Raw genomic sequence first — 55,932 nt, 5'->3', positions numbered from 1 at the left:
GCCATGCCAGCCGAGAAGTCGGCCGACGCCCGCCCGGTCGTCCGGGACGTGGTCACGGTGAAGCTGCCCGCCGACAGCGCCTACCTGTCGGTGCTGCGCACGGCCACCGCCGGGCTGGCCGCCCGGCTCGACTTCACACTGGACGAGATCGAAGACCTGCGGATCGCGGTGGACGAGGCCTGCGCGATGCTGCTTCCGCAGGCCGTCCCCGGCACCGATCTGGAATGCCGGTTCGAGCTGACCGGGGAGGCGATGCGGATCGCGGTGGCGGTGCTGACCGTGGACGGGGTGGTGCCCAGCCGCGACACGTTCGCCTGGACGGTGCTGTCCGCGCTGGCTGGCGACGTGGATTCCGCGGTGGGCGCCGACGACCGGGTGACCGTGATGCTGCAGAAGCGTCGCGGGGCGACGGGGGCGAAGTGACCAGGGCGATGCGGCGGACGAGGCGACCGGCAGGACTGCCGCCGGGCGAGGTGGCGCCATGACCGAGAAGACGACGCTGCCGGAGAGCAGTGTGCCCAGCCAGGCCGACGAGCGGCCGGACGCCGGCGTGCCGGACCGCGCCCGCGCCCGGGCGCTGTTCGAGCGGCTGCACCAGCTGCCGGAGGGCGACCCGGAGCGTCAACGGGTCCGGGACGAGCTGGTGGAGCTGCATCTGCCGCTGGTGGAGTACCTGGCCCGCCGGTTCCGCAACCGGGGCGAGTGGCTGGACGACCTGATCCAGGTGGCGACCATCGGGTTGATCAAGTCGATCGACCGCTTCGATCTGGACCGCGGGGTGGAGTTCTCCACCTATGCCACGCCCACCATCGTGGGCGAGATCAAGCGGCACTTCCGCGACAAGGGCTGGGCGGTCCGGGTGCCTCGCCGGCTGCAGGAGCTGAAGCTGTCGCTGACCAAGGCGATCAGCGACCTGGCGCAGCGCGAGGGTCGCGCCCCCACGGTCAGCGAGCTGGCCGAGCACCTGCAGATGAGCGAGGAGGAGGTGCTGGAGGGCCTGGAGTCCGCCAACGCCTACTCGACCGTCTCGCTGGACGCCCCCGACTCCGGGGACGAGGACGCGCCCGCCGTGGCCGACTCGCTCGGCATGGTGGACGACTCCCTGGAGGGCGTGGAGTACCGCGAGTCGCTCAAGCCGCTGCTGGAGAAGCTGCCCGCCCGCGAGAAGCGGATCCTGCTGCTGCGGTTCTTCGGCAACATGACGCAGTCGCAGATCGCCGCGGAGCTGGGCATCTCCCAGATGCACGTCTCCCGGCTGCTGGCCCGCACGCTGGCGCAGCTGCGCGAGGGTCTGACCGCCGACGAGTGACGGCGCTCAGCCGGCGGCCGCTCCCGGACCGGACCCGGCCGGGCCCTAGGACCGGGTCTGCGGGCCGTCCCGGCCGGCGGCCCCGGTCCCGGCCTCCGGCTCGTCGTCGTGCTCGGACGCCAGGATGAAGCGGGTGGTGGGGCCGCTGAGGACCAGCACCAGCGCCAGCACCGCCGCCGTCAGCAGCGGTACGCCGTAGACGAGCTGGTCGCTCTGCAGCAGCGACCAGCCCACCGGCAGCGCGAACAGCTGGGTGAGCACCGCGGGCGCCCTGCTCCAGCGTTCGGCCTTCAGCAGCCCGCGAGCGACCGCCAGCATGCAGAAGCCGCCGAGCAGGGCCATCCCGGTCACCGCCCAGGCGGTCGCCGGGTCCAGCGGCTCGCCCACCACGGTCTCCCAGGCCACGAAGGCGCCGAAACCGAGCGCGGTGACGCCTTCGGCGGCCTCCAGCGCCGCGGCGGCGGTCACGGTCAGGGGGCGACGTTCGGACACAAGCGGTAACCCTACCGCCGTCCGGTCAACGCATTCTCCCCGGTCACCGGATCGGGCGGGGGCATCGGCACTGGGTAGCCTTGCGCCGTGCGCGCCATGCTCATCGCCAACCCCAAGGCGACGTCAACCTCCCGCCGAGTCCGCGACCTGCTCGTCCGCGCCTTCTCCGGGGATCTGGACCTGGAGTTCGCCGAGACCGCCCACCGCGGCCACGCGACGGATCTGGCCCGGGAGGCCGCCGCCGGCGGGTACGACGTGGTGATCGCCTTGGGCGGCGACGGCACCGTGAACGAGGCCGTCAACGGGCTGCTGGCGGACGGGCCCTCCCCCAAGGCGCCGGCGCTGGCGGTGCTGCCGATCGGCAGCACCAACGTGTTCGCCCGGGCGCTGGGCATGCCCGCCGAGCCGATCGGAGCCACCCGGCTGGTGCTGGAGGCGCTGCGGGCGGGCCGGCATCGCCGGGTGGGACTGGGCATGGCGGACGACCGCTATTTCACCTTCTGCGCGGGCCTGGGGTTCGACGCGGAGGTGATCCGGGTGGTGGAGCGGCGGCGCGGCGCCGGGCGCCGCCCCGACCCCACCCTGTATCTGCGGGTGGCGCTGCGGGAGTTCTTCACCCGCACCGACCGGGCGCATCCGGCGCTCACCCTGGAGCGGCCCGGGCATCCCCCGGAGAAGGGGCTGTTCCTGTCCTTCGTGGTCAACACCGCGCCGTGGACCTTCCTCGGCCGCCATCCGGTGAACCCCGCCCCCCGCGCGCATTTCTCGACCGGGCTGGACGTGTTCGCCATGCGTTCGCTGGCGGTCGGTCCGGTGCTCGCCGCCGCGGCCCAGATGCTGCTGCCGGGCGGCCGGCCGGTGCGCGGCCGGCACGTGGTGAACGTGCACGACGCGAGCCGGTTCACGCTCCGCGCCGACCGGCCGATCGCATTCCAGATGGACGGCGACTACTTGGGCGAGCGCACCGAGGTGCAGTTCCGCTCCGTGCCCAGGGCGATACGCGTCGTCGTCTGAGGGCGGGCCGAGTTCCGGGCGTTAACAGGAAAGTCACACCCTTGACCCACAGGTGTGACACACACGACAGCCCATACTTTGAGAAACGTTTCTCCAAGGTCTTGCGCGACCTGCGCCCCCCTGACACGCTCAAAGGGCGCACCCGACATCAGGCCTGCTCAAACGGCCTCATCGATGAGCCGGAGCGCCGCAAACACCTCCCCCGGGACCATCAATCGTGGCCCGGGCCGTCGCGACATGTGAATCAGTTCACAAGTGGAGTCGCCTCCACACTGACGAAGGAGTGGACCGCATGGACTGGCGCCACCTCGCCGCCTGCCGTGACGTGGACCCCGAGCTGTTCTTCCCGATCGGGAACACCGGGCCGGCGCTGCTGCAGATCGAAGAGGCCAAGCAGGTCTGCCGTCGCTGCGAGGTCACCGAGGCGTGCCTGCGCTGGGCCCTGGAGTCGGGACAGGAGGCCGGCGTATGGGGCGGAATGAGCGAGGATGAGCGCCGCGCCCTCAAGCGCCGCCGCGCCCGTGCCCTCGGCCGCGCCTCCGGAGCGCCGGCCCGCGCTTTCTGAGCGTCTTCTGAGCGTCATTGTCGCGCCCGGGCGCGGCGGCGGGAGCACCCCGTATTCGCCCGTCCACGTCGCCGAGTGACATGCGTCTCTTCCCGCTCCGCCGTTTGCGATCTTGAAGAGCGGACGGCCCCTGAAGAGCGGGCGGTCGTGAGCGCCTCCCCGAACAAAGCCGAACGGGCGCGCCCCGGCGGTCACGAGTCCCTTTCCCGCACCGGTCCCCCGGCGACAGGACGCCGAGGCCTTCCTTCCCGGGAAAGGGACTTTGCCTTTTTCTGCACTTTCTTATACATGGGGATAAATCCGCATATCCCCGGCGGGTGGGGCCGAGTCCGCGACCGAGCCGTCACCGAGGACGGGGAGGGGCGTGGGTCAGGGGGATGTCGATGGTGACCTCGGTGCCGCCCCCGGGGCGGGCGGCGAAGGCCAGGCGGCCGCCGAGCTCGCCGACGATGAGGGTGCGGACGATCTGCAGGCCCAGGCTGTCGGTGCGCTCGGCGTCGAAGCCGGGGGGCAGGCCCACGCCGCTGTCGGCGACGACGACCTGCAGATGCGGAGGGTCGCCGGGGATGCGGGCGGCGCGGACCTCCAACTCGCCGTGCCGGTCGCCCAGACCGTGCTGAAGGGCGTTCTGCAGCAGCTCGGTGAGGACCATCGCCAACGGGGTGGCGATCTGGGCGGGCAGCACCCCGAAGGTCCCGACGCGCTTGGGGACGACCCGGGTCTCCGGGGCGGAGACCTCGCCGGCCATGGTCATCACCCGATCGGTGATGTCGTCGAAGTCGATCAGCTCATCGGGGGTGTGGGAGAGGGTCTCGTGCACGATGGCGATGGAGCCGACCCGGCGGACCGCCTCGTCGAGCGCGGCGCGGCCCTCGGGCACCTGCAGCCGGCGGGCCTGCAGGCGGAGCAGGGCGGCGACGGTCTGCAGGTTGTTCTTGACCCGGTGGTGGATCTCCCGGATGGTGGCGTCCTTGGTCATCAGCTCGCGGTCCCGCCAGCGCAGCTCGGTGACGTCGCGGACCAGCACGATCGCGCCGATCCGGGAGCCGGAGACGATCAGCGGGATGGTGCGCAGCTGCACGACGGAGCCCTGGGCCTCCACCTCGACCTCCCGGGCGGCGGTCCCGCCGAGCACCCGGATCAGCGACTCCTCCACCGGCTCGCTGGTGTCCACCAGCCCTTGGGTGACCTCGCCGAGATGCTCGCCGACCAGGTCGGCGGCCAAGCCGAGACGGCGGTAGGCGGACTGGGCGTTCGGGCTGGCGTAGGTGACCCGGCCGGCCTTGTCCAGCCGCAGCAGCCCGTCCCCGACCCGGGGGGAGCGCACCAGGTTGGGTTCGGCGTCGATGATCGGGAACCGTCCCTCGGCGATCATCTGGGCCAGGTCGCTGGCGCTCTGCAGGTAGGTCAGCTCCAGCCGGCTCGGGGTGCGGGCCGAGCTGAGGTTGGTGCTGCGCTGGATGACGCCGAGGATCTTGCCCTCGCGGCGGACCGGGATGGACTCCTCCCGGACCGGGATGCCGCTCCCCCACTCCGGATCGCCCTCCCGGACGATGCGCTGCTCCCGCCAGGCCACGTCGATCAGCCCGCGGCGGCCGCTGCGCGCCACCGTGCCGACCAGGTCCTCCGGATAGGCGGTGGGGCCGGTGGTGGGACGCATCTGGGCCAGGCAGATCCAGCCGGGGACGTCCCCGCCGGGGACGGCGCCGCGTTCGGGCACCCACAGCACCAGGTCGGCGAACGACAGATCGGCCAGCAGCTGCCAGTCCGAGACCAGCGCATGCAGCCACTCCACATCGGCGGGCTGCAGATCCGTCCGGGTCCGCATGAGGTCGCTCAGCGTCGGCACCCGACCATCATCCCAGGCCACCGGGGCTGGCAGAATGCGACCTCCGGGCGAGAGGAGAACGGGTGAGCGATCCACTGGCGCGGCTGCGCCGGGCGGCCCTGCGGCGCGAGGAGGCCGGACTGCGCCGCCGGCTGCGCCCGCGCGGGCCGGACTTCGACGGTCTGATCGATCTGGCGTCCAACGACTACCTCGGGCTGTCCCGGGATCCCCGGCTGGTGGAGGGGGCGGTGCGGGCGGCCCGCGAGTGGGGCACCGGCTCGACCGGTTCCCGGCTGGTCACCGGCACCACCGAGCTGCACGAGGAGCTGGACCGCCGGCTGGCCGCGTTCACCGGCATGCCCGCCGCCCTGGTGTTCTCCTCGGGCTTCCTGGCCAACCTGGGGGCGGTGACGGCCCTGGCCGGGCCCGACACGCTGGTGGTGTCCGACCGGGTCAACCACGCCTCGATCGTGGACGCCTGCCGGCTGTCCCGGTCCAGGGTGGTGGTCTCGCCGCACCGGGACGTGGCGGCGGTGGAGGAGGCGCTGGCCTCCCGCGAGGAGGAGCACGCGCTGGTGGTCACCGACGCGGTCTTCTCCGTGGACGGCGACCTGGCCCCGCTGCGCGAGCTGCACGCGGCGGCCCGCCGGCACGGGGCGCTGCTGGTGATCGACGAGGCGCATGCGCTCGGCGTGGTCGGCGAGCACGGCCGGGGCGCGGCGCACGCCGCCGGGCTGACCGGCGAGCCCGACGTGGTGCTCACCCTCACCCTGTCCAAGTCGCTGGCCTCGCAGGGCGGCGCGGTGCTCGGCGCCCCCGAGGTGATCGAGACGCTGATCGACGTGGGCCGGTCGTTCATCTTCGACACCGGGCTGGCGCCCGCGGCGGCCGGGGCCGCGCTGGCCGCGCTCGACGTGCTGGCCGACGAGCCCGAGCTGCCCGCCCGCGCCCGCCGCCGGGCCGCCCGCATCCGCGACATGGCGGCCGGCCTCGGCCTGCAGACCTCCCCCGGCCGCCCCGACGCCGCGGTGGTGCCGGTGGTGCTGGGCGACCCGCACGCCGCGGTGCGGGCCGCCGACATCTGCTTCGAGCACGGGGCGCGGGTCGGCTGCTTCCGCCCGCCCTCGGTGCCGCCGGGCCGCGCCTGCCTGCGGCTCACCGCCCGGGCGTCCCTCACAGAGGCGGAACTCACAGTCCTGGAGAGGGCGCTCCAGAAGGTGCGGGCGGAGACGGGGCCGTAATCTTCATGCGTAACATCGGGTCCAACTGACGGTGAACCCGAGAAGACAGCGACGGAGTGTGGCCCGTGTGTGCCGCCCTGCGCGCAGAACCGTCCGTCCCCCGTGCGGGAACGGGCGGGTTCGAGCCGCAGGCGCGCGGCGCCGGTCTCCTCGAGGAGGGCGCGCGCGGCGCATCGGCGCGCACCGGGGGCGGGCGGTGAACTCGCGATGAACGAGGCCGGCGCCACCGAGCGCGCCGAAGGTGAGCGGAGGGCACGCATGGGCACAGAACGGGCCCCGTTGGGCGATCCGGGGTACCCGGGGCCCCGCATCCCCAAGTACTACAAGCTCAAAGAGCTGCTGGTCGAGCTGATCCAGTCGCTGCCGCCGGGGAGTCCGCTGCCGCCGGAGCGCACCCTGGCCGAGAAGTACGAGACCTCCCGCACCACCGTGCGGCAGGCGCTGGCCGAGCTGGTGGTGGAGGGCCGGCTGCAGCGGATCCAGGGCAAGGGCACCTTCGTGGCCAAGCCCAAGGTCGCCCAGGAGCTCCAGCTCACCAGCTACACCGAGGAGATGCGGCACCACGGGCTGCATCCGGAGACCAAGATCCTGGACATCGGCTACGTCAGCGCCGACGAGCGGCTGGCGCGGCTGCTGGGCATCCGCCCCGGCGGCCGGGTGCTGCGCATCCACCGGCTCCGGCTGGCCGACGGCGAGCCCATGTCGGTCGACACCTCGCACCTGCCCGCCCGCCGCTTCCCCGGCCTGCGCCGTGAGCTGCCCCGGCACCGTTCCCTGTACGAGACGCTGAGCACCGCCTACGACGTCCATCTGGCCGAGGCCGAGGAGGTCATCGAGACCGTCCTGGCCACCCCCCACGACGCCCAGCTCCTCGGCGTCGATGTCGGCCTGCCCATGCTGCTGCTGTCCCGGCACGCCTTCGACAGCGAGGGACGGCCCGTGGAGTGGGCCCAGTCCCTGTACCGCGGCGACCGCTACAAGTTCATCACTCGGCTGCGCCGCCGCGACTGAACGCCCGGCCGGACGACCGACACGAGAGCGACGCGAGACCGGCACAGGACCGACGCGAGACCGGCGCGGGGCCGCCGGCGCGCCGGCGGCCCCGCGTCCGTCACGACGTCGTCGCCCTCCTCGTCACAGCGTCTTGGACAGGGCCTTGATGGGCATCCGCAGCTCGCTGAGCAGCTGCAGGTCCTGCTCGGCCGGGCGGCCCAGGGTGGTGAGGTAGTTGCCGACGATGATGGCGTTGATGCCGCCCAGCATGCCCGAGCGGGTGCCCAGGTCGCCGAGGGTGAGTTCCCGCCCGCCGGCGTAGCGCAGGATGGTGCGCGGCAGCGCGAGCCGGAACGCGCCGATGGTCTTGAGCGCCTCACCGCCCTCGACCAGACCGTAGTGCTCGAACGGGGTGCCGGGGCGGGGGGCCAGGAAGTTGAGCGGGACCTCGTCGGGCTCCAGCTCGGCGAGCTGCCCGGCGAACTCGGCGCGCTGCTCGACGGTCTCGCCCATGCCGATGATCCCGCCGCAGCACAGCTCCATGCCCGCCTCCTTGACCATGAGGCAGGTCTCCCAGCGCTCCTCCCAGGTGTGGGTGGTGACCACGTTGGGGAAGTGCGAACGGGCGGTCTCCAGGTTGTGGTTGTAGCGGTGCACGCCCATCGCCACCAGCTCGTCGACCTGCTCCCGGGTGAGCATGCCGAGCGAGCAGGCGATGTTGATCTCGACGGCCTCGTTGATCGCCTTGATGCCCTCGCGGACCTGGTCCATCAGCCGCCGGTCCGGGCCGCGCACGGCCGCCACGATGCAGAACTCGGTGGCGCCGGTCTTGGCGGTCTCCTTGGCGGCCTCCACCAGCTCGGGGATGTTCAGCCACACCGAGCGCACCGGGGACTCGAACCGGCCGGACTGGGAGCAGAAGTGGCAGTCCTCCGGGCAGCCGCCGGTCTTCAGCGACACGATGCCCTCGACCTCGACCTCCGGGCCGCACCAGCGCATCCGCACCTCGTGGGCCAGGGCCAGCAGGTCCTCCAGTCGCTCGTCGGGCAGGGTCAGGCACTCGTACGCCTGCTCGGCGGTCAGCCCCTTGCCCTCCTCCAGCACCTGGCGGCGGGCCACCTCGAGGATGTCGGTCACAAACGTCTCCTTCAGTCGAGGGCGTAGGTGTTTCGGAACGTAGCGGCGTCGAAGGCGCCGCCCAGCGCCGGGGCCAGCCCCGCCCGCGCCGTCAGCAGGAACTCCGGCGGGTCCAGCGCGCCGGCGCCGGCCGGCAGCGCTCCGGCGAGAGGGCGGGCGGCGATGGTCTCCAGGTCGGTGATGTTGCTGCGCATGGCCAGGTCCGGCTCGGCCGGCCACGCCCCGATCACCACTCCGGCCAGCTGCACCCCGCGATGCGCCATGGCCTCCAGGGTCAACGCCGTGTGGTTGAGGGTCCCCAGGTCGGGCCGGGTCACCACGACGACCGCGGCGTTCAGCCAGCGGGCCAGGTCGGCGAGGGTGGTGCCCTCGGAGTCGTAGCGGACCAGCAGCCCTCCGGCGCCCTCCACCAGGACCAGCGAACGGCTCTCGGCCAGCTTGCTGATCTGCCCGGCGACGTCGGCGAGCCGCAGTGGCGGCAGGCCCGCCCGACGAGCGGCCGCGGCGGGCGACAGCGGGTCGGGAAAGCGGGCGAACTCGTGCAGGTCGTCCACCCCGGCCAGACGCGCCACCTCGGCCAGGTCGCCGGGCTCCCCCGGGGCCACGCCGGTCTGGCCGGGCTTGACCACCGCCACCGAGGATCCGCGCGCCCGGGCCAGCGTGGCCAGCGCGGCGGTGACGACGGTCTTGCCGACGCCGGTGCACGTGCCGGTCACCATGAGAACGCTCACGACCGGCAGGTTAGCGTCGCGCCGCGACCAGGGCTTTCGCCGAATCCCACAGCGTTCGGCGGGGAGATTTGTACCGTTGCGGTCTACAGACCCCGTCCCCGAGAACGGAACGCCCACACGTATGCGCGCGAGATGGAGCACAGCGGGCGGCGGTGCGGTGGCAATGCTGGCGGTCTGCACGATGGTGACGGGCTGCGCCCGGTCGCCGAACGCACCGGATCCGCTCCCCACCTCCCTGGCGCCGAACACGCTGGTGTTGCGGCGGCACCTCTCCGGGGGCGTCGGGGGGATCGGCGGGTACGGCTCGGTGCCGGACCTGTCGGTGTACGGGGACGGCCGGGCGGTCGTCGCCCGCACCGACCCGTCGTCCCGCGGGCGGCTGCCCGAGCTTCGGGAATATCGGCTCACCCCGCAGGCGCTGCGGCGGCTGATCGAGGACGCCTTCGCCGCCGGGCTCGCCAGGCCCCGCAGAGTGCGCCGCGAGGATGTGGCCGACGCGTTCACGCTGACCGTCAGGTTCGGATCGGCGGTGACCAGGATCGAGCATCCCGGTGACGACGACCCGGCCGTCCGCTTCGCCGACCGGCGGCTGGACCCCCGGCGCTGGCCCGTACAGGACCTGGCCGCGCCTGCGCGGCCCTATCGCATCGAACGGCTGGCGGCGCTGTTCATTCCGCGGAGCGGCGCCTCGGAGAGCCCCAGGGCCTGGCCGTTCGCGCCGCCGCCCGAAGGGCGGGAGCGACCGTGCGTCGTGCTCGAGGGGCCGGATGTCGAACGCGCCCTGCGGGTCGCCGAGCGCGCCGAGGGATGGACCGCGTGGTCCGTCGAGGGCCGCGTCCATGCGGTCCGCTGGCGGCCGCTGCTGCCGGGCGAGCACGGCTGCGCCGACGTCACCGAGCCGGTGCCGGGGTAGACGCCCGCGGGGAACGCCGGATCCGCCCCTCAGGGGGCCGCGGACGCCGGGCGAACGGGTCAGGCGGAGGTGAGAGCGCCGTGCTCGACGCAGCGGGCGGTCCAGCCCATCGGCGTCACCTGCACGACCATGCGCCGCGCGCACCGGACGCAATAGCGCGGCGGCTCCAGCGCGCGCGCCCGGCGGCACGCCTCGTGCCCGCCGTCGGCCGACGGCTTCCCGCACCGGTCACAGTAGGTCTCCACGGCCCGGCCCCTTCACGGCTACTCGATGACGGCGATCAGGTCGCCTTCCTGGACGACGTCGCCCTCGGCCACCTTGAGCGCGGTGACCGTGCCGTCGGCGTCGGCCACCACGGGGATCTCCATCTTCATCGACTCCAGGACGACCAGCTCGTCGCCCTCGGCCACCTGATCGCCCTCGGAGACGACCACCTTCCACACGTTAGCGACCATCTCCGCGCGCACTTCCGCCACCTGGGCTCCTTTCCGTCACGTCACGAGGTCATGTCCGCGGTCCGGCCGGCCGGGCCGCTCAGCGGCGGCGCATCCGGTCCACCAGTCCGGTGTCGTAGGTTCCGGCGACGAACTCCTCATCGCCGAGCAGTTCGGTGAAGAACGGCAGGTTGGTCTTCAGGCCCTCGATCCGGAACGCCGCCACCGCCTGCCCGGCGCGGCGCAGCGCGGCCGGCCGGTCGGTGCCGTGCACGCACAGCTTGGCCAGCAGCGGGTCGTAGAAGGGGGTCACCGTGTTGCCCTCGGCGTATCCGGCGTCGATCCGCACGCCCTCGCCGACCGGCTCCTCCCAGATCTTGATCTCCCCCGGGTTGGGCAGGAAGCGCTGCGGGTCCTCGGCGTACACCCGGAACTCGACCGCGTGCCCGCGCGGCTCGGTGGAGGTGAACGAGGGCGGCTCCCCGGCCGCGATCAGCAGCTGCTGCTCGACCAGGTCGATCCCGGTGACCAGCTCGGTGATCGGATGCTCGACCTGCAGCCGGGTGTTCATCTCCAGGAACACGAAGTCCTGCGCGGCCGAGTCGAGCAAGAACTCCACCGTCCCGGCGCCGCGGTAGCCGACCGCCTCCCCGGCGCGGACCGCGGCGGCCAGCATCCGGGCGCGCAGCTCGGGCGACACGCCCGGCGAGGGGGTCTCCTCGACGATCTTCTGGTGCCGGCGCTGCACCGAGCAGTCGCGCTCGCCCAGGGCCAGGACGGTGCCGTCGGCCAGCCCGAGGATCTGCACCTCGACGTGCCGGGCCCGCTCGACGTACCGCTCCAGCAGGATGTCGGGGTTGCCGAAGAAGCGCTCGGCGCGGGTGCGGGCGGTCTGGTACATCTTCACCAGCTCGGCCTCGTCGCGGGCGGCGCCCATTCCGATGCCGCCTCCCCCGCCGGCGGCCTTGACCATCACCGGGTAGCCGATCCGCTCCGCCTCGGCGACGGCGGTGGCGACGTCCGGCACCGGCTCCCACACCCCCGCGGACACCGGCACGCCCGCCTCGATCATCAGGTTGCGGGCGTTGATCTTGTCGCCCATCCGCGCGATGGCCAGCGGCGGCGGGCCGATCCACGCCAGCCCCTGCGCGATCACCCGCTCGGCGAACTCGGCGTTCTCCGCCAGGAACCCATAGCCGGGGTGGATCGCCTGCGCGTTGGTGCGGCGGGCGGCCTCCAGCACCCGGTCGATGTCCAGGTAGCTCTGGGCGGGCTGCGGCGGGCCGAGGAGCACGGCCTCGTCGGCCTCGGCCACGAACGGCAGGTCGGCGTCGGCCTCGGAGTACACGGCGATCGCCTTGAGCCCCATCGCACGGACGGTGCGGATGACCCGGCTGGCGATCTCGCCGCGGTTGGCCACCAGGACGGACTCGAACACCGCTCCCCCTCTCGCATCCGACCCCGGTGACGATAGCCGGGAGGCCGTCCCGCGGCCGGTCGCGACGGCGACAAATCTGAGCGGGGGTGCTTTGGACGGTGCGGCGCTTTCCGCCCTCGCCGGAGGGTCAGCGGGGACGCCGCTCGACCACCCGGGCCAGCGCCTCCACCACGGTCGGGTCGTATTCGACCGCGGAGTCCAGGCGGAGCCGCTCCAGCACCGCGGCGCTGCGGTCCCGGTCGGTGGACTCCCCGACCAGGTCGTCGTAGGCGTTGGCGACCTTGATGATGCGGCTGGCCAGCGGCGGCGGGGGAAGCGGGGCGGCCTCCCCTCCGTCGTCGCCGCCCGACGACCCGGCGGGCACGGCGGCGCGATAGGGGTCGGCCTGGCGGCGGACGATGTAGGCGACCCGGTCCAGCACGCCGGTCTCCTTGATCACCGCCGCGCCCAGCTCGGCGATGCGGCGCTGCTCGTTCGGGGAGGCCAGCACGGTCGCGCCGCCGGGGATCGGGTCGCCCAGCGACAGCTGCCCGATGTCGTGCATGAGGGCCGCGTACTCCAGCTCCAGCAGCTCCTCCTCCGACATCCCCAGCTCCAGGCCCATCGCCACGGCCAGCCGGGACACCCGGCGGGAGTGGCCGGCCTCCACGTACCCGCCGACCTCGGTGACCCGCGACAGGGCGCGGACGGTCTGCAGGTAGGTGGCGCGGATCCCGGCGTAGCGGCGGAACGCGAACTGGGTGACCAGGATCGGGGCGGTGAACACCAGCAGCGCGGCGTTGCCCATCACCGCGGTGGCCACCGCGATCAGCATGGCGGTCGCCGCGGTGGCCATGCACAGCGCCATCTTGGCGCGGATCTCGTCGCGCACCGCGATCCCGAACCGGGCGCGCACCGACTCGGCGCGGATCGCGGCGGCGATGCAGACCTCGGCGAAGCAGGAGGCCGCCACGACGACGACCATCAGGCACAGCGTGGGCGCCCAGTCCAACTCGAGCGCGGCCAGCGGCCGGAAGCACAGCGCCACGAGCGCGATGGTCAGCAGCCGGCGGGCCATCGCGTCCGGGCGGGGCGTCCGGCCCACCGCGACGTGCGGCAGCGAGCCCACGCACATCCCGGTGGCGGCGACCGCGACGACCTGCAACGCCGAATGCCCGGCGGGCTCGCCGGGGCCGATGGTGGTGAGCAGGGCGTAGCCGAGGGCCCCGGCGCTGGCGACCGGGGCGACCTCCCGGTTGCCCGGCATCACCATCCGGAACAGCTCGCCGAGCACCACCAGCAGGCCGAACAGCACCGCCACCTGCGGCTGCACCAGCCCCTGCACGGCCACGGCGGCCACCGACCCGGCCGCCAGCAGCCCGGTGCCGGCGACCATGACGACGCGGCCGGTGCCGGGCCGCGGTCGGAGGGACCAGCGGCGGGGACGGATCGATGCGGCGGCGCTCATGACTTCGCGATCTTGATCGGCGTGCTGGGGTCGTCGTGGTCCTGCCGGGTGGTCTCCACCACGTCGTCCTCCGGCGGCACCACCGGCTCCGGCGGCTCCCAGCCGTGCCGCTCCAGGGCCCGCAGGAACGCCTCCACCATCACCGGGTCGAAGTGCTCCCCGGCGCCCCGGCGCAGCTCCTCGATGGCCTCCTCCTTGCTGCGGGCGGCCCGGTAGGAGCGGGTGGAGGTCATCGAGTCGAACGCGTCGGCCACCGAGATCACCCGGGCGAACTCGGGGATCTCGTCCCCGGCCAGTCCCATCGGGTAGCCGCGGCCGTTCATCTTCTCGTGGTGGTGCATGATCCCGGCCAGCGCCTCGTCCAGGAACCCGATCTCACGGACGATCTCCAGCCCGCGCATCGGGTGCAGCTGGATCGCGGCGTACTCCTCCTCGGTCAGCGGGCCGTCCTTCTGCAGCACCTTGGTGGGCACGCCGAGCTTGCCGACGTCGTGCAGCATCCCGGCGTAGCGGATGGCCTCGACCCGGTCCGGGCGCATGCCGATCTCCTGGGCGATCATCACCGAGCCGCGGGAGACCCGTTCGCTGTGCCCGCGGGTGTAGTAGTCCTTGGTCTCCACCGCCTGGCACAGCGCCGCCAGCGTGGCGGCGTGCGCCTGCTGCTGGGCGTGCGTCTGGGCCAGCGCCCATCGGGCGACGAACAGCGGCAGCAGCACCAGCACCGCCGAGAACGGCCCGACCGCCCCCCACAGCCCGGCGATCAGCAGCCCGAACATGCCGTAGCCCAGGCAGCCCACCGCCAGCTCGCCGCTCTCGTGCAGCAGCTCCTGACCGGTGGCCTGCCGGCTGAGCAGCAGGATCCCGGCCGTCAGCAGCAGGTTGACGGTGACGAAGGTGACCAGGGCGCCCAGGAACGGCCCGATCACGTGCTCCACCCACCGCTCATGGCCGGGCGGATACCGGTCGCCGCCGAGCGCCGCGAACACCATCCCGGCCGCGTATCCGCTCAGCGCGAACTGGGCGCCGTTGAACAGCCGCTTGACCGGCGCGAAGAACCGCTGCCCGGTGATGACCGCACTGGCCCCGACCAGGGCCGCGCCGCCCGCCCCCAGCCACACCACCGAGGCCAGGCCGGCGGCGTAGCCGAGCGAGACGCGGGCGCGCTCGACGTTCAGCTTGGCCGGCGCCGAGTCGCAGATCAAAAACAGCGCCGCCAGCACGGCCAGCGCCTGCAGGTCCAGGTCCGCCAGCGGCGCGGTGCCGATGGCGACCGCGGCCAGCGCCACCACCACGCTCACATAAGCCCAGGCAGCGGGAGGTAGTCCCCGCATTGCCGCCCCCCTCGGGAGTCGACGACCGGGCGGGCGGCCCACACCTCGGCCGGTGGCCCGTGCCGGACGCCGAGCGGGACCTCCCCCGCGAAGGCGGGACCGGGCGCTCTCGCCCCGCGGCGTCCCTGCGGCCTCGCCGCGACGCCCGCCCCGTGCGTTCCGACGTGTCCGGCCCCCGCCGCCTCTGCCGGCCGGGAGGCGCCCGCCGCCAACGCGGTCAAGCGTAGACGGGAGCGACCCGCGTCACAGGGACAACGGCCAAATCGTGAGCAAGGCGTGAGCCATTCGTCACCACAGGCGATCCCGCCCCGCGGTCACCGGCCGCGCGCCCACTCCACCGTCGCCTTCAGCCCCTCGCGCAGCGGAGTGCGCGGACGCCAGCCCAGCACCTGCGCGGTGAGGGCGGGATCGACCGCCATGGCCCGCAGGTCGCCGAGCCGGGCCGGGGCGGTCTCGGGCCGGTCCGGGGCGCCCACCGCCTCGGCGACCAGGGCGTGCAGCTCCCGGTCGGTGGTCTGCACCCCGGTGCCCACGTTCAATCGGCGCCCGCCCCCGCGCTCCCCGCAGGCCAGGGCGAACGCCTCCGCCACGTCGAGCACGTAGACGTAGTCGCGGGTGTTGCCGCCGTCGCCGTACACCCTGGTGGGGGTGCCGCGCAGCAGGCCGTCGACGAAGATCGACACCACTCCGGCCTCCCCTTCGGGGGCCTGGCGGGGGCCGTAGACGTTGGCCAGCACCAGGGTGGTGAAGTCCAGCCCGTGCAGGGCCCGGTAGGTCTGCAGGTACACCTCGCCGGCCAGCTTGGAGGCGGCGTAGGGCGAGGCGGGACGCGGCTCGGCGTCCGGCGGGACCGGCAGCGCGTCCGGCGTCCCGTAGACGGCGCAGCTGGAGGCGAAGACCACTTTGCGGGCCCCGGCGGCGTGGGCCGCCTCCAGCGCGTTCACCGTCCCCAGCACGTTGATCCGCGCGTCGTGGCGCGGGTCGGCCACGCTGGAGCGCACGCTGACCTGAGCGGCCAGATGGCAGACCACTTCGGGGCGGCGGCGGGCGGCCAGCTCGACCAGCGCCGGGTCGCACACGTCCAGCCGGTGGAAGTCGGTGTCGGCCGGGACGTTGCGTCCCGAGGACAGGTCGTCGACGCCGATCACCTCATGGCCGTCGGCCAGCAGCCGATCGACCAGGTGAGATCCGATGAAGCCGGCCGCGCCGGTGACGAGAACGAGCACTCGAGCACGATAGCGCCCCCGGGCGGGCCTCCCGGGCGCGGGCCGCTCAGGCGGACTCGGTGTCCGTCACGGCGTCCACCGCCTCGGCGGGCGCCTGCGGTCCGCCCGCCTCCGCGCACAGCCGCTCGATGCGGTCCAGCACCTTGGCGCGCAGGTCCCCGGGCACCGGCTCGCACCCGCAGGACTTGCTCACCAGCTTCTTGACCGCCTCCTCCAGGCCGTACTCGCGCAGGCAGGGGCCGCATTCGTCGAGGTGCTTGCGGATCTGGGCGCAGCCGTGCTCGTCCAGCTCCCCGTCCAGGTAGGTGTAGACCTGGGCGAGCACCTCGGTGCAGGGCGTCTCATGGGGTCTTCCGCAGCTCATCGCTCACTCACCTCGTCATGCCGAAGGCTCGCCGCACTGCGCGCGCCCCGGCACGCCCGTGCCCTGCTCACGGTCCCTCCCCGGCGCGGGTCAGACCGCGTTCGCGGGCGTAGTCCTCCAGCATCGCTCGGAGCTGCCGCCGTCCGCGGTGCAGCCGGGACATGACGGTGCCGATCGGGGTGCCCATGATGTCCGCGATCTCCTTGTAGGCGAACCCCTCCACGTCGGCGAGGTAGACCGCGATGCGGAACTCCTCGGGCAGCTCCTGCAGCGCCGCCTTGACGTCGGAGTCCGGCAGGTGCTCCAGGGCCTCGGCCTCGGCCGACTTCAGCCCGGTGGAGGTGTGCGACTCGGCCCTGGCCAGCTGCCAGTCCTCGATCTCCTCGGCCGCCGACTGCTGCGGCTGGCGCTGCCGCTTGCGGTAGTTGTTGATGAAGGTGTTCGTCAGGATGCGGTACAGCCAGGCCTTGAGATTGGTGCCTTCCTTGAACTGGTGGAAGGACGCGAACGCCTTGGCGAAGGTCTCCTGGACGAGGTCCTCCGCATCGGCGGGGTTGCGGGTCATCCGCAACGCCGCCGAGTAAAGCTGGTCCAAGAACGGGAGCACATCGCGCTGGAAACGCTCCCGGCGCTGCTCCACGGTCTCCGTAGTGCCCGGGACCTGACCCACCCCCTCGATGCCGGCGACACGATCGCCACCGTAGGTCTTCGAAGATATAGGGCGGGACCGGTGCGGCACGACAGCGCCCCCCGGCGGGTCGGCAACGGTCGTGAGCGTCGACGCCATCGATGTCCAATCTTCCCGGGTGAAGCGGCCGGACCGCCGGCCGGCGGTGCGCGGTCGCAGCTGCCTACAGGCGTGTGCAACGCGTCGCCCTGCCGTAGGATTCCCCGACCTCCCGTCTCGCCGGGACGACGCCCGGACTTCGACCCGACTGTCCGTTTCCTCACAGTCTCGCCTCGGGGTGAGGCCGAGCATCCGGGAGGGAACAAGTCACGTACATGGCGAGAACAGGAGCAACCGTGCCGCCGCCGGCCACGCCCCCCGAACGCTCGATCAGCAGCCTGCGCGACGATCCGGGCCCGAGCGAGGACCTGGGGCCGTATTGGACCTTCTACCGCGCCGTGGCGGCGGCCCAGCTGCGGCGCTGGCTGCCCGAACGGAGGGCCCGGGTGCTGGACGTCTCCGGCGGGCGGACGCCGACCGCCGCCCGGGCCGCTGCGGCCGGCCACACCGTGATCGAGGTGCTGCCGGCGGCTCCCGGGCCCGACAGGGCCGGGCCGAGGGCCGCGGCTCCGGGCCGGCCGCGGAGCGCGGGCCGCGGTCCCGGCCCGCGCCCCGGCGCGGTGCACCGGGTGATCGGAGACCCCTCCTCGCTGGAGTTCCTGGCCGACGCCTGCGTGGACGCGGTGATCGCCGAGGACCGGGTGCTGTCGCGGCACCTGGCCGCCGAGGCCACCGTGGCGGAGCTGGCCCGGGTGCTGCGGCCGGGCGGGCGGATGCTGCTGAGCGTGGACTCGCTGATGCTCGGGATGGCGATCCTGGCCGAGCAGAACCATTGGGCGCACCTGTCGGACGTGCCGCGCGCCGAGGTGGTGCTGGTGCCCTGGCCCGACGGCACGATCACCCGGTGCTTCTGGTCCGAGCAGCTGCGCGAGCTGCTCACCGAGGCCGGGTTCGAGGTGGAGTGGATCCGGCCGCGCACCGTGCTGTCGCCGTCCACGGTGGAGCACGTGCTGACCGCCGACGAGCGCGCGCTCGGCCGCCTGGTGCGCACCGAGCTGGCCGCCTCGGTCGACGACGAATCGGTGGGCGTCCACCTGGTGGCCAGCGCCGTCCGCGCCCCCTGCCGGTGACCCCCGCCGCGGCGGCCCGTCAGAACAGGGTGCCGGTCTCGGGCCGGTCGCCGGACATGTGCCCGTCCGTGACCGGACGTATGAGGTCCGGGCCGTTGTTCCGCACGTTGTTGACGGCCCTGGAGACCGGATAGGCCTCCATGGTCCCGTTCATCGCGGGCGTCAGCAGCGCCCTGACCTCCTCGACGGCGGTCAGCCCCGGATCCAGCCAGGCGTCCCAGTGCTCGGGCCGCACCACCATCGGCATCCGGTCGTGGATCCGCCCCACGTCGTCGGCGGCCTGGGTGGTGATCACGGTGCAGGTCCACAGCCACTCGCCGTCGGGGTCGTCGGGGGAGCGCCACAGCTCGTACAGCCCGGCCATCGCCATCACCGCGCCGTCCCGCGGCCGGATGAAGAACGGCTGCTTGACGGGCCTGCGTCCCTCCGCCGCCTGAGGCGTGTACCACTCATAGAAGCCGTCGGCCGGCAGCAGGCAGCGCCGTTTGGCGAACGCCCGGCGGAACGAGGGCTTCTCGTGCACCGTCTCGGCCCGGGCGTTGATCAGCCGATTGCCGATCTTGACGTCCTTGGCCCAGGACGGCACCAGCCCCCACCGCAGCGCCCGCAGCTGCCGGACGGCCTCCTCCGCGGACTCCTCGGTCGGCCTGGCGAGCACCGCGGGGACCTGCTTGGTCGGCGCGATGTTGTAGTCGGGCCGGACGGCGTCCCCGGCGGCGTCCAGCCGCACCTGGAACTGTTCGATCAGCTCTTGCCGCGCCCACGTCGAGGCGTATCTCCCGCACATGCGCCCATCGTGCCCCTCAGCGGTGACACATCCCCCCTCCGCTCTCCCCTCCGCGGGACGTTCGACGAATCGGCCGTGTGCGAGGAACGCGTGAAATAAACGCGCACGGCGCGGGCATAGAGCCGGCATGCGACCCATCACAGCGATGGCCCGACCGTTGGTGGCCGCTTCCTTCGTCGTGTCCGGGATGGAGAGGCTGCGCGATCCTCGGTCGCGCGCCGAGGAGCTGGCCCCCTCCCTCAAGCCGATCGCCGACCGGGTGGACTGGCTCGCCGGCAAGGACCCCGAGATGCTGGTGCGGGTGCAGGGGGCGATCGGCGTGGGCGCCGGGACGATGCTGGCGCTGGGCAAGTTCCCCCGGCTGTCGGCGCTGCTGCTGGCGGCCTCGCTGCTGCCGACCGTGCTGGCCGAGCACCAGTACTGGACCGAGGACGACCCCGAACGCCGGGAGACGGAACGGTCGCTGCTGCTGCTCAAGGGCGGGCTGGCGGCCGCGTTGCTGATGTTCGCCACCGAGCCGCGCCGCCACCGCCGTCTGGCGGCGCTGCGGCGGCAGGTGCACGACGCCCGCACCAGGGCCGCCGTGGAGACCCGCGCGATGCGCCGGCAGGCGCAGGCCGAGATGCGTCAGGCCCGCCGGGAGGCGGCCCGCCAGGTGCGCCGGGCGCGTCGCGAGGCGCGCCGCCTGGCCAAGTCCTCGGGCAGGGCGCCGGTCACGGTCAAGCGCTGACCGGGGCCGGCCGGAAGCCTGATCGGGACCGGGGCCGCACGGGCGGAGCGGCGGCGGCCGGGGACGCCGGCCCCGCCGGCGCCCGGGCGGCCCTCGGCGGGAGGAGGGGCCGTTCGGCGGCGAGCGCCGCGGACCGGCCGCGGAGCGCCGCTCGCTAACCTAGCGGCATGTCCTCCTCCAACTGGGCCGCGCCGGTGGCCGCCGGGCCGGTCGACGCCACCGTGGAACTGCCCGGGTCCAAGTCGATGACCAACCGGGCGCTGATCCTGGCGGCGCTGGCCGAAGAGCCGGTGCGCATCGTGCGCCCGCTGCGCAGCCGCGACACCCTGCTGATGGCGCAGGCGCTGCGCGCGCTGGGCGTGCCGGTCGCCGACGACGGCGGGGACTGGCTGGTCGCCCCCGGCGGGCGCGGGCCGTTGGACGGCCCGGTCCAGGTGGACGTGGGGCTGGCCGGAACGGTGATGCGGTTCCTGCCGCCGGTGGCGGCGCTGACGGACGGCACGGTGACGATCGACGGCGATTCCCGGGCCCGGGAGCGGCCGATGCGGCCGATCATCGAGGCGCTGCGGACCCTCGGGGCGGAGATCGACGACGGCGGACGCGGCGCGCTGCCGTTCACCGTGCACGGCCGGGGAGGGCTGGCGGGCGGCGCGGTCGCCCTCGACGCCTCCGGCTCCTCCCAGCTGGTGTCGGGGCTGCTGCTGGCCGCCCCCCGGTACGCCAAGGGCGTGGAGGCCCGGCACGAGGGCCCGCCCGTCCCCTCCGCACCGCATCTGGAGATGACGGTGCAGATGCTGCGGGAGGCGGGCGCGACCGTGGAGACCGGCGAGAACGTGTGGCGGGTGGCGCCCGGCGCGCTGCGCGGCGGGGAACGGGTGATCGAGCCGGACCTGTCGAACGCGGCCCAGTTCCTGGGGGCGGCGCTGGTGACCGGCGGGCGGGTGACCGTGCCCGGATGGCCCGCCGAGACCACCCAGCCGGGCGACGCGCTGCGCGAGCTGCTGGCCGCGATGGGCGGCCGGGTGTCGCTGGGCCCGGAGGGGCTGACCGTGCGGGGCTCCGGCGAGGTGGAGGGCCTGGACGCCGATCTGCACGACGTGGGCGAGCTGACCCCTGTGATCGCGGCGCTGGCGGCGCTGGCGCGGACCCCCTCCCGGCTGCGGGGGATCGCGCATCTGCGCGGGCACGAGACCGACCGGCTGGCCGCCCTGGCCCGGGAGATCAACGCGCTGGGCGGGGACGTCCGCCAGCTGCCGGACGGGCTGGAGATCCGGCCGCGGCCGCTGCACGGCGGGTTGTGGCGCACCTATGAGGACCACCGGATGGTGATGGCCGGCGCGGTGCTGGGCCTGGTGGTCGAGGGGGTGCGGATAGAGAACGTGGGCACGGTGGGCAAGACGCTCCCCGACTTCACCGAACGCTGGAGCCGCATGCTGGGGGTTTGACGCTGGCACGACGACTGAGGGACTTCGACGAGGACGACGTCCGGGTGCGCCCGAGCCGCCGCGGCTCGCGCCCGCGCACCCGCCGTCGGCCCGCGCACGAGAACGCGGTGACCGGCTTCGTGACGGCGGTCGACCGGGGCCGCTACCGGTGCCTGGTCGACGATCGGACGGTCACCGCGATGCGGGCCCGCGAGCTGGGCCGCAAGGGCGTCGTGGTGGGCGACCGGGTGGCGCTGGTCGGCGACGTGTCCGGTGACCCCGACACGCTGGCCCGGATCGTGCGGGTGCACCCTCGCTCCTCGGTGCTGCGCCGCACCGCCGACGACACCGATCCGTTGGAGCGGGTCATCGTCGCCAACGCCGACCAGCTGGTGATCGTGACGGCGCTGGCCGACCCGCCGCCCCGGCCCCGGATGATCGACCGCTGCCTGGTGGCGGCGCACGACGCCGGGCTGCGGCCGCTGCTGTGCCTGACCAAGGCGGACCTGGCGCCCCCCGACGCGCTGCTGGCGATCTACGAGCGGCTGGGCGTGCCGTACGTGGTGACCCGGCACGCCACCGAGCTGGAGGAGCTGCGCGGGCATCTGGCCGACCGGGTCAGCGTGCTGGTCGGGCACTCCGGCGTCGGCAAGTCCACCCTGGTGAACGCGTTGGTGCCGGGGGCGCGGCGGGCGGTCAGCGAGGTCAGCGCGGCGACCGGCCGAGGCCGGCACACCTCGTCGTCGGCGATCGCGTTCCGGCTGCCGGACGACGGCTGGATCATCGACACCCCGGGGGTGCGGAGCTTCGGCCTGGCCCACGTCCGGCCGGAGGACGTCGTCGCCGCCTTCCCCGAGCTGGCGGAGGGCGTGGAACGCTGCCCGCGCGGCTGCGACCACCTGGGGCCCGACTGCGCCCTGGACGCCTGGGCGGCCGAGGGGCGCGCCGATCCGCGCCGGCTGGACTCCATGCGCCGGCTCCTGGCCAACCGCGCGGACACCGACGCCGACTGACCCCGCCGGCGCGGTCCGCGCCCACATCGCCGGCCCGCCGCGCCGCGAGGCGCCTTCCGGCGGGGGATCGGGGGCCGAGGCGAAGCGGATCCGGGCCGGGCCCGGCCCGCGGCCGGAGCCGGCCTCGCGTCCGGACGCTCGGGCGCGGCCCGCGGGGCGCCCGCTCGGTAAGGTCACGTTCATGAGCCGGGTGATCGCGGGTCAGTACGAGCTGCTCGAGCGGATCGGACAGGGCGGGATGGGCGCCGTCTGGCGGGCCCGGGACATGCGGCTGGACCGCGAGGTGGCGGTCAAGGAGGTCGTGCTGCCGCAGGGGCTGGAGGAGGCCGAGCGCGCCCGGCTGCACGCGCGGGTGGAGCGGGAGGCCAAGGCGGCGGCGCGGCTGGACCATCCGGGGATCGTCACCGTGCACACCGTCGTGGAGGAGGACGGCCGGCCCTGGATCGTGATGCGGCTGGTGCGGGGACGCTCCCTGGAGAAGGTGCTGCGCGAGGAGGGTCCGCTGCCGCCGCACCGGGCCGCGGCGATCGGCGGGCAGCTGGCGAGGGCGCTGCGGGCGGCGCATGCGGCCGGGGTGGTGCACCGCGACGTCAAACCCGCGAACGTGCTGCTGGAAGAGGACCGGGCGGTGCTCACCGACTTCGGGATCGCGGTGGTGGCCGGCGAGGAGACGCTGACCCGCACCGGCGGGCTGATCGGCTCCCCCGCCTACCTGTCGCCGGAGCAGGCCCGCGGCCTGCGGGTCGGGCCGCCGACGGACCTGTGGTCGCTGGGGGCCACCCTGTACGCGGCGGTGGAGGGCCGTCCGCCGTTCCGGCGCCCCGACGTGTGGTCGCTGATCGGCGCGATCGGCTCCGACGCGCCGCACGACCCGCCGGTGCACGCCGGACCGCTGCGGCCCGTGCTGGAGGGGCTGCTGCGCAAGGACCCGGAGCACCGGATGACGGCCGAGGAGGCCGAACGGCTGCTCGAGGCGATCGCCCGTCAGGAGCCGGTGACGCCGCCCGCGGCGTGGACGCCGCCCGGGACGGGCGGCGGGGACGTCGGCGTCGGCGCGCCCGCTCACCCGCCCGGCCCCCCTCACGTCGTCGTGCCCGGCCCCACCGTGCCGGTGCAGACCGGAGCGTCCGCACCCGCCCCGGTCCCGCGGCACCGGTCGTCGGCGCTCCTGTGGACCCGCCTGGCGGCGGCGGTGGCGATCATCGTCGCGGTGGCCTCGGCGGCCGTGTTCGTCGCGGTCGCCCTCACCGACGGCCCCGGCCCCGGCCCCTCCCCGACCCCCGAGCCGTCCCCCACCGCCACGGCCGACGCCCGGACGACCGCCGTCGTCCCGGCCGGCTACGTGCGCCACGACGGGGGGTCGTTCACCGCCCTGGTGCCCCGGGACTGGCGGCGGGAACAGGACGGGCGCGACTGGTCGTTCCTCGACATGACCGAGGGCCGCCGGCGGGGCATCTCGGTCATGCCGCTGGGCCACGGAGTCGGCACCGTCGCCCAGCATCTGAACGCGGCCGCCGAGGGTCTCAAGAACAAGTACCGGGACTACCGGCAGATCGCGTTCCGGGAGGGCATCGACTATCTGGGCGAGCGGGCCGCCGAAGTGGAGTTCACCTTCACCGAGAACGGCACCGCGGGTCACGCGCGGGTCCGGGTGTTCCGGTTCAACGGCGAGTTCTACATGATCACGATGATCGCGTTCCAGTCGGTGTGGGCGGAGAGCGTCCCGCACTTCGAGACGTTCCTGAACTCGTTCCAAGCCTCCTGACCGGGGATCGCCGCCGACATGAGACGACGCGGGTTCCTCGCCGCCGGGGTCGCGGCCCTGGTCACGGGCTGCGTCGGCGACACGCCTCCCGGGACCGCCCCGACGCCGGCTCCGACCGCCCCGCCCGCCGCCACCGGCCCCGCGGACTGGCGGGCGCTGGAGAGAGGGCTGGCCGGACGGCTGATCAGGCCCGGCGACGAGGCCTATGAGGAGGCCCGCAGGCTCTACATCCCGCGTTTCGACCGGATCCGCCCGGCGGGCATCGCCTACTGCGCCGGGCCGGAGGACGTGCGGGAGTGCATCGCGTTCGCCCGCAGACGGCGGCTGCCGCTCGCGGTGCGGTGCGGCGGGCACGGTTATGCGGGCTGGTCCACCGGGACCGGGCTGGTCATCGACGTCTCGGCGATGGACGACGTGCGCACCGAGGACGGACGCGCCGTGGTCGGCGCCGGGCTCAGGCTCATCGACCTGCAGGAGCGGCTCGCCGAGGACGGCGCGGCGGTGCCGACCGGGACGTGCCCGACGGTGGGGATCGCCGGGCTGGCGCTGGGCGGCGGGCTGGGGGTGACGGCCCGCCGGTACGGGCTGACCTGCGACGCGTTGGAGGCCGTCCAGGTGGTGACCGCCGACGGCCGGATCCTGGAGTGCGACGCGCGACGCGAACCCGACCTGTTCTGGGCGTGCCGGGGCGGCGGCGGAGGCAACTTCGGCGTCGCGACCTCGTTCGTCTTCCGGACGTACCCGGCCGAGGAGGTGTTCACGTGCACGCTGGGATGGCCGTGGCGGCACGCCGCCCGGGTGATCGCCGCCTGGCAGTCGTGGGCGCCGAACGCCCCCGACGAGCTGTGGTCGAGCCTGCGGCTCGCCACCGAGCCGTCCGCCGCGGAGCCGACCCTGGAGTTGACGGGGGTGTCGTTCGACGACCCCGGCCCGCAGCTGGAGCGGCTGGCCGCCGCGGTGCGCGCCGACCCGTCCCGGCGGGTCGTCCGCCGCAGGCCCTACCTGACGGCCATGCGGGAGATGGGCGGATGCTCGGGTGAGGACTGCCGCCGGAGGGGCACCCTCCCGGGGACCCGTCCGGACGGGCGGTATCCGCGCACCGAGTACACCGCCAAGTCGCATGTGGCGCTCCGGCCGCTGCCCGTCCCGGCGATCGAGACGCTGGTCGGCGCGTTCACCGAGGGCAACCGGGTGACGGGCCGCAGCGTGCTGCTGGACGCGCTCGGCGGCGCAGTCGGGCGGGTGCGTCCGGAGGACACCGCCTTCCCGCACCGCCGAGGGCTGTTCACCGTTCAGTACATCGCCGACACCGGTGATCGGCGATGGCTGCGTCGGCTGCACGCCGCGATGGAGCCGCACGTCGGCGGCGCCGCGTACGTCAACTACGCCGATCCCGAGCTGCGGGACTGGCGGCGCGCGTACTACGGCGCCAACTATGCACGGCTGGCCGGGGTCAAACGCGCCTACGACCCCGAGCGGCTGTTCAGCTTCCCACAGTCGATCGGGTGAGCCGGGCGATGGACTCGTCGTCGCAGGCGTCCCAGAACGTGCCGACCACGTCCTCCAGGTGGTCCATGGACTCGGCCCGGAACAGCACCACCTGGTACTGGGTGATGTCGTACTCGGTGGTGCCCATGGCGGCCAGATCCAGCGGCCGGATGTCCATCTTGCGGAACTCCTCGATCTCCCCGTAGGAGGAGAGGATCCCCGCTCCGTAGGCCCTCAGCTCGTCCCCCTCGGTCATCACCCCGAACTCCAGGGTGAACCAGAAGACCTTGGAGACGAACTCCAGCGCCTCCTCGCTCTCCACCCGGCGCGCCGCGCGCCCCGCCGCCCGGTACAGCTCGGCGAGCCGGTCCGAGGCCAGGGTGTTGGCGTGCCCGATGACCTCGTGGATCACGTCCGGCTCGGGGGTGTAGAAGGGGACGGTGTGGTGGCGGATGTACTGGGTGGAGTGGAAGTAGGAGTCGGCCAGCGACCCGTAGAACTCCCGCAGCGGGACCAGCCCGGCGGCCGGAAGATAGCGGAACCCGGTCAGCGCCTCCAGGCGTTCGGAGACCTCCTGCAGCTGCGGGACCCGGTCCTCCGGCAGCGCCAGCCGTTCCTTGGCGTCCAGGAACTCCCGGATCGCGTACCGGCGGTGCTTGGCCGCCAGCTCTCGGCTGACCAGGCGCCAGACCTCGTGCTCCTCGGGGGTGTACTCGACCACCGGGACGGGGTCGCCGCGCCGGTGGTTCAGGGCCAGACGGGCGATCTCGTTACGCCTCTTGCGATAGATGGGGTCCGCGAAGCCAGGGTGGCTTTTGGCCAGTTCCACGGTGACCTCACCGTGCTCGTCCTGGCTGACGGGCGCGAAGTACTGCGCTTCCTCCATCATCGTCGCCTCCTCGTCGAAGCGGATGGATGCTTCCGAGAAGACCAGGTCGGGCCCGGTATGGCAAGAGCACCGCAATCCTGACGCCGGGCCGTTACCCGCGGATCCCCACCGACGGGGCGCCGACGGCCCGCGCGGCAGGACCGTCGCGCGCTCCTCGGCCTCCTTCAGCGCCCGCGCACGGCCCGGGGCCGGCTCCTCTGCGCGCATCGCGTCATCTCGGCGCTGACCTGGCTGAACGCGGCCTTCTCGGCCACCCGCCCGACCCGCCCGCGCAGCCGGGCGGCCGACGCCCGGCCTCCGGCGCGGCGCGCCGGAGGCAGACGGCGTCGATGCGCTCGACCCGTTCCCGGCCGAAGGCGGCGATCTCCTCCCGCGCCTCGCCCACCCGGGCCTTGAGGCGTTCTCTCCCCCGCTCATGCGGCGTCGCCGGTCGGACGGGCCGTTCGACTCGCCGAGCAGCCCCCTGCGGCCGCCGGGACGCGTCGACGGCGTGCTCGGCCGGCGGCGTCAGCCGGTCGGCCGGCTCGTCCGGGGTCCGGGCGCGGCGAGGGCCGGTCGGCTCCGCCGCCCGGTCGGGAGGCCGGCCGGGAAACCGGACGGGAACGTCTGCGGCATGCGCCCCCTGCCGCCGGCCCGGCCCGGGGCGCCGGGGCCGCTCGCGACCGCCGGGTCCGGGTGCGGAAAGGTCAGTGTACGGTCACGCGCGCGGTAAGTATGCCGGTGCGCGGCGTGATCGCGGTAGCGTGGCGGCCGTGGCGGGCTACAGCGATGACCTGCGTCTGGCCCATGTGCTGGCGGACGCGGCGGATGACATCACGACCAAGCGGTTCCGTGCGCTCGATCTGCGCATCGACACCAAACCGGACCTGACGCCGGTCAGCGACGCCGACCGGTCGGTCGAGGAGCAGGTGCGCGGCATCCTCAAACGGGCCAGGCCGCGCGATGCGGTGGTGGGCGAGGAGTACGGCAGCACCGGGCACGGGGCGCGCCGCTGGGTGATCGATCCCATCGACGGCACCAAGAACTTCGTGCGCGGCGTCCCGGTGTGGGCGACGCTCATCGCGTTGATGGAGGACGAGGAGGTGGTGGTCGGGCTGGTGTCGGCCCCCGCGCTGAACCGGCGCTGGTGGGCGGCGCGCGGCGGCGGCGCGTGGAGCGGCCGGAGCCTGTCGCAGGCCGCCCGGCTGCAGGTGTCGTCGGTGGCCACGCTGTCGGACGCCTCGCTGTCGTTCTCCAGCCTCAGCGGCTGGGAGGAGCGGGGGCGGCTGGAGAACTTCCTGGACCTGACCCGGGCGGTGTGGCGGACCCGGGCGTTCGGGGACTTCTGGTCGCACATGATGGTGGCCGAGGGCACGGTGGACGTCTCCGCCGAGCCGGAGGTGTCGCTGTGGGACCTGGCGGCGCTGCAGGTCATCGTCGAGGAGGCGGGCGGCCGGTTCACCAACCTGGCGGGGGCGCCGGGCCCGGACGGCGGCAGCGTGGTGTGCACCAACGGGCTGTTGCACGACGAGGTGCTGCGGATGCTCGGCGGCTAGGCGACCCGCGTTCCCGGACAAAATGCGACATATCGTGGTTCTGCGGTCGGCGGCGGAACCGCGGGCGGTGCGTGACCGTTGCCCAAGTACCGGGTCTCGGAGGTGTCAGATGGCAGGGAAGGCCGTGTACGTCGTCGGCGGGATCGCCGTGACGTTCCTCGTCCTGAAGTTCTTGGGCCCGCTGGTCGCGACGCTCATCGTGCTGGGGATCATCGCGCTGCCGGTGGGGGCGTACCTGATGCTGGACCCCTCCCAGCGCCGCCGGCTGCGCGGCCAGGCCCGCAAGCGCCTGGGAAGCGGCCGCTGACGGTGCGCTAACGTCACGCCGTGGTTTCGATCGGCGTGGTGGGCGGCGGGATCATCGGGCTGGCGACGGCGCGGCGGCTGGCGTCCCGCGGCGCGCGGGTGACCGTGCTGGAGAAGGAGGACCGGCTGGCCGCGCACCAGACCGGCCGCAACAGCGGCGTCGCCCACGCGGGGCTGTACTACGCGCCCGGGTCGCTCAAGGCGACCCTGTGCCGCCGCGGCGTCGAGCTGCTCAGGGAGTACTGCCTCGAACGCGGGCTGCCCTACATCGAGTGCGGCAAGGTCGTCGTGGCGCGGCACGCGGGCGAGGTGTCGCGGTTGCGGGAGATCCAACGGCGCGCCCTCGCCAACGGGGTTCCGGGGCTGCGCTGGCTGGACCCCGCCGGGCTCGGTGAGGTGGAGCCGCACGCGGCGGGGGTGGCGGCGCTGCACTCCCCCCGCACCGCGATCGTGGACTTCCCGGCCGTGGCGCGGGCGTTCGCCGACGATGTGACCGCGGCGGGCGGGACGGTGCTGCTCGGGTTCGAGGTGAGGCGGATCCGCCGGAGCGGCGGCCGGGTCGTGGTGAACGAGGAGCTGGCCTTCGACCGGCTGGTGGTGTGCGCCGGGCTGCATTCGGACCGGGTGGCGCGGCTGGCGGGCGACGATCCGGCCCCCGCGATCGTGCCGTTCCGCGGGGAGTACTACCGGCTGGTCCCGCAGCGCACGCACCTGGTGCGGGGGCTGATCTATCCGGTGCCCGACCCGCGCTACCCGTTCCTGGGCGTGCACTTCACCCGGCGGGTGGACGGCGGTGTGGACGTGGGGCCGAACGCCGTGCTCGCGCTGGCCCGCGAGGGCTACCGGCGGCGTGATCTGCGGCCGGCGGACGTGTGGGAGACGCTGCGGTGGCCGGGGTTCCGGAGGCTGGCGCGGCGGCACTGGAGGACCGGGGTGAAGGAGATGTACGGCTCGGCGGTCAAGGGGGCGTTCGCCGCCGAGGCGCGGTCGTTCGTCCCGGCCCTGCGGACCGCCGACCTGGTGCCCGCTCCGGCCGGGGTGCGGGCGCAGGCGGTGGACCCCGACGGGTCGCTGGTGGACGACTTCCGGATCGGCCAGCTGGGCCCGATCGTCACCGTCCGCAACGCCCCCTCCCCCGCCGCGACCTCGTCCCTGGCGATCGCCGAGCACATCGCCGACCGGGTCCTGGCGGACTGAGCCCGGCCCGCCTCACCGCGGCGGGGGCAGCAGCCGCAGCAGGCAGCGGCGGGCGAACGCGCGGGCGCTGTCGTCGTCCACCGCCAGCCCGCCGCCGGGCACCAGCAGCAGCGACAGCGCCACCCGCAGCAGCACCTCGCACACCCCGTCCAGGTCGGCGCCCGGCCGGTCGCGGCCCAGCCGTTCGGCCAGGATGTCGCGCGCGGCCAGCATCACCGCGCCGCCGTTCATGCTGAGCTGCGGCAGGAACGCCTCCGGCTCGCCGGTCGCCACCCGCGCCAGCAAGGGGTTGGACCGGGCCTGGCGCAGCCCGGCCACGAACCCCTCGACCAGCGCCTCCTCGGCGGACAGCCCTTCGGTGGCCGCGGCGATCCCCGACAGGAATCGCCGGCACTCCCGCAGGATGACCTCCTGCACGAGCTGTTCCTTGGTGCCGAAGCGCCGGTAGATGGTGGTGCGCGCGACCCGGGCCCGCCGGGCGACGTCCTCCATGCTCACCCGGCGCAGCCCGTGGGCCTCGAACTCCGCCAGCGCGGCGTCCAGGATCCGCTCCTGGAGGGCGTCGGGCGGGCGCTGATCGGCGTCCGGCCTGCTCAGCAGTCTCTCCATCAGCCGCGGATGCGCGCGTCGTAGCCCTTGCGGGCCTCGCGGTCGAAATCCAAAAAGAGGGTGTCCAGCCCGTACCGGCGGGCCATGAAGCGTTTCACGCCGTCGGGGATCAGCCCCATCATCCGGATCTGACCGGTGAGCATCCGCGGCACGATGATCTGCGGCCGCGGGCGGGCGATCATCTGCACCACCGCGGCGGCGACCTCCTCGGGCTCGCAGTTGCGCATGCCCCGAGGGCTGCGGGTCCCGGCGATCAGCTCGGTGTTGGTGAAGGAGGGCAGGACGGCGCCCACGTGCACGCCCCGGTCCCGCACCTCCAGCCGGGTCGCCTCGGTGAACGCCACGACCGCGGCCTTGCTGGCGTTGTAGAGCGCCAGACCCGGGGTGGGCAGCACCCCCGCCAGCGAGGCGATGTTGATGATCTGTCCGCGGGCGCGCGGCAGCATCCGTTCCAGCGCCAGCTTGGTGCCGGTCATCACGCCGTGCACGTTGACGTCCAGGCAGCGGCGGGCGTCGGCCTCCGATTCGGCGGTGACCGGGCCGATCGGCATGATCCCGGCGTTGTTGACCAGGACGTCGAGGCGGCCGAGCCGCTCCTCCGTCTCGGTGAGGAACGCCTCGAACGAGGCCCGGTCGGTGACGTCCAGCCGCATGGCGAGGGCGCCGAGCCGTTCTCCGGCCTCCTCGGCCGCGGCCTCGTCGATGTCGCCGATCGCGACCTCGGCGCCCTTGGCCGCGAGCGTCTTCGCGGTGGCCAGGCCGATCCCGCGCGCCGCTCCGGTGATGGCGATGACCTTGCTCATGCGCGTCCTCCGTTCGCCGGGCGCGCTCCGCGGCGCCGCCGCACCGCCCAGGAGACGCCGCAGTGCGCCGGCGCGGTCACGACAGCCTCTCCAGCCGCACGGGAAGCCCGTCGGCGGGCGAGGGCAGCGAGGTGGTGTCCAGCGGCCACTCGTAGTCGGCGGGGACGCTCCACCGGTGGTTCAGCAGGATCCGGTGGAAGATCGACTTGATCTGCAGCCCGGCGAAGTGCATGCCGATGCACTTGTGCGCTCCGCCGCCGAACGGGGCCCAGGCGTACTTGTGGACCTTGTCCTCGCGGCGGTGCTCGGCGAACCGCTCGGGGTCGAAGCGCTCGGGGTCCTTCCAGACCTCCGGCATCCGGTGGTTGGTCAGCAGCGGGACCACCACGAGCGTCCCCCGCGGGATGTGGTAGCCGAGGACGGAGGTGTCCTTGACGGCCAGGCGGGGCAGCGCCGGGACGGGGGCCACCAGCCGCTGGGCCTCCTTGATCACCAGATCCAGAGAGGTCAGCGCGTCCAGGTCGTCGAATCCGAGCACGCGCCCGCCGAGGGCGCGGGACTCCTCGCGCACCCGCTCCTGCCACTCGGGGTGCTTGGCCAGGTAGTAGGCCATCGTGGTCATGGTGATGGTGGACGTGTCGTGCGCCGCCATCAGCGCGAAGATCATGTGGTTGACCACGTCCTCGTCGGTGAAGCGGTGCCCGTCCTCGGTCTCGGCCTGGCACAGGGCGGCGAACAGATCGTCTCCGCCGTCGCGCCGCTTGGCCGGCAGGTGCCGGCGGAAGAACTCCTCCAGCGTCTTGCGGGCCCGCAGGCCCTTGTGCCAGCGCAGGCCCGGCACCGGGAAACGGATGAGGGCGGTGCCCGCCCGGACGGCGTCGATGAACGCCCCGTTGATCCGGTCGGCCTCGGAGCGGTCCAGCTCGACGCCCATGAACACGTCGACGGCCAGGTCCAGGGTGAGCTGCTTGATGTGGTCGTAGAACCTCCAGCCCGCCCCCGGCGTCCAGGCCTCGACGCCGCGTTCGATGCTCGGCCCCATCGCCTCCACGTAGGCGCGCAGCTTGGGCTTGGTGAACGCCTGCTGCATGATGCGCCGGTGGTGCAGGTGCTCCTCGAAGTCCAGCAGCATGATGCCGCGGGTGAAGAACGGGCCGATGAAGTACGTCCACGCGGGGCCGTTGGCGAACGCCTTGTCCTTGTTGACCAGGACGGTCTCGGCGGCCTCGGGGCCCTGTACGGTGACCATGCGGCGGCCCAGCAGCCATCCCCAGGAGACCGGCCCGAACCGCAGGTACCGGTTGCGGGCGATCCCGAACGGGTCGTGCATGGTCTGCAGGGTGTGACCGATCAGCGGGACACCCGGGTCGCCGAGAACCGGCTTGAGGTCGCTGCCCGGGGGTGGGGGGGCGAGCACGGTGGGCATGCGGTCCTCCCGCGAGGAACAGAAGAACGATTTCTGCAGCTTCGTTCTATCTCGCGGGCATACCGAAGTCCATAGGTAGGCAAGGAATTACTTACAAGGTGTCGGGGTTCCCTCGGCCCAGCACCCGGGCGCCCGCCATGCGGCCGGCCTGCAGCCGCTCCCACATGTGGCGGCGCCGGGGCTTGCCGCTGGAGGTCCGCTGGATCAGCCCGGATCCGACCACGATGGTCACCCGCACCTCGTCGCCCAGCCGCCGGCGCAGGAACTCGCGCACCCGCGGCTCCCACTCGGCCGACCCGGTCTCGGCGAACAGCGCGACCCCGGTGGAGCCCGCCCCCGGCACCCCGACCATCACGATCCGGCCCTTGCCCAGCCCGGTGATCTCGGCGACCCGGGCCTCCAGGTCCTCCACGTACACGCTGCGCCCGCGGACCTTGATGCTGTCGCCCATCCGGCCCAGCACGAACAGCTGCCCGTCGTGGAAGAAGCCGGCGTCGCCGGTGTAGACCCGCCCGTCGGCGAACCTGGTCGACCTGCCCTCCGCCCCGGCGTAGTAGCCCGGGCAGGCCGACGCCCCGCCGACCACGATCTCGCCCAGATGCCCGGGCGGCAGCTCGCGGCCCTCGTCGTCGACGATGACGACCGGCACCTCCGGCGCCGGCGTCCCGGTGCCGACCACCCAGCCGGACTTGGCGCCCAGCGAGTCCGGCCCGAGCGGGCGCCGCTCCAGGACGGTCACCGGCTCGCCGAACACCAGCGTCTGCGGGTCGGGCCGCACCGCCAGCGGATCGCGGTCGGCGGTGTCCGCGGTGACCAGCAGCGTGGTCTCGGCCATCCCGTAGGCGGGCTTGAACGAGTGCCGGGAGAACCCGTACGGCTCCACCAGCCGGGCGAAGACCTCCAGTGCATGGGGGTCGATCGGCTCGGCCCCCACGATCGCGGTCCGCCAGCCCGACAGGTCCACCCCCTCCAGCTGCTCGGGCTTGATCCGGCGCGCGGCGTAGGCGTACGCGAACGGCGGCGCGGCGGTGTGCGCGGCGTTCGCAAAGCACCGCACCCAGCGCGCCGGGTCGCGGATGAACTGGTCGGGCCGCATCAGCCACAGCGTCCCCTGCCGGGTGACGGGGGTGAGGAAGCAGCCGATCAGCCCCATGTCGTGGTACAGCGGCAGCCAGGAGGCGATCTCGTCGCCGTCCTGGTAGTCGGCGGTGCGGACGATCAGGTCGCGGTTGGCCTCCAGGTTGGCCCAGGTGACCATCACCCCCCGCGGCTCGCCGCTGGACCCGGAGGTGAACTGCAGCAGCGCCAGCTCACCGGCCGGCTGCAGATCGGCCTCGTGGTCGGCCTGCCGCGGCGTCCACGGCCGCCCGCCGATCCCGGCCGCCTCCAGCGCCCGGCCGATCGGCTCGGCCAGGTCCGCGGAGGCCACCGTCAGCGCCGGCCGGGCCTGCCGCAGGATGGCCGCCACGTGCGCCACGTACTCGTCGCCGTCCTGGAACAGCGGCGGTGTGATCAGGCACACCGTCGCACCCGCCGCCCACACCCCGAAGAACGTCTCGATGCAGGTGAAGTCGGTGGGCAGCACCACGCACACCACGTCGCCGGGCCGCACCCCGGCCTCGATCAGCGCCGCCGCGCTCCGCTTGGCGGCGGACGCCAGCGCCGGATAATCGCGGTACTCCCAGCCGCCGTCCTCGGCGGCCAGGTGGACACCCCGATCGGCCTGCGGCTTGTCCAGCCATTCGCGCAGCGCTGAGCTCATCCCGTCCCTTCCGGAAAATCCTCACCTGGGCGATTCGGGGCAACTTCACCAGCGGCGACGGCGCCCGTCAACCAAGCGGCGCCCCCGTGCCGGCCGTCTCCGCGTGCGCCCGCGGCGGATCAGGTCGCCGCGGGCCGCGCGGCCAGCCGCGCCACCAGCCGCCACCCCAGCAGCGCCAGCGCCAGGAACGAGGCCGCCACGATCACGAAGGCGGGCGCGGTCCCCTGTCCGGTCGCCGCCCGCAGCGCCATCCCGCCGGCCACGGTCGTCGCCCAGATCACGACGCCGGCCGGGAACAGCGCCCACGGCCTCCGCCGGGCCCGCCCGACCGCCCATCCGACCGCCAGCCCCGCCAGGAACGGCCACGCCGTCGAGGCGACGCCGGTCAGCGTCCCGGACTCCTCGTGGCTGGCCCGGCCGACCGCCACGAACACCACCACACCGACCACGTCCAGCAGTCCGGCGACCCATGCGCGCATGCCCTGAGGCTATCCCCGCCGGTGCGCGCCCCCGAGGAACGGGGGCCGGAAGGCGGTGCGGCGCGGACACGCGGCGGGACGGAGGCACACGAAGAGCCGGCCGCGGTCGCGGCCGGCTCTTCGGACGTGGTAGCGGGGGCAGGATTTGAACCTGCGACCTCTGGGTTATGAGCCCAGCGAGCTACCGAACTGCTCCACCCCGCGTCGACAGCACTTAACTTTATGGGGCCGGTGGCCCTTGTGCAAACCGACGGCGCCGGAGGGGCCTCCCGGCCGTCCGGCACCGGCGCGGCCCCTCCGGCCGGGTCCGGGCGCGGCGGGCCGGGGCGCACGGACCCGGCCCGAACAGCCGCGAGGGCCGGCCCGGCGGGCCGGCCCTCGGATCAGTAGCGGGGGCAGGATTTGAACCTGCGACCTCTGGGTTATGAGCCCAGCGAGCTGCCGAACTGCTCCACCCCGCGTCGAGTGCACATTCACTGTAGAGGCAGGCGGGGCCGGGCACAAATCGTTTTCGCGAACTCAGCCTCCCGGACAGGAGGGAACGTCGCCCTTGCCGCTGTTCAGGGCGTTCAGTGCGGAGATGGCGCCGCTCAGGCTCTCGACGCGGACCAGGCGCAGGCCCTTGGGGGCGGCGGCCACCGCGTCGATGCAGTTGTCGGCCGGGGTGAGGAAGACGGTGGCGCCGGCCCTCCGGGCGGCGACCATCTTCTGCTGGATGCCGCCGATCGGGCCGACCTTGCCGTCGGTGTCGATGGTGCCGGTGCCGGCCACGAACTTCCCGCCGGTCAGCGGCCCCGGGGTGAGCTTGTCCACGATGGCCAGGGAGAACATCAGCCCGGCGCTCGGCCCGCCGACGTCGCCCACGGTGATCGTCACCTTGAACGGGAACCGGTAGGACTCCCCCAGCACGACGCCGACCAGCGGACGGCTCCCGTCCGGAGCGGCGACGGTGGCGAGCGTGACGTCCTGCTCCTTGCCGTCGCGCAGCACCCGCAGCGTGACCCGGTCGCCCGGCCTGCGGGCGCTCATCTTCTCGGTGACGGCGGCCACCCCCGTCACCTCGGCCCCGTCCACCGCCACGATCTCGTCGCCGGGCCGCAGCAGGCCGTCGGCGGGCATCCCCTTCTGCACCGAGTCGACCAGCACCCGCACCCCCACCGTGATGTTCAGCTGGCGGAGCGCGGCCACGACGGCCTTCTCCTGGGAGTCGGCCATCTGCTGGGTGTTCTCCCGCTCGACGTCCTCCACCGTCTCGCCCTTGGGGAAGACCGTCTCCTCCGGGACGATCGCGGTGTCCTTGGCCAGCCAGCCGCGCAGCGCCGTCAGCAGGTCGATCCGGTTCCCAGGACCGCCCCGGTAGGCCACCGTCGTGAAGTTCAGGTGCCCCCCGTCCTCGTACACCTGCCGCCCCTCGATGCTGATCAGCGGCTTGCCGTCCTGGTTCTTGCTCAGGGTGTTGTACGTCGGCCCCGGCATCAGCGCCACATACGGCACCGGCAGCAGCACCCCGACGACGCACAACGCGAAGATCAGAAAGCTCGCGACGACCAACGTCGCTGCACGGCGAGACATAGCGCTCAGGCTATCCGGGCCCCGGCGCCCGGCATGCCCGCCCTGCCCCGCCGGCTCCCGACATGCACCGGCTCACCGGGCGCCGCGGGGGTCGACCGGCGCGCCCTCCCGTCCCGGAGAACGCCCCGGATCGCATCGGTCGCGCCGGACCGCGCCGGGCGCCGGCGAAGGCCCGCGCACGGGCGCGCGAGGCGCGCTCCCGCCGCGCTCAGCACGCGCCGACCCACTCGTCGGTGCCGTCGGCGAAGAGCTGGTGCTTCCAGATGGGGACCCGGGACTTGAGATCGTCGATCAGCCGGCGGCAGGCGGCGAACGCCTCGGCGCGGTGCGGACAGGACACCGCCACCACCACCGCCAGGTCGCCGACCGCCAGGTCGCCGACCCGGTGCACGGCGGCCATGGCGCGGACCGGGAAGTCGACCGCGATCTTCTCCATCACCGCGCGCAGCTCCCGTTCGGCCGTGGGATGCGCGCTGTAGGACAGACGGGTCACAGGGCGCTGGTGATCGTGGTCGCGGACCGTGCCGACGAACAGGGCGGTCCCGCCGGCGGCCGCGTCGCCGACGGCGTTGAACACCTCGTCCACGGACAGCGGGGTCTCCCGGATCCCGACCAGCCGGATGACGTCCACGCCGGAAGGCTACCCGCGCGGGCCTTCGTCGGACATGTCCGGGAGGTCGGGTTCGAGGGTGGCGGCCAGCGCGTCGGCGAGGGCGGGCACCAGATCGGGTCCGGACAGCACCTCGTCATCGGTGTCGTGGCGGCGCAGCCGCAGCGCCGAATGCCGGTCGCCGTCGCGCAGCACCCCCACCACCATGCGCACGTCCTCGCGCTGCGGATGGGAGGCGGCCCACTCCAGGGCGGCGGCCTCGTCCTCGGGCATCTCCTCCTCGACGCCGGGCGGCAGCACCATCCGCTCGATCACCAGGGCGCAGCCGGCCACCGTCTCCGGCCAGGCGATCCGGGCCAGGGTCTCCTCCAGGGACCCGGCCTCGGGCAGCTCGCCCTGTTCCAGCGCCGCGATGGCGTCGCTGTCCTCCCGCAGCCCGAGCCGTTCGGCCAGGGCCGGCTCCCGACGGCACAGCTCGGCGCTCTCCACCAACGCGTACAGCCGGGGCGGGGCGTCCCAGCCGATCCGCCCGGCGTGCCGCTCCAGATCGAGGACGACTTCTTCCAAAGGTGTCACACCGCCCATCCTCCCGCCTTCCGGCCGCGTCCGGGAACGGGAACCTCCGGGCGTCTCGGTAAGTTGCTTAGAAACACCGGTGGTCACGCGGGCGTGCCGTGCGCCGGGCCGCCGGGTCGAGCGACGAAGCGGAGGGATCTGTGACCTTCCGGACTCCCGGATTCAGTCGGCGGCTGGGCACCGGCCGGACCCGGCTGCTGCTGCCCGTGCTGGTGGCGCTGGCCGCCCTGCTGGCGGCCTATCTGCTGTTCACCGCGATATGGACCGACGTGCTGTGGTACCGGTCGGTCGGCTTCTCCTCGGTGTTCACCACGCAGCTGTGGGCGCGGGTCGGGCTGTTCGTGGGCTCCGGCCTGCTGATGGCGCTGATCGTGGGCGCCAACATGGTGATCGCCTACCGGCTGCGGCCGTCGTACCGGCTGCCGTCGGTCGAGCAACAGGGCCTGGAGCGCTATCGGAGCGCGGTGCACCCGCACCGGCGGCTGATCACCATCGCGATCGTGACGGTGCTGGCGCTGATGACCGGCTCGTCGATGTCCGGGCAGTGGCCGGTGTGGCTGGCGTTCCTCAACCGCACGAAGTTCGGGCAGACGGACCCGCAGTTCGGCAAGGACATCTCCTTCTACGTCTTCACCTATCCGTTCGTGCGGCTGGTGCTGGGCTTCCTGTTCGCCGCGCTCATCCTGTCGCTGATGGTGGCGCTGGCCGTGCACTACCTGTACGGCGGGCTGCGGGTGCAGGGCCCGGGCGACAAGGCCAGCCCGCCGGCCAAGGCGCATCTGTCGGTGCTGATCGGGCTGGTCCTGCTGCTCAAGGCGGTGGCCTACTGGTTCGACCGGTACGGACTGGTCGGCTCCGAGCGCGGCGTGGTCAGCGGCGCCGGCTACACCGACGTCAACGCGGTGCTGCCGGCCAAGACGATCCTGGCGGTCATCGCGGTGATCTGCGCCGTGCTGTTCCTGGTCAACATCTGGCAGCGCGGCATGATGCTGCCGGGCGTCGGACTGACCCTGATGGTGGTGGCCGCGATCCTGATCGGCGGGGTGTACCCGCTGCTGATCCAGCAGTTCCAGGTGCGGCCCGACGAGCTGGCCAAGGAACGCCAGTACCTGCAGCGCACCATCGACGCCACCCGCCGGGCGTTCGGCGTGGACCGCGCGGAGGTGATCCCCTACGGGGGACGGCCGGAGACCGACCCCGAGCGGCTGGCGGCGGAGGGCAAGCAGCTCACCGGGGTGCGGCTGCTGGACCCGAACGTGGTCGGCGAGACGTTCCAGCAGCTCCAGCAGGGGCGCAACTTCTACCGCTTCCCCGACGTGCTGGACGTCGACCGGTACCGGATCGACGGCCGGACCCGCGACGTGGTGGTGGCCGTGCGCGAGCTGTCGGGCGCGCCCGCCGGCCAGCGGAGCTGGGTGAAGGATCGGCTGGTCTACACCCACGGCTACGGCTTCGTGTCCGGGTACGGCGAGCAGCTGGCGTCCAACGGCACCCCCGAATGGGTGACCAAGGACATGCCGCCCACCGGGAAGCTGCGGATCGAGCGGCCGCAGATCTACTTCGGCGAGCACTCCAACAGCTACTCGATCGTCGGCGGCAAGGGCCAGCAGGAGCTGGACTACCCCGACGACAGTCCCGCCGGGCAGAAGAACACCACCTACACCGGCCGGGGCGGCGTGCCGGTCGACGGGTTCTTCAACCGGCTGCTGTTCGCCACCAAGTTCTCCGACCGCAACATCCTGCTGTCGGGCGCGATCAACGAAGGCGCCAAGATCCTGTACAACCGGACGCCGCGGGAGATGGTGCAGCGGGTCGCGCCGTGGCTGGTCCTGGACGGCAACCCCTACCCGGCGGTGGTGAACGGCCGGATCCTGTGGATCCTGGACGGCTACACCATCTCCAACAGCTACCCGTACTCGGAGCGGATCAGCCTGGGCGACGCCACCCGCGACACCGTCACCGACACCCGGTCGGCGGTGATGCCGCAGGCCAACGACCACATCAACTACATGCGGAACTCCATCAAGGCCACCGTGGACGCCTATGACGGCACGGTGCGGCTCTACCAGTGGGACGAGTCCGACCCGGTGGCCAAGACCTGGATGAAGGTGTTCGACGGCACCGTCCGGCCCAAGAGCTCCATCCCGCCGGAGCTGATGGAGCACTTCCGCTACCCGCAGGACATGTTCAAGGTGCAGCGGCAGGTGCTGGCCCGTTACCACGTCACCCAGGCCGACGCGTTCTACGGCGCGCAGGGCTTCTGGGAGGTCCCGCAGGACCCGACGGCGCAGGGCCGCAAGCAGCCGCCGTACTACCTGAGCCTGCGACTGCCGGGCGACCGGGAGCCGCAGTTCTCGCTGACCACGGTGTTCAACCCGCGCGGACGCCCGAACCTGGCGGCGTTCATGGCGGTGGACTCCACCCCCGGCCCCAACTACGGCCGGATCCGGATCCTGGAGCTGCCGCGCAACTCGCTGGTGCAGGGCCCCGGGCAGATCCAGAACTCCTTCGAGGCCGACACCGCGGTCAAGCAGGTGCTGTTCAGCCTCCGGCAGGGCGGCACCCGGACCGTCCCCGGCAACCTGCTGACCATCCCGTTCGGCGGCGGCCTGCTCTACATCGAGCCCATGTACGCCCAGGCCGCCGGAGGCTCGGAGCAGGAGCCCTACCCGGTCCTCCGCCAGGTCCTCGTCGCCTTCGGCGACAGGGTCGCCGCCGGGGCGACCCTGGACCAGGCCCTGACCGAGCTGTTCAAGACCAAGGTCACCACCGGCCAGGACCAGGGAGCTCCCCCGCCGCCGGCCGACGACACCGGCGGCGGGCTGAGCGGCGAGGCCCGGCAGGCGCTGGCCGACGCCCAGCGCTACTTCAAGGAGGGGCAGGACGCCCTGGCCAAGAACCCGCCCGACTGGGCCGCCTACGGCGAGGCGCAAAAGGGCCTGCAGGAGGCCCTGGAGCGCCTGGCCCGGGCCCAGCAGAGCGGCGGGCAGGGCGGCGATCGGCCGGCGAGCCCGTCGCCCACGCCCAGCCCCACGCCGACCGGCTGATCCGAGGCCGGGCGAAGGGGTCGATCGAGGCCGAACGGAAGGGGGCCGCCCTCGACGAGGGCGGCCCCCTTCACGCTTCACATCCTGTGTTCGCGCCCCGCCTCGGGCGTTCCGCCTCCTTCCACGCCTCGTCCGCGGGGGCTAACGGCGGCGCTTGCGCGCCCGTCGCACCGCGGCCGCCGCTCCGATGACGGCCACGGTGGCGCCGGCGGCGGTGGCCATGGTGGCCTCCTTGCCGCCGACGCGCCGGCCGACGACGGCGTGGCGGCCGGCGACCTCCTCCAGCAGGGCGCGCAGGGCGGCGGCGTTGTCGTAGGCGGGCTTCCACCCGGTGGCGCGCAGGGCGGCGCAGTCCACCACCCACGGGTAGGCGACGTAGTGCAGGTCGGTGGCGGGGGCGGGGGTGATGCCGAGGCGGTGCAGGCGCTGGGCGGTGCCGAAGGTGAGGGCGGCGGGGAGCTCGAACCGGCGTTTGCCGGTGATCTGCTCCACCTCCTCCAGCTCCAGCCACCCGTCGCAGCCGACCCCGAAGACCCGGGGCGGCTCCCCGGAGGTCCGTCCCGTCCCGGTGTCCACGGCGATCCGCTCCAGGGCGGAGGCCAGGTCCTCCAGGTGGCAGAACTGCCAGCAGGGGGAGCAGCCCTTGACGGTGAGCAGGCGCGGGGCCTCGAAGTGACGGCTGACCACGGTGTCGACGCCGGGGCCGACCAGCGCGGCGGGACGCACCACGGTGACGCGCAGCCCGGGATGGGTGACCGGCGCCTGGGCGGCGACCTCCTCCATCTCCAGGAAGTCGCCCACGATGCTGTCGTTGGCCTCGCCGCGCAGGGGGGCGTCCTCGGAGAGCGGCACCGGGTTGTCGGGGGCCGCGCCGTAGACCATGGCGCTGGTGACCAGCACCACGTGCCGGACGCGGGCGGCGGCGCTCGCGGTCACCACGGTCTGCGCGCCGCGCACGTTGTAGGTGCGGCGCTCCCGCGGGTCGCTGTCGGGCGAGCGGTCGATGTCGAGGTGGACCAGGACGTCCACGTCCGAGAGCCGATTGGACAGCAGCGGGTCGCGGACGTCGGCGACCCGCCACAGGACTCCGGCCACGTCCCCCCGCTGCCCGTCGATCGCCACCACCTTGCGGACGTCGGTGTTGTCCGCCAGCCGCCGTACGAGCAGCCTGCCCGCTCCGGTGGCCGCGCCGGTGACGGCGACGACCGGGCCCGTGCTACGCCGAGGGCGAACCTTCCCGATTGTCAAGGCCAGCGCCCCCTTCCTGAGTTCGCGTCGTGCCGATGACCGGCTAACGTGGCCGTATGGTCCCATCATGCCGCTTGGGGGCGTCCCGATGAGTGATCTGCCCTTCGGCTTCAACCGGCCGGGCGACGAGGGCGACGACCCCTCGTCTGGCAAGTCCTCCGATCCTTTTTCCGCCATGGGCGGGGATATGCGGCAGTTCGCCGACATGCTGCGCCGCTTCGCCGACATGATCTCCGGCGGGGCGGCGGCCGCCGCGTCCGGATCGGACGGCCCGCTCAACTGGGAGCTGGCCCACAACATAGCCCGCCACATCGTGGCCGAGCAGGGTGATCCCTCGGTCGTGGACGCCGAACGCACCCAGGTGGTGGAGGCGCTGCGGCTGGCCGACCTGTGGCTGGACGAGGGCACCACGCTGCCCGCCGGCATCCGCACCCCGCAGGCCTGGAGCCGCGCGCAGTGGATCGAGCAGACCCTTCCGGTGTGGAAGACGATCTGCGATCCGATCGCCGCCCGGATGGTCGACTCGATGGGCGGCGCGTTGGGCGGCGGCTCTCTGCCCCAGGAGATGCAGGCCATGGCCGGTCCGCTGATCGGAATGGTCAAGCAGATGACCGGCGCGATGGTGGGCGGTCAGGCCGGTCAGGCGCTCGGCGCGCTGGCCCGCGAGGTGGTCGGCTCCACCGACATCGGCCTGCCGCTGGCCCCGGACGGGGTGGGCGCGCTGCTGCCGGCCGGGGTCGCCGCGTTCGGCGAGGGCCTGGAGCTGTCCGCCGAGGAGGTCCGGCTGTACCTGGCCCTGCGCGAGGCCGCCCATCAGCGGCTGTTCGCGCACGTTCCGTGGCTGCGCGCGCATGTGCTGGGCGCGGTGGAGGAGTACGCCCGCGGCATCACCGTCGACCTGTCGGGCATCGAGGAGGCGGTGAGCGGGCTGAACCTGGCCGATCCGGAGGCGCTGCAGCGGGCGCTGGGCGGGGAGATCTCGCTGACCCCGGAGGAGACCCCGCAGCAGCGCGCGGCGCTGGTCCGGCTGGAGACGGCGCTGGCGCTGATCGAGGGCTGGGTGGACACCGTCGTCAACGGCGTGGCCGCCGACCGGCTGCCGGACGCGGCCAGGCTGGCCGAGGCGGTCCGCCGCCGCCGCGCCACCGGCGGGCCCGCGGAGCGGACGTTCGCCACCCTGGTCGGGCTGGAGCTGCGGCCGCGCCGGCTGCGCGAGGCGGGCGCGCTGTGGCGGGCGCTGACCTCGGCGCGCGGCGTCGAGGGCCGGGACGCGGTGTGGAGCCACCCCGACCTGATGCCGACGGCGGAGGACCTGGACGACCCGGACGGGTTCGTGCACGGTCGCTCGGAGGGCTCGGGGCTGTCGGATCTGGACCTGTCGAAGCTGACCGACGAGCTCGGCGGCGAGCGCCCCCAGGGGGAGGACCGCAAGGACGACGGCGACGCTACGGAGGAGTCTTGAGCGTCTGGAGCGCGCACTGCGCGCTCAGGCGTCGGTTCGTCCGCGGCGATCGGTGCCGCTCCGCCCGGCATTGGGGCGGCTGCCCGGGAGCGGCCGGCGGGGATCCGGGCCGGTGGCCGGTGCACGGTGAGACGTTCGACCGTGCGGGGCATCCGCCGCGCGCGGCGCGCACGGCGGCCGGCGCGGTCCGCTGGGAGCGCCCGCACGAGCAGGAGCGCCGTCGGCGCAGGCTGATCGGCGGCGCATGACGTCGGTCGTCCCCGGCGGGCTGCACGCCGACGCGGTGCGGGTGCTGTCGGGCTGGCGCGCGCCCGACGCCGAGCAGGAACGGCTGCGCCTGGAGTTCCTGCGGCACCTGGAACGCCATCCCGACGGCGTGTGGCGGACGTGCGTCCCCGGCCACATCACCGCCAGCGCCCTGGTGCTGGACGAGTCGCGGACGCGGGTGCTGCTGACCCTGCACGGCAAGATCAAGGCCTGGCTGCAGCTCGGCGGACACTGCGAGCCGGCCGACGTCTCACTGGCGGGGGCGGCGCTGCGGGAGGCCGTCGAGGAGTCGGGGATCGCCGCGCTGCGCCTGCATCCGGTCCCGGTCCAGGTGGACCGCCACTTCGTGCGCTGCCATCCCCAGGGCTCGCACCATCTCGACGTGCAGTATCTGGCGATCGCTCCGCAGGGGGCGGGGCATCGGATCAGCGCCGAGTCCGACGACCTGCGCTGGTTCCCCGTCGATGCGCTCCCCGAGCCCACCGACGACGCCCTCCGCCGGCTGGTGGCCCGCGCGGTCGCCCTCGCCTGAGGCGGCGCGGCGGCCCCGGTCCCCTCCTCGGTCCGTCTCCGGGCGGTCAGGGAGAGGTCCGCAGCGGGCGGCCGGCGAGCAGGGCGCGGGTGTTCTCCCAGCCCTCCAGGTCCGGGTCCAGGCGGCTCAGGTCGTCCTGTTCGCACAGGCGGTGCCAGCCGGGGGTGCGGCGGACCAGGCCGGGGCGCGGGGCCTCCGAACGCAGGACGGCCAGGGCCCGGGGCTCCCGGAGGTCGGCGCCGAGCGCGGGAAGGGCCTCGACCAGCCAGTCGGGGGCGGGAAGGCGCACGGCGAGCGCCACCAGGCCGCCCTCGGCGGCGGGGCAGGCCGCGACGGGGGCGCCGCCGAGGGCGCGGAACAGCTTGCCCAGCAGCAGGGCGGGCAGGTCGGGAACGTCCGGGACGACCAGGGCGGCCTCGTCGGCGCCCAGGTCGGTCAGGGCGTGCAGGGCCGCGACCGGGTCGGGGGCGCGCAGGATCGCGGTGCCGGGCCAGGCGAGGGCTTCCGCGTCCGGCCGGTCCGGGGGGCGGAGGATGAGCGCGGGATGGACGAGCTCCAGTCCCGCGACGACCTCGTAGACGTCTTCGAGGAAGGCCAGATGCAGTTCGTCGGGGTCGATCCCGGGCAGGCGGATCGGCTCGGCGGGGGGCGTCGCCAGCACGGCGGCGTATCGAACGGTCATCGGGCGGTCATCCGGCGGCCTCGTGCGCCGGTTCCCCGGTCGCGCCGTCGTCCTCGCCGGCGGGGCGGCAGTCGTCCGCCGACCGTCCGGCCATGGGCAGGTTGGCGGCCGCGGCGACGCCCTCGAGGTAGCCGCGGGCGCGTTCGGCCTTGGGATAGTTGGCGACCAGCGCCCAGAAGCGGCTGTTGTGGGACGGCACGAGCAGATGCGCCAGCTCGTGGATCAGCACGTAGTCCAGCACCCAGGAGGGCATGCCGCGCAGCCGGGTGGACACCCGGATGGTGCCGTCGGCGGGGGTGCACGAGCCCCAGCGGGAACGCTGGTTGTCCGCCCAGCGGACGCTGACGGGGCGGGCGGAGCCGTCGAGGTACCGCCGGGACAGCTCCTGGGCCCGGGCGAGGAGGGCGTCGTCACTGGGGTTGCGACGCCGTTCGCGTTCGGCGAGCCGCTGCAGGATGGTGGCGACCCAGCGTTCCTCCTCGGCCTTGGAGAGCCGGGAAGGGACCAGCACCACGGTCTTGTCGCCGTCGCGGTAGGCGGAGACGGTCCGTTTCCGACGGGCGCTTCGGCGGACCTCGACGTTGGAGGGCGGCACAGCTAGACCGTAGCTGAGATTTTGCCTTCTCCACAGGGGGTCACTGCTGTTTTCCCAGGTCAGGCCCGCGAATTTTACACATCCCCAAAGTTCTCCACAGGTTCGCCGGAGACCGTCCACAGCCTTGCGGGCAAGATCCACAGGTTGTCCACAAGTCGTCCACAAGCATGATCGCGCCGAACGGCCCCGCCGGAGGGCTCTGCGACAGGTCCGGCGAACCCGACAAGACACAGGTGGCTTCACTTCGTGAACGTTCGGGCACCGAACGTGACAGTCCCAGGGAGGGGAGAACCCAGATGAGCCACTACACCAGGAAGGGCCGGCGCTCCGACGTCTCGCGCCGGTCGCCGGCCGCCCGATTCGCCCGAGGCGCCGCGGGAGCGCTGATCGGCGGACTGGCCGGCCGGGCGCTGCGCCCCGTGGTCCGCCGGGCCGCCCGACGGATCGGCCTGCCCGCCCGATCACTGATCAGGGTCGTCGAGATCACCGCTCCGCTGGCGACGCTCCTGGCGGTCGGCGGGCTGACCGGCCGCGGCGACCGGGGCCGCGCCCCGCGCAGGCGTCCATCGAGGCGACGGGCGGCCGCGCCCCGGGGCTGAGCGCTCCGTGCAGACACGGGGGGTCGGCCGGACGCGGCCGTCGCGCCCGGCCGACCAACGTGAGAAAGCGCACACTTACATCGTTTTGCCTGGCAGGAGGGCGCACCAGAGAAGATCAATGGGGTCGACTAGAGGGAAATGTGGCACAAGCGTCACCAATCCCTGACAATGGGCAGGTGAGTGATCTCCCTCGCCGTGCGGTGACGCGTTCCGCCAAGCTGGCCTCACTGCCCCTCGGCTTCGCCGGCCGGGCCGCGCTCGGCGTCGGCAAGCGGACGCTGGGCAAGCCGGCCGAGATGGTCGCCGTCGAAATCCAGCAGCGCACCGCCGAACAGCTGTTCAAGGTGCTCGGCGAGCTCAAGGGCGGCGCGATGAAGCTCGGCCAGATGCTGTCGATCTTCGAGGCCGCGCTGCCGCCGGAGATCGCCGGACCGTACCGGGCCACGCTCACCAAGCTCCAGGAGGCGGCGCCGCCGCTGCCCGCGCAGACCGTGCACCAGGTGCTGGCCGAGGGGCTCGGCGAGGACTGGCGGGATCTGTTCGCCTCCTTCGACGACAAGCCCGCCGCAGCGGCGTCCATCGGCCAGGTGCACAAGGCGGTGTGGCACGACGGCCGCACGGTCGCGGTCAAGGTCCAGTACCCGGGCGCCGGCAAGGCGCTGATCAGCGACTTCAACCAGCTGGCCCGGCTGGGCAGGCTGTTCGCCGTGCTGATGCCGGGGCTGGAGATCAAGCCCATGCTGGCCGAGCTCAAAGAGCGCGTCACCGAGGAGCTCGACTACACCCTCGAGGCGGAGGCGCAACGGGCGTTCGCCCGGGCCTACGCCGACGACCCGGACTTCTTCATCCCCGACGTGGTCGCCCAGTCCGGCAACGTGCTGGTCACCGAGTGGATGGACGGCATCCCGCTGTCCAAGGTGATCAGTGACGGCGATCAGGAGCAGCGCAACCACGCCGCCCTGCTGTACTGCCGGTTCCTGCTCTCGGGCCCCAAGCGCTCGGGCATGCTGCACGGCGACCCGCACCCGGGCAACTTCCGGCTGCTGGAGGACGGTCGGCTGGGCGTGATGGACTTCGGCGCGGTGGACCGCATCCCCGGCGGCTTCCAGCGTCGCCTGGGCCTGCTGCTGCGCATCGGCTGCATGGCCGAGATCGACGAGATCATGGAGGCGCTGCGCGCCGAGGACTTCATCCGCGAGGGCGTCGAGATCGACCCCGACGCCCTGCAGGCGTTCCTGGCGCCTATCACCGAGCCGTTCATCACCGAGACCTTCTCCTTCAACCGCGAATGGCTCCGCATGATGGCCGCCAAGGTCACCGACCTGCGCCCGAGCAACGTGGTGCGTCAGCTCAACCTGCCGCCGGAGTACGTCATCATCCACCGCGTCCTGTCGGCGGGCACCGGCGTCCTCTGCCAGCTCGAGTGCGAGATCCCCGCCCGGGCCGAGTCCCTCAAGTGGATCCCCGGCTTCGCCGACGACGATGAGCCGCCGGAGGAGGAGGCGGTGGCGGAGCCGCCCGGGGACGAGGAGCCCGAGAAGGGCGAACTGTCCGCCTGAGCGCGTCCGCCCGCCCGTCGCCTCGGGAACGCCTCCGCACACGTCGGCCCCCGCCCGGAGCTCCGGGCGGGGGCCGACGCCTGCGGTCGGCGCCCTGGCGAAGGCAGGGCGCCGACCGCGCCCACCGGGAGTCGCCTCCCGCGAAACCATCCCAAGCGCGGGAGCGCGCCTCTACCTGGTGAGCAGGATGCGGCGGACGCGGATCGCGCGGACCTGCGCGTTCCGGCGGGCGCGTCGCAGCGCCCGCACGCGCGCCGCCGCGTGAGGGTCGAGTCGGATGTCGAATCGGATTCTGTCGCCGACCGCCCGCCCCGCCGCGGACGTCGCATGGATCACGGTCACGGCATGTCCCCCGATCGACGGCCGCGGCCCGGGGCCGCGGCCGTCCTCATCGTCGTCTTCATGCTCGGCCGGTGCCGGCCTCACCGCCGCCGTTCGCCTCGCCCCGATCCGGCCGGGCCCGAAGCCCCGGCCGGATCACGGCTCAGGCCGCCACGTCGGCGTTCTTGCGGGGACGGCCGCGCGGACGCTTGCGGGCCACGATCTGGCCCTTGACGAACAGCTCGCCGCCCCACACGCCCCACGGCTCCTTGCGCTCGATCGCGCCGGCCAGGCAGGACTTGCGGATCGGGCAGTCGACGCACAGCGCCTTGGCCAGCTCGATGTCGGCGGGAGCCTCGGCGAAGAACAGCTCCGGGTCGGTCCGACACGGAAGCGTAAGGTCCTCGTCGCTCAGGAAAGCGAGAGCCCCCTGCATCGCAGTCACCCTTGTTCCTCTCGTTGGGTCCTCAACGAATTCGTTCGACGGGACTTGCGGCCAGATACGAAGAAGGCCGCGGATCCGGTGTCTGGATCCGCGGCCTGGGGGCTGAGCCGGTGCTAAACCGGTCGCCTCCAGGAATACGGACCCGACATACCGCCGTCGGCGGCCACGTGGGCCTCAGCCAGCCCGGACTCGTTGGACATGGCGCGCTGCACTTTGCCCCGCGCGGCCGCACGGACGATCGACTGGGCAAGAGCGTCACTGGAGACACTCCACCCCTGGCGTTCGTCCTGGAACGGCCGCAGATACCGCGGCTCACGCAGTCGCGCGAGTCCGCCGTGCATCGACGTCGTCCGGGTGAACGGCCGACCGCCGCCATTCCTGCCGCAGTCCCGTTCGGGCTGCGCAAGCAGGGTCAGGGCGGGGAGCTGGGGCGCAAAGCCGAGCGAGCCCGGGCACGGTGCGGTCCAGGTCGCCGTCATGCGCATCGTGCTGATCACCGGACTGCACACCACCTTCCCGACTGCTCGGCCTCGCGCGCGCGGCGCTCGAGACGTTCGTTCGCTGTTGTGACGACTCTACGTTTGCGACACGAAACCCGGCAACCTATTTTTGACCTGGGATTTCGTGGGAGATTTCACTGAACTTCCGGCTCTGCGGAAGCGTCCAACACCCGGACCAACCCCTCCTGCACCACCGACACCACCAATCTGCCGTCGGCGGTGAAGACATGGCCGCGCGCCAACCCGCGGGCGCCGCCGGCGAACGGGGTCTCCTGAGCGTAAAGCAGCCACTCGTCGGCGCGGAACGGTCCGTGGAACCACATCGCGTGGTCCAGGCTGGCCCCCATGGTGCGCTTGTCGCCCCAGGACAGGCCGTGGTTGAGCAGCACGGTGTCCAGCAGCGTCATGTCCGAGGCGTACGTCATCAGGCACACGTGCAGCAGCGGATCGTCGGGCAGTTCGCCGTCCACCCGCAGCCACACCTTCGACTCCGGCCCGGTCAGCGAGGGATCCTTGGCGGCCTCGAAGGTCAGCGGGGTGATGTGCCGCAGATCGAACGGCCGACGCCGCTCGAACTCCTCGGCGGCCCGTTCCCCGAACAACGCCGTGATCCGCTCCCGCATGGTCGGCAGGCTCGACGGTGCGGGGACCTCGGGCATGGCGGCCTGATGCGTCGGGCCCTCCTCGGCGATCTGGAACGACGCCGACAGCATGAAGATCGCCCGGCCGTGCTGAACGGCGGTGACCCGGCGGGTGGTGAACGACCGCCCGTCGCGGATCCGGTCCACCAGATAGACGATCGGCACCAGCGGATCGCCGGGACGCAGGAAATACGCGTGCAGCGAATGCACGAACCGATGGACCGGGACGGTGCGTCCGGCCGCCACCAGGGCCTGCCCGGCGACCTGACCTCCGAAGACCCGCTGCCGGTTCTCCTGCGGGCTGCGGCCGCGGAAGATGTCGTTCTCGATCTGCTCCAGATCGAGCAGGTCCAGCAGCTCCTTCAGCGCCTCTCTCACAAGCCACCCACCGTGTCCGCGCTCCCCTCGCGGGCGGGGAGCGATGAGCCTCGACGCCCCGCCCGGCGGCGGGGCGAGATGTCAGTCTGGCAGGTCGGCCGATGTGTCCGGCGTCTCACCCCGGCACAGCGCCAGCACGGCCGCTCCGTACCTGTTCAGCTTGGCCCGGCCGACGCCGGAGATCTGGGCCAGCTCCTCGACGGTCTCCGGGCGCCGTTCGGCGATCGCCTGCAGGGTGGCGTCGGTGAACACCACGTAGGCGGGGACCTTCTGCTCCCGGGCGACCTCCGATCGCCACTCCCTGAGCGCCAGCAGCAGCTCCTCGTCGATCTCCACGGGGCAGTCCACGCAGCGGCCGAGCTTGCGCTCCAGCGGCGCGGTCAACGGCCGGCCGCACACCCGGCACGGCTGCGGGCCCGCCTTGCCGCCGCGCCGCCGGGAACGGTCGGCGGGCGCCGGGCTCGGCGTGGCCGCGCGGGGCGTCAGGCCCGCCAGGAACCGGGAGGGGCGCCGGTTCTTGCGGCCGCCGGGGGAGCGCGACAGCGCCCAGGACAGGGTCAGGTGCTCGCGGGCCCGGGTGACGCCCACGTACAGCAGGCGCCGCTCCTCCTCGATCTGCTCGGGGGTCTCGGCGTAGACGATCGGCAGCGTGCCCTCGGTGAGCCCGACCAGGAACACCGCGTCCCACTCCAGGCCCTTGGCGGCGTGCAGGCTGGCCAGGGTGACGCCCTCCATGGTGGGGGCGTGCTGCAGGGCGGCGCGCTCCTCCAGCTCGGCGACGAACTCCGGCAGCCCCGCCCGCGGATCGGCGATGGCCACGTCCTCGGCGAGCTGGGCCAGCGCCGACAGCGACTCCCACCGGGCGCGGGCCGCGCCCGTCCCCTCGGGCGGCTCCTCGGTGAAGCCCACCCCCGACAGGACGTGCCGGACCGTGGCGATCAGGCCCATCCCCTCGGTCTCGGCGTCGGCCCCGGCGCGGGCGGCGCCGCGGAGCTGGACGACGGCCTCCCGGACCTCGGGACGTTCGAAGAAGCGCTCCGCGCCGCGCAGCACCACCGGGATCCCGGCCGCCGCGAACGCCGCCTCGTAGTTCTCCGACTGGGCGTTGGTGCGGTAGAGCACGGCGATCCGGCTGGCGGGCACGCCCTCCTCGATCAGTTTGCGGACGCGGCGGGCGATGTCGTCGGCCTCGGCGACCTCGTCGTCGTACTCCACGTACACCGGTTCGGGCCCGTCGGGGCGCTGCGCCACCAGCTCCAGCCTGTGCCGCCGCGCCGTCTCCCCCTGCGCCTGCCCGATCACCGCGTTGGCCAGCCGCACGACCTGGGGGGTGGAGCGGTAGTCGCGGACCAGCTTGACGACCGTGGCGTCGGGGTGCTCGCGGGTGAAGTCCAGCAGGTACCGCGGGGTCGCGCCGGTGAAGGAGTAGATCGTCTGGTTGGGGTCGCCCACCACGCACAGCTCCTCCCGGTCGCCGAGCCAGGCGTCCAGCAGCAGCTTCTGCAGCGGGTTGACGTCCTGGAACTCGTCCACCACGAAGTAGCGGTACTGGTCGCGCACCTCCCGGGCGACCTCGGGGTGCTCGGTGAGGACGGCGGCGGTCAGCTCCAGGACCCCCTCGAAGTCCAGCAGGTTGCGCTCCCGGCGCAGCGTCTCGTACATGGCGTAGACGCGGGCGACGTCGACCACGTCGGCGGGGGGCCTGCGGCCGGTGCGGGCGACGGCGGCGGCGTAGTCCTCCGGCCGGTGCTGGGTCGCCTTGGCCCACTCGATCTCGGCGGCCACGTCGCGCAGCTCGGTCCGGCCGTACGACAGCCGGCAGGCCCGGGCCGCCTCGGCGACCAGCCCGATCTTGGACTCCAGGATGCGAGGGGGCTCGCCCCCGATCACCCTGGGCCAGAAGTACATCAGCTGGCGCAGCGCCGCCGCGTGGAAGGTGCGGGCCTGCACGCCGGGCGCGCCGAGCCGGCGCAGCCGCCCGCGCAGCTCCCCGGCCGCACGCGTGGTGAACGTCACGGCGAGCACCCGCTGCGGGGCCACCGCCCCGATCGCGGTGGCGTAGGCGATCCGGTGGGTGATGGCGCGGGTCTTGCCGGTCCCCGCCCCGGCCAGCACGCACACCGGCCCGTGCACCGCCTCGGCCACCGCGCGCTGCTCGGGATCCAGTCCCTGGAGTATCGCGTCCGGGTCCACCCGTCCCCTCCTTTCCCGCAGGCCCATCCTCGCACCATCCGTCGCTCGCGCGATCGGAATGCCCGGGCGGGCCGGACGGTTGATAATGCCCGGACAGGTCCACCACGGCAGAGGAGACGGGACACCGATGGCGACCCCCGCGAGCGCGCCCACCGGCAAGCTCACCATGTACACCACGTCCTGGTGCGGTTTCTGCAAGCGGCTGAAGAGCCAGCTCGCCCGTGACGGCATCTACCTGCACGAGGTCGACATCGAGCGCGACCCCGAGGCCGCCGAGTTCGTGATGAGCGTCAACGGCGGCAACCAGACCGTCCCGACGGTGGTGTTCCCCGACGGCACCGTGATGACGAACCCGCCGGCGAAGAAGGTCAAGCAGCACCTGGAGTCGCTGCAGACGGCCGCCGAGTAGGCGCGGGCGGGAGCGGGCGGCGCATCGCCGACCCGCCGCCCGCGTCGTCGACCGGCGGCCGCACGGCCGAGGGCATCGCCCGAGCGGCGTCGCACGCCGCTCAGGCGATGCGGCGTGCGCTCCGCTCCGCGCCCCGCTCTGCGTCGACCGCCGCATCGGCCTCCGTGTCGGCGTCCGCCGGTGCGGGGCGTCCGGGGCCGGCCCTCATCGGAGGCCGGGCGGCCGACCGGGAACAGGCGCCCGCGGCGGCCGGATCGACCCGGCGGCCGCGAGGACCGGCCGTGCGGCCGCGACGGCGCGGGTCCCGACCGGGAGGCCTCCGGCGGTCGGGGGCGGACGTGCGGGGCGGGAGGCGTCAGCGCCGCCGGGGTCCGCGGAGCGGACCGCCGTACCAGTGTTCGATGAGCTGGCGGGCGATGGAGACGCGGCCGGGGAGCCTGACGGCCCCTTCCTCGACGGCGGCGCGGAGCTCCCGGCGCGTGAACCAGCGGGCCTCGGCGATCTCACCGGGGTCCGCGGCGATGTCCTGTTCCCCCGCCGCACGGCAGAAGAAGCCGAGCATCAGGCTCTGCGGCAGCGGCCAGGGCTGGCTGCCCAGGTAGACGATCTGGTCGACGGTCAGGCCGACCTCCTCGCGGACCTCGCGGGCCACGGACTGCTCCAGGGACTCGCCCGGCTCGACGAACCCGGCCAGGATCGACATCATCCGCTCCGGCCAGGCGGGGGCGCGGGCGAGCAGCATGCGGTCGCCGCCGTCGTGGACCAGCATGATGACGGCGGGATCGAGGCGGGGGAAGTGCTCGGACCCGTCGGCGGGGCAGACGCGGGTGTGCCCGGCCCTGGCGACGGTGGTGGCGGCGCCGCAGCGCGGGCAGTGGGTGTGGGTGCCGTGCCAGTTCTGCAGGGCGACCGCCTGGGTGAGCAGCGCGGAGTCGCGGTCGCCGAGGGCGGCGCCGATGCGGCGCAGGTCGACGGTGTCACAGCCCTCGACGACCGGGAGGGCGCCGGAGACCGCGAAGTAGGCCACGTCCTCCTCGTCCACCCCGAGCAGGTAGCGGTCGCCCTCGGGAGCCTCGTCCGGGCCGATCAGGATGAGCTCGGGGCGGTCGCCGGCGGAGCGGACCAGGGCCTGGCCGCGTTCCACCACCAGCACCCGGGTGCGGGGGTCGGCCCAGCGCGCGGCCAGCCAGGCGTCGTCGGCGCGCCGTTCGGCGGCCCGGTCCAGACCGCCGCGGGCCAGCGCCAGCCATTCCAGCGGCGTGTGCATGACGCTCCCCTCTCCGGCCGTCAGCGCAACGCCGCGGCCAGCTCGTCCCACAGGTAGGCGGCGGACTCGGCGCCCTTGAGCAGCAACGGCATCTCGACCTTCTCGTTCGGGGCGTGGATGCGGTCGGAGTCCAGGCCGACCGCCACGAACACCAGCGGGGCGCCCAGGATCTCGGTCAGCTCCGCCTCCGGGCCGCTGCCGCCCTCCCGGGTGAAGAGCACCTCGGTGCCGAACGCCCGCTCCATGGCGCGGCGGGCGGCCTGCACGGCGGGCGAGTCGATCGGGGAGAAGCAGGCGCGGAAGCCGTCGCTGTGCGCCCTCACCTCGGCGCGGATCCCCGGCGGGGTGCGTTCGGCGACGTACTGTTCGAACGAGCGCCGCACCTTCTCGGGGTCCTGGCCGGCGACCAGCCGGAAGGAGATCTTGGCGTGCGCCTCGCGCGGCACGATGGTCTTGCCGCCCGGCCCGGTGTGCCCGCCCCACATGCCGTTGACCTCGGCGGTCGGACGCGCCCACACCCGCTCCAGCGTGGTGTACCCGGCCTCGCCCCAGGCGGCGCGGCTGTTGCCGGCAGTGCGCAGCCACTCCGCCTCGTCGAACGGGAGCCTGGCGAACAGCCGTCGCTCCTCGTCGGTCAGCCCGATCACATCGTCGTAGAAGCCCGGCAGGGCGACCCGTCCGTTCTCGTCGTGCAGGCCCGCCAGCAGGCTCGCCATCGCGTGCAGCGGGTTGGGCACCGCGCCGCCGAAGGAGCCGGAGTGCAGGTCGGTGTCGGGGCCGTACAGCGAAAGCTCCACCTCGGTGAGGCCGCGCATGCCGGTGCACATGGACGGCACGTCGGCCGCCCACATGGTGGTGTCGCTGATCACGATGACGTCGCAGGCGAGCCGCTGCGCGTTGCGGCGCAGCAGGTCCGGCAGGTTGGGCGAGCCGGACTCCTCCTCCCCCTCGATCAGCATCTTGACGGTGACGGGCGGGGCGGTCCGGCCGGAGGCGGCCAGGGCGGCGCGCAGGCCGAGGGAGTGGAACAGCACTTGTCCCTTGTCGTCGGAGGCGCCGCGGCCGATCAGCTGCTCGCCGCGCTCGACGGGGCGGAACGGATCGGTCTCCCACTCCTCCAGCGGCTCGACCGGCTGCACGTCGTGGTGTCCGTAGATCAGCGCGACCGGGGCGTCGGAGTCCTCGGCGGGCCACTCGGCGAAGACGGCGGGCAGGCCGGGGGTCTCCCACACCTCGACGGTGGGGAAGCCGACGCCGCGCAGGTGTCCGGCCAGCCAGGCGGCCGAGCGACGCACGTCATCGGCGTGCGCGGGATTCCCCGAGACGGAGGGGATGGCCAGCCACTCCTTCAGGTCCGCGAAGAAGCCCGCCGCGTTGGCCTCGATGTACGCGCGCACGTTCACGCCTCATGTCCCCCTTCGCTCCTTACTTCGGGTGGCACTCTATAACCGGCGGCGCCGCCGGGCGGCCGTCTCCTCCCCTGCGGCTCCGCGGCGGAGGGCCGGAGCGTCACCGGCCGCCGGCCTGCAGGAGCGCCAGCTCGGCGCGGAGGTTGCGGCGGGCCGGGGCCTCGAACCGGGCGCGGGCCACGGGGGTGTGGAACAGCTCCGGGCGGTCGAGCAGGGAGCGGAGGACCTCGGCGCGGCCGGCCCGGAACCGTTCCTCGGGGACGAAGGCGTACTCCTCCCGGACGGCGGCGGCGTAGGCGGCGTAGGTCTTTGGGTCCGCGCCCACGACGGCCAGGTCGGCGTCGCAGAGGACCCGGCCGTTGCGGTCGTCCGGCCCGGGGTCGTGGGCGACGGTGAGGCGGACCAGGCGGGCGACCTCCGCGACGGCCCGCGGCGGCAGGCCGATGCCGGCGAGCATGCGTTCGGCCTTGACGGCGCTGCGTTCCTCGTTGTCGCCGCGGCGGGGGTCGTAGACGGCGTCGTGGAACCAGGCGGCCAGCCGGACGAGGTCGGGGTCGTCGGCGTATCCGGCCAGCTCGTCGATCAGGTCGAGGACGGCGGTCAGGTGGGCTGCGGTGTGGTGGCGGCGATGCGGCCGGCGGTAGCAGGCGATCAGGTGGGCCCCGATGTCCCGGGCGTCCTCCCCCGCCAGCGCGATCCAGCGCCGAAGGAGATCCATGACCGCCATCCTGCCCTGTGCGCCGAGGTCGGGACACGCGGAGATTTTTGCCGCACAGTAAGGGCAGCGCGTACTACGGTAACGAGAATTAGGTAAGGCTTACCTCAGCCAGGAGGCATGCCGTGCTGTCCGGGCCTCATCTCGTTCTGGTCGCCGGGAAGGCGACCGACTCGGTGACGCATGGGTTCCTGCCCGCCGCCCTGCGGCTCGGTCTGCGGGTGACCGTGCTGACCGACCGCCCCGCCGACCACCGGGAGCGCTACCCGGACGTGCCGGTGCTCGAGTGCGCGGTGGACGACTACCGGGCCATCGTGGACGCGGTGTCGGCGTTGGACGGGCCGATCTCGGCGATCTTCTCCAACAGCGACT

The 55,932-nt window shown here is 73.4% G+C and carries 56 protein-coding genes and 2 tRNA genes (2 of these 58 running past the window's edge); 24 read left to right on the top strand and 34 right to left on the bottom strand.

What is annotated here, in order from left to right; translation table 11 throughout:
* Positions 1-423 carry the 3' portion of an ATP-binding protein gene (locus EIO00_RS02580; protein WP_140175260.1) on the top strand. The gene continues 18 nt to the left of window position 1, outside the view, so 423 of the gene's 441 nt are visible here — the last part of the coding sequence; the start codon falls outside the window, past its left edge; its stop codon occupies positions 421-423.
* A 58-nt stretch (positions 424-481) separates the two neighbouring features.
* Complete coding sequence (locus EIO00_RS02575) at positions 482-1,309, top strand: RNA polymerase sigma factor SigF (RefSeq protein ID WP_422100021.1); 828 nt, start codon at positions 482-484, stop codon at positions 1,307-1,309.
* 45 nt (positions 1,310-1,354) lie between these two features.
* Here the strand turns inward: EIO00_RS02575 and EIO00_RS02570 are convergent, their stop codons facing one another.
* Positions 1,355-1,801, bottom strand: a complete 447-nt coding sequence (locus tag EIO00_RS02570) for a hypothetical protein (RefSeq protein WP_140175259.1) — start codon at positions 1,799-1,801, stop codon at positions 1,355-1,357.
* Between the two features lie 87 nt (positions 1,802-1,888).
* On the opposite strand from EIO00_RS02570, the gene EIO00_RS02565 reads away from it, so the two are divergent.
* Together EIO00_RS02565 and EIO00_RS02560 are read left to right on the top strand one after the other, a co-directional pair.
* On the top strand, positions 1,889-2,815 hold the full coding sequence (locus EIO00_RS02565; protein ID WP_140175258.1) for a diacylglycerol/lipid kinase family protein: 927 nt from the start codon (positions 1,889-1,891) through the stop codon (positions 2,813-2,815).
* Between the two features lie 292 nt (positions 2,816-3,107).
* Entirely contained in the window at positions 3,108-3,380 is a 273-nt protein-coding gene (locus EIO00_RS02560) for a WhiB family transcriptional regulator (protein WP_140175257.1), read from the top strand.
* Positions 3,381-3,723: 343 nt separating this feature from the next.
* On the opposite strand, the gene EIO00_RS02555 is transcribed toward EIO00_RS02560, so the two are convergent.
* Positions 3,724-5,229: a sensor histidine kinase gene (locus EIO00_RS02555; protein ID WP_140175256.1), complete on the bottom strand. Its 1,506-nt coding sequence runs from the start codon at positions 5,227-5,229 to the stop codon at positions 3,724-3,726.
* Positions 5,230-5,291: 62 nt separating this feature from the next.
* Between EIO00_RS02555 and EIO00_RS02550 the strand changes: the two genes are divergently transcribed.
* Together EIO00_RS02550 and EIO00_RS02545 are read left to right on the top strand one after the other, a co-directional pair.
* On the top strand, positions 5,292-6,449 hold the full coding sequence (locus EIO00_RS02550; RefSeq protein ID WP_140175255.1) for an 8-amino-7-oxononanoate synthase: 1,158 nt from the start codon (positions 5,292-5,294) through the stop codon (positions 6,447-6,449).
* Between the two features lie 258 nt (positions 6,450-6,707).
* Entirely contained in the window at positions 6,708-7,460 is a 753-nt protein-coding gene (locus tag EIO00_RS02545) for a GntR family transcriptional regulator (protein ID WP_140175254.1), read from the top strand.
* A gap of 123 nt (positions 7,461-7,583) precedes the next feature.
* On the opposite strand, the gene bioB is transcribed toward EIO00_RS02545, so the two are convergent.
* Together bioB and bioD are read right to left on the bottom strand one after the other, a co-directional pair.
* Entirely contained in the window at positions 7,584-8,579 is a 996-nt protein-coding gene (bioB, locus tag EIO00_RS02540) for a biotin synthase BioB (RefSeq protein WP_140175253.1), read from the bottom strand.
* A gap of 11 nt (positions 8,580-8,590) precedes the next feature.
* Positions 8,591-9,310, bottom strand: a complete 720-nt coding sequence (gene bioD / locus EIO00_RS02535) for a dethiobiotin synthase (protein WP_175596100.1) — start codon at positions 9,308-9,310, stop codon at positions 8,591-8,593.
* Between the two features lie 157 nt (positions 9,311-9,467).
* On the opposite strand from bioD, the gene EIO00_RS02530 reads away from it, so the two are divergent.
* A complete protein-coding gene (locus tag EIO00_RS02530) occupies positions 9,468-10,223 on the top strand; it encodes a hypothetical protein (RefSeq protein WP_140175252.1) in 756 nt (251 codons plus the stop codon).
* Between the two features lie 59 nt (positions 10,224-10,282).
* On the opposite strand, the gene bsaP is transcribed toward EIO00_RS02530, so the two are convergent.
* The 8 genes from bsaP to EIO00_RS02490 all read right to left on the bottom strand — a co-directional run bounded on the left by bsaP (position 10,283) and on the right by EIO00_RS02490 (position 17,133).
* Complete coding sequence (bsaP, locus tag EIO00_RS02525; protein ID WP_140175251.1) at positions 10,283-10,468, bottom strand: biotin synthase auxiliary protein BsaP; 186 nt, start codon at positions 10,466-10,468, stop codon at positions 10,283-10,285.
* An 18-nt stretch (positions 10,469-10,486) separates the two neighbouring features.
* Complete coding sequence (locus tag EIO00_RS02520; RefSeq protein WP_140175250.1) at positions 10,487-10,699, bottom strand: biotin/lipoyl-binding carrier protein; 213 nt, start codon at positions 10,697-10,699, stop codon at positions 10,487-10,489.
* Between the two features lie 58 nt (positions 10,700-10,757).
* Entirely contained in the window at positions 10,758-12,095 is a 1,338-nt protein-coding gene (locus tag EIO00_RS02515) for an acetyl-CoA carboxylase biotin carboxylase subunit (RefSeq protein ID WP_140175249.1), read from the bottom strand.
* Between the two features lie 127 nt (positions 12,096-12,222).
* Complete coding sequence (locus EIO00_RS02510) at positions 12,223-13,542, bottom strand: HD-GYP domain-containing protein (protein ID WP_140175248.1); 1,320 nt, start codon at positions 13,540-13,542, stop codon at positions 12,223-12,225.
* A complete protein-coding gene (locus tag EIO00_RS02505; RefSeq protein WP_140175247.1) occupies positions 13,539-14,873 on the bottom strand; it encodes an HD-GYP domain-containing protein in 1,335 nt (444 codons plus the stop codon). Before EIO00_RS02505 ends, EIO00_RS02510 begins: the two co-directional genes overlap by 4 nt.
* Before the next feature lie 314 nt (positions 14,874-15,187).
* Positions 15,188-16,099, bottom strand: a complete 912-nt coding sequence (locus EIO00_RS02500) for an NAD-dependent epimerase/dehydratase family protein (RefSeq protein WP_140175246.1) — start codon at positions 16,097-16,099, stop codon at positions 15,188-15,190.
* A gap of 46 nt (positions 16,100-16,145) precedes the next feature.
* Positions 16,146-16,463: a mycothiol system anti-sigma-R factor gene (gene rsrA / locus EIO00_RS02495; RefSeq protein ID WP_140175245.1), complete on the bottom strand. Its 318-nt coding sequence runs from the start codon at positions 16,461-16,463 to the stop codon at positions 16,146-16,148.
* A 67-nt stretch (positions 16,464-16,530) separates the two neighbouring features.
* Positions 16,531-17,133, bottom strand: a complete 603-nt coding sequence (locus tag EIO00_RS02490; RefSeq protein ID WP_206664013.1) for a sigma-70 family RNA polymerase sigma factor — start codon at positions 17,131-17,133, stop codon at positions 16,531-16,533.
* Between the two features lie 332 nt (positions 17,134-17,465).
* On the opposite strand from EIO00_RS02490, the gene EIO00_RS02485 reads away from it, so the two are divergent.
* A complete protein-coding gene (locus tag EIO00_RS02485) occupies positions 17,466-18,320 on the top strand; it encodes a class I SAM-dependent methyltransferase (RefSeq protein ID WP_140175243.1) in 855 nt (284 codons plus the stop codon).
* 19 nt (positions 18,321-18,339) lie between these two features.
* Here the strand turns inward: EIO00_RS02485 and EIO00_RS02480 are convergent, their stop codons facing one another.
* Positions 18,340-19,107, bottom strand: coding sequence for an SOS response-associated peptidase (locus tag EIO00_RS02480; RefSeq protein ID WP_140175242.1), 768 nt, complete (start codon positions 19,105-19,107; stop codon positions 18,340-18,342).
* Positions 19,108-19,234: 127 nt separating this feature from the next.
* On the opposite strand from EIO00_RS02480, the gene EIO00_RS02475 reads away from it, so the two are divergent.
* From EIO00_RS02475 to EIO00_RS02455, 5 genes are all read left to right on the top strand, one after another.
* Positions 19,235-19,837, top strand: coding sequence for a DoxX family membrane protein (locus tag EIO00_RS02475; RefSeq protein ID WP_140175241.1), 603 nt, complete (start codon positions 19,235-19,237; stop codon positions 19,835-19,837).
* Between the two features lie 167 nt (positions 19,838-20,004).
* Positions 20,005-21,282 carry a 3-phosphoshikimate 1-carboxyvinyltransferase gene (aroA, locus tag EIO00_RS02470; protein WP_140175240.1) on the top strand — a complete coding sequence of 426 codons (1,278 nt, stop codon included), beginning with the start codon at positions 20,005-20,007 and terminating at the stop codon, positions 21,280-21,282.
* Positions 21,279-22,274 (top strand): ribosome small subunit-dependent GTPase A, encoded by a 996-nt coding sequence (gene rsgA, locus EIO00_RS02465; RefSeq protein ID WP_422100020.1) that lies wholly within the window; start codon positions 21,279-21,281, stop codon positions 22,272-22,274. Before aroA ends, rsgA begins: the two co-directional genes overlap by 4 nt.
* 181 nt (positions 22,275-22,455) lie before the next feature.
* Positions 22,456-24,039 (top strand): serine/threonine-protein kinase, encoded by a 1,584-nt coding sequence (locus EIO00_RS02460; RefSeq protein ID WP_140175239.1) that lies wholly within the window; start codon positions 22,456-22,458, stop codon positions 24,037-24,039.
* 18 nt (positions 24,040-24,057) lie between these two features.
* Positions 24,058-25,548, top strand: coding sequence for an FAD-binding oxidoreductase (locus tag EIO00_RS02455; protein WP_140175238.1), 1,491 nt, complete (start codon positions 24,058-24,060; stop codon positions 25,546-25,548).
* Here the strand turns inward: EIO00_RS02455 and EIO00_RS02450 are convergent.
* A complete protein-coding gene (locus EIO00_RS02450) occupies positions 25,523-26,416 on the bottom strand; it encodes a phenylalanine 4-monooxygenase (RefSeq protein ID WP_140175237.1) in 894 nt (297 codons plus the stop codon). The genes EIO00_RS02455 and EIO00_RS02450 overlap by 26 nt on opposite strands.
* A gap of 752 nt (positions 26,417-27,168) precedes the next feature.
* Between EIO00_RS02450 and hisN the strand changes: the two genes are divergently transcribed.
* From hisN to lhgO, 3 genes are all read left to right on the top strand, one after another.
* The gene (gene hisN, locus EIO00_RS02445; protein ID WP_140175236.1) at positions 27,169-27,951 is read left to right on the top strand and encodes a histidinol-phosphatase; all 783 of its coding nucleotides are present in this window, start codon (positions 27,169-27,171) and stop codon (positions 27,949-27,951) included.
* Positions 27,952-28,060: 109 nt separating this feature from the next.
* Positions 28,061-28,258 (top strand): hypothetical protein, encoded by a 198-nt coding sequence (locus tag EIO00_RS02440; protein WP_140175235.1) that lies wholly within the window; start codon positions 28,061-28,063, stop codon positions 28,256-28,258.
* A 20-nt stretch (positions 28,259-28,278) separates the two neighbouring features.
* Positions 28,279-29,454, top strand: a complete 1,176-nt coding sequence (gene lhgO / locus EIO00_RS02435; RefSeq protein ID WP_422100019.1) for an L-2-hydroxyglutarate oxidase — start codon at positions 28,279-28,281, stop codon at positions 29,452-29,454.
* 12 nt (positions 29,455-29,466) lie between these two features.
* On the opposite strand, the gene EIO00_RS02430 is transcribed toward lhgO, so the two are convergent.
* The 10 genes from EIO00_RS02430 to EIO00_RS02385 all read right to left on the bottom strand — a co-directional run bounded on the left by EIO00_RS02430 (position 29,467) and on the right by EIO00_RS02385 (position 37,300).
* Complete coding sequence (locus EIO00_RS02430) at positions 29,467-30,063, bottom strand: TetR/AcrR family transcriptional regulator (protein ID WP_140175234.1); 597 nt, start codon at positions 30,061-30,063, stop codon at positions 29,467-29,469.
* Entirely contained in the window at positions 30,063-30,866 is an 804-nt protein-coding gene (locus tag EIO00_RS02425; RefSeq protein WP_140175233.1) for an SDR family oxidoreductase, read from the bottom strand. Before EIO00_RS02425 ends, EIO00_RS02430 begins: the two co-directional genes overlap by 1 nt.
* Positions 30,867-30,942: 76 nt before the next feature.
* Entirely contained in the window at positions 30,943-32,292 is a 1,350-nt protein-coding gene (locus EIO00_RS02420; protein ID WP_140175232.1) for a cytochrome P450, read from the bottom strand.
* Positions 32,293-32,383: 91 nt separating this feature from the next.
* Complete coding sequence (locus tag EIO00_RS02415) at positions 32,384-34,054, bottom strand: AMP-binding protein (protein WP_140175231.1); 1,671 nt, start codon at positions 34,052-34,054, stop codon at positions 32,384-32,386.
* Positions 34,055-34,173: 119 nt separating this feature from the next.
* Positions 34,174-34,533, bottom strand: coding sequence for a DUF3054 domain-containing protein (locus tag EIO00_RS02410; protein ID WP_140175230.1), 360 nt, complete (start codon positions 34,531-34,533; stop codon positions 34,174-34,176).
* A 127-nt stretch (positions 34,534-34,660) separates the two neighbouring features.
* Positions 34,661-34,737, bottom strand: a tRNA-Met gene (locus tag EIO00_RS02405).
* A gap of 183 nt (positions 34,738-34,920) precedes the next feature.
* Positions 34,921-34,994, bottom strand: a tRNA-Met gene (locus EIO00_RS02400).
* 58 nt (positions 34,995-35,052) lie between these two features.
* Complete coding sequence (locus tag EIO00_RS02395) at positions 35,053-36,105, bottom strand: YlbL family protein (protein ID WP_140175229.1); 1,053 nt, start codon at positions 36,103-36,105, stop codon at positions 35,053-35,055.
* Between the two features lie 208 nt (positions 36,106-36,313).
* The gene (locus EIO00_RS02390) at positions 36,314-36,736 is read right to left on the bottom strand and encodes a molybdenum cofactor biosynthesis protein MoaE (protein ID WP_140175228.1); all 423 of its coding nucleotides are present in this window, start codon (positions 36,734-36,736) and stop codon (positions 36,314-36,316) included.
* A 9-nt stretch (positions 36,737-36,745) separates the two neighbouring features.
* On the bottom strand, positions 36,746-37,300 hold the full coding sequence (locus EIO00_RS02385) for a PPA1309 family protein (protein ID WP_140175227.1): 555 nt from the start codon (positions 37,298-37,300) through the stop codon (positions 36,746-36,748).
* Between the two features lie 131 nt (positions 37,301-37,431).
* On the opposite strand from EIO00_RS02385, the gene EIO00_RS02380 reads away from it, so the two are divergent.
* Complete coding sequence (locus tag EIO00_RS02380) at positions 37,432-40,338, top strand: UPF0182 family membrane protein (RefSeq protein WP_140175226.1); 2,907 nt, start codon at positions 37,432-37,434, stop codon at positions 40,336-40,338.
* Between the two features lie 141 nt (positions 40,339-40,479).
* Here EIO00_RS02380 and EIO00_RS02375 read toward each other — a convergent pair whose 3' ends face one another.
* Positions 40,480-41,586: an NAD-dependent epimerase/dehydratase family protein gene (locus EIO00_RS02375; protein ID WP_241661063.1), complete on the bottom strand. Its 1,107-nt coding sequence runs from the start codon at positions 41,584-41,586 to the stop codon at positions 40,480-40,482.
* Positions 41,587-41,674: 88 nt separating this feature from the next.
* Between EIO00_RS02375 and EIO00_RS02370 the strand changes: the two genes are divergently transcribed.
* From EIO00_RS02370 to EIO00_RS02360, 3 genes are read left to right on the top strand one after another with little or no spacing between them, the layout of a single operon-like run.
* Positions 41,675-43,048 (top strand): zinc-dependent metalloprotease, encoded by a 1,374-nt coding sequence (locus EIO00_RS02370; protein ID WP_140175225.1) that lies wholly within the window; start codon positions 41,675-41,677, stop codon positions 43,046-43,048.
* Entirely contained in the window at positions 43,045-43,296 is a 252-nt protein-coding gene (locus tag EIO00_RS02365; protein ID WP_140175224.1) for a hypothetical protein, read from the top strand. Before EIO00_RS02370 ends, EIO00_RS02365 begins: the two co-directional genes overlap by 4 nt.
* A complete protein-coding gene (locus EIO00_RS02360; RefSeq protein WP_140175223.1) occupies positions 43,293-43,847 on the top strand; it encodes an NUDIX hydrolase in 555 nt (184 codons plus the stop codon). Before EIO00_RS02365 ends, EIO00_RS02360 begins: the two co-directional genes overlap by 4 nt.
* Positions 43,848-43,893: 46 nt before the next feature.
* Here EIO00_RS02360 and EIO00_RS02355 read toward each other — a convergent pair whose 3' ends face one another.
* Entirely contained in the window at positions 43,894-44,529 is a 636-nt protein-coding gene (locus EIO00_RS02355; RefSeq protein WP_140175222.1) for a glycosyltransferase family protein, read from the bottom strand.
* A gap of 7 nt (positions 44,530-44,536) precedes the next feature.
* Positions 44,537-45,124, bottom strand: coding sequence for a M48 metallopeptidase family protein (locus EIO00_RS02350; RefSeq protein ID WP_175596099.1), 588 nt, complete (start codon positions 45,122-45,124; stop codon positions 44,537-44,539).
* Positions 45,125-45,420: 296 nt separating this feature from the next.
* Between EIO00_RS02350 and EIO00_RS02345 the strand changes: the two genes are divergently transcribed.
* Entirely contained in the window at positions 45,421-45,723 is a 303-nt protein-coding gene (locus EIO00_RS02345) for a hypothetical protein (protein WP_140175221.1), read from the top strand.
* A 176-nt stretch (positions 45,724-45,899) separates the two neighbouring features.
* Positions 45,900-47,282, top strand: coding sequence for an ABC1 kinase family protein (locus EIO00_RS02340; RefSeq protein WP_140175220.1), 1,383 nt, complete (start codon positions 45,900-45,902; stop codon positions 47,280-47,282).
* A 484-nt stretch (positions 47,283-47,766) separates the two neighbouring features.
* Here EIO00_RS02340 and EIO00_RS02335 read toward each other — a convergent pair whose 3' ends face one another.
* From EIO00_RS02335 to EIO00_RS02320, 4 genes are all read right to left on the bottom strand, one after another.
* A complete protein-coding gene (locus tag EIO00_RS02335; RefSeq protein WP_140175219.1) occupies positions 47,767-48,039 on the bottom strand; it encodes a WhiB family transcriptional regulator in 273 nt (90 codons plus the stop codon).
* A gap of 122 nt (positions 48,040-48,161) precedes the next feature.
* Positions 48,162-48,545 (bottom strand): hypothetical protein, encoded by a 384-nt coding sequence (locus EIO00_RS02330; RefSeq protein ID WP_140175218.1) that lies wholly within the window; start codon positions 48,543-48,545, stop codon positions 48,162-48,164.
* A gap of 137 nt (positions 48,546-48,682) precedes the next feature.
* Entirely contained in the window at positions 48,683-49,567 is an 885-nt protein-coding gene (gene tesB / locus EIO00_RS02325) for an acyl-CoA thioesterase II (protein ID WP_140175217.1), read from the bottom strand.
* An 81-nt stretch (positions 49,568-49,648) separates the two neighbouring features.
* Positions 49,649-51,760, bottom strand: a complete 2,112-nt coding sequence (locus tag EIO00_RS02320; protein WP_140175216.1) for an ATP-dependent DNA helicase UvrD2 — start codon at positions 51,758-51,760, stop codon at positions 49,649-49,651.
* A 127-nt stretch (positions 51,761-51,887) separates the two neighbouring features.
* Here EIO00_RS02320 and EIO00_RS02315 point away from each other — a divergent pair, with 127 nt between their 5' ends.
* A complete protein-coding gene (locus tag EIO00_RS02315; protein ID WP_140175215.1) occupies positions 51,888-52,169 on the top strand; it encodes a mycoredoxin in 282 nt (93 codons plus the stop codon).
* 355 nt (positions 52,170-52,524) lie between these two features.
* Here the strand turns inward: EIO00_RS02315 and nudC are convergent, their stop codons facing one another.
* The 3 genes from nudC to EIO00_RS02300 all read right to left on the bottom strand — a co-directional run bounded on the left by nudC (position 52,525) and on the right by EIO00_RS02300 (position 55,563).
* Positions 52,525-53,436 (bottom strand): NAD(+) diphosphatase, encoded by a 912-nt coding sequence (nudC, locus tag EIO00_RS02310; protein ID WP_140175214.1) that lies wholly within the window; start codon positions 53,434-53,436, stop codon positions 52,525-52,527.
* Positions 53,437-53,456: 20 nt separating this feature from the next.
* Positions 53,457-54,839, bottom strand: a complete 1,383-nt coding sequence (locus tag EIO00_RS02305) for a dipeptidase (RefSeq protein WP_140175213.1) — start codon at positions 54,837-54,839, stop codon at positions 53,457-53,459.
* 106 nt (positions 54,840-54,945) lie between these two features.
* Positions 54,946-55,563 (bottom strand): HD domain-containing protein, encoded by a 618-nt coding sequence (locus EIO00_RS02300; protein ID WP_140175212.1) that lies wholly within the window; start codon positions 55,561-55,563, stop codon positions 54,946-54,948.
* A 122-nt stretch (positions 55,564-55,685) separates the two neighbouring features.
* Here EIO00_RS02300 and EIO00_RS02295 point away from each other — a divergent pair, with 122 nt between their 5' ends.
* Positions 55,686-55,932, top strand: the 5' end (the start) of a protein-coding gene (locus tag EIO00_RS02295) for an ATP-grasp domain-containing protein (RefSeq protein ID WP_140175211.1). The gene runs 917 nt beyond the window's last position; 247 of the gene's 1,164 nt are visible here — the first part of the coding sequence; the start codon lies at positions 55,686-55,688; its stop codon lies beyond the right edge, outside the window.

This window comes from Thermomonospora catenispora (assembly GCF_006363815.1).
GTDB lineage: Bacteria > Actinomycetota > Actinomycetes > Streptosporangiales > Streptosporangiaceae > Thermomonospora > Thermomonospora catenispora.
Note: the sequence above shows the minus strand (reverse complement) of the source record. Positions and strands in the feature narration are given on the sequence as shown.

Coding starts and splice junctions, on each gene's coding strand:
- EIO00_RS02475 (WP_140175241.1), top strand. CDS start 19,235: ATGCGACCCATCACAGCGATGGCCCGACCGTTGGTGGCCGCTTCCTTC.
- EIO00_RS02420 (WP_140175232.1), bottom strand. CDS start 32,292: ATGCCCACCGTGCTCGCCCCCCCACCCCCGGGCAGCGACCTCAAGCCG.
- EIO00_RS02360 (WP_140175223.1), top strand. CDS start 43,293: ATGACGTCGGTCGTCCCCGGCGGGCTGCACGCCGACGCGGTGCGGGTG.
- EIO00_RS02510 (WP_140175248.1), bottom strand. CDS start 13,542: ATGAGCGCCGCCGCATCGATCCGTCCCCGCCGCTGGTCCCTCCGACCG.
- EIO00_RS02315 (WP_140175215.1), top strand. CDS start 51,888: ATGGCGACCCCCGCGAGCGCGCCCACCGGCAAGCTCACCATGTACACC.
- EIO00_RS02545 (WP_140175254.1), top strand. CDS start 6,708: ATGGGCACAGAACGGGCCCCGTTGGGCGATCCGGGGTACCCGGGGCCC.
- aroA (WP_140175240.1), top strand. CDS start 20,005: ATGTCCTCCTCCAACTGGGCCGCGCCGGTGGCCGCCGGGCCGGTCGAC.
- EIO00_RS02560 (WP_140175257.1), top strand. CDS start 3,108: ATGGACTGGCGCCACCTCGCCGCCTGCCGTGACGTGGACCCCGAGCTG.
- EIO00_RS02370 (WP_140175225.1), top strand. CDS start 41,675: ATGAGTGATCTGCCCTTCGGCTTCAACCGGCCGGGCGACGAGGGCGAC.
- nudC (WP_140175214.1), bottom strand. CDS start 53,436: ATGCACACGCCGCTGGAATGGCTGGCGCTGGCCCGCGGCGGTCTGGAC.
- EIO00_RS02395 (WP_140175229.1), bottom strand. CDS start 36,105: ATGTCTCGCCGTGCAGCGACGTTGGTCGTCGCGAGCTTTCTGATCTTC.
- EIO00_RS02335 (WP_140175219.1), bottom strand. CDS start 48,039: ATGCAGGGGGCTCTCGCTTTCCTGAGCGACGAGGACCTTACGCTTCCG.
- EIO00_RS02505 (WP_140175247.1), bottom strand. CDS start 14,873: ATGCGGGGACTACCTCCCGCTGCCTGGGCTTATGTGAGCGTGGTGGTG.
- EIO00_RS02450 (WP_140175237.1), bottom strand. CDS start 26,416: ATGATGGAGGAAGCGCAGTACTTCGCGCCCGTCAGCCAGGACGAGCAC.
- EIO00_RS02440 (WP_140175235.1), top strand. CDS start 28,061: ATGGCAGGGAAGGCCGTGTACGTCGTCGGCGGGATCGCCGTGACGTTC.
- EIO00_RS02430 (WP_140175234.1), bottom strand. CDS start 30,063: ATGGAGAGACTGCTGAGCAGGCCGGACGCCGATCAGCGCCCGCCCGAC.
- EIO00_RS02460 (WP_140175239.1), top strand. CDS start 22,456: ATGAGCCGGGTGATCGCGGGTCAGTACGAGCTGCTCGAGCGGATCGGA.
- EIO00_RS02345 (WP_140175221.1), top strand. CDS start 45,421: ATGAGCCACTACACCAGGAAGGGCCGGCGCTCCGACGTCTCGCGCCGG.
- EIO00_RS02455 (WP_140175238.1), top strand. CDS start 24,058: ATGAGACGACGCGGGTTCCTCGCCGCCGGGGTCGCGGCCCTGGTCACG.
- EIO00_RS02415 (WP_140175231.1), bottom strand. CDS start 34,054: ATGAGCTCAGCGCTGCGCGAATGGCTGGACAAGCCGCAGGCCGATCGG.
- rsrA (WP_140175245.1), bottom strand. CDS start 16,463: ATGAGCTGCGGAAGACCCCATGAGACGCCCTGCACCGAGGTGCTCGCC.
- EIO00_RS02485 (WP_140175243.1), top strand. CDS start 17,466: ATGGCGAGAACAGGAGCAACCGTGCCGCCGCCGGCCACGCCCCCCGAA.
- EIO00_RS02410 (WP_140175230.1), bottom strand. CDS start 34,533: ATGCGCGCATGGGTCGCCGGACTGCTGGACGTGGTCGGTGTGGTGGTG.
- EIO00_RS02355 (WP_140175222.1), bottom strand. CDS start 44,529: ATGACCGTTCGATACGCCGCCGTGCTGGCGACGCCCCCCGCCGAGCCG.
- EIO00_RS02385 (WP_140175227.1), bottom strand. CDS start 37,300: ATGGGCGGTGTGACACCTTTGGAAGAAGTCGTCCTCGATCTGGAGCGG.
- EIO00_RS02425 (WP_140175233.1), bottom strand. CDS start 30,866: ATGAGCAAGGTCATCGCCATCACCGGAGCGGCGCGCGGGATCGGCCTG.
- EIO00_RS02575 (WP_422100021.1), top strand. CDS start 482: ATGACCGAGAAGACGACGCTGCCGGAGAGCAGTGTGCCCAGCCAGGCC.
- EIO00_RS02300 (WP_140175212.1), bottom strand. CDS start 55,563: ATGGATCTCCTTCGGCGCTGGATCGCGCTGGCGGGGGAGGACGCCCGG.
- EIO00_RS02480 (WP_140175242.1), bottom strand. CDS start 19,107: ATGTGCGGGAGATACGCCTCGACGTGGGCGCGGCAAGAGCTGATCGAA.